This window comes from Clostridium sp. BSD2780061688st1 H5, assembly GCF_005845155.1.
Lineage (GTDB): Bacteria > Bacillota > Clostridia > Lachnospirales > Lachnospiraceae > Claveliimonas > Claveliimonas intestinigallinarum.
In genome coordinates this window covers 1-54859 of the sequence record NZ_SPGT01000014.1, presented here as the reverse complement: position 1 = coordinate 54859, position 54859 = coordinate 1, and the positions used below count along the sequence as shown (strand labels likewise).

Genomic DNA, 54859 nt, shown 5'->3' with positions numbered 1-54859 from the left:
ATGAACCATTTGGATATCAATCAGATCAAAGAGATCATTCCCCACCGCCATCCCTTCCTCCTTGTGGACTACATCGAGGACTATGAGCCGGGACAGTTTGCGGTTGGCTATAAATGCGTTACATACAGAGAGGATTTCTTCAAGGGACATTTTCCCCAGGAACCGGTGATGCCCGGTGTGCTCACTGTGGAGGCACTGGCCCAGGTAGGGGCTGTGGCTATCCTGAGCAAGGAGGAAAACAAAGGAAAGATCGCCTACTTCGGAGGCATCAACAAATGTAAATTTAAAGGGAAGATCGTGCCGGGAGACAAGGTAAAGCTGGAGACAAGGATCATCAAGGCCAAGGGGCCTATGGGAATTGGTGAGGCAGTTGCCAGTGTGGACGGCAAGGTGGTAGTCAGCGCGGAGCTGACCTTTATGGTAGGCTAGACCGGACGGGAGGAATAGATAGAAATGAGCCAGATGATTAAGAAAGTACTGATCGCCAACCGGGGCGAGATCGCGGTCCGCATTATCCGGGCCTGCCGGGAGATGGGCATTGAGACAGTGGCCGTCTACTCGGAGGCCGACAGGGAGGCCCTCCACACACAGCTTGCGGATGAGGCAATCTGTATCGGGCCTGCGCCCTCCACGGAGAGCTATCTGAGTATGGACCGGATCATCAGCGCCACCATCATTTCCGGCGCTGATGCCATCCATCCGGGATTTGGCTTCCTCTCTGAGAACAGCCGGTTCGCGGAGCTGTGCGAGCAGTGCAACATCACCTTTATCGGGCCCGGGTCAGACGTCATCGCCCGCCTGGGAAACAAGCAGGAGGCGAGAAACACCATGATGGCCGCCGGTGTCCCCGTGATACCGGGCAGCAAGGAGCCGGTGTACGATGCGAAGGAGGGCGCCAGGATCGCAGACGAGATCGGCTATCCGGTTATCGTGAAGGCGGCTCTGGGAGGCGGCGGAAAGGGTATGCGCGTGGCGAATACGCCGGAGGAGTTTGAGAGCAGCTTCCAGACAGCCCAGAAGGAGACTCAGATGGCCTTTGGGGACGACACCATGTACATCGAGCATTTTGTACAGCATCCCCGACACATCGAGTTCCAGATCCTGGCGGACAATTACGGACACGTCATCCACTTGGGAGAGAGGGACTGCTCCATCCAGAGAAATCACCAGAAGATGATCGAGGAGTCCCCCTGCGACGCCATCTCCGATGAGCTGAGGCAGAAGATGGGGGAGGCCGCTGTCAGGGCAGCCAAGGCGGCGGGCTATGTCAATGCCGGCACCATCGAGTTCCTCCTTGAGAAGAACGGCAATTTCTATTTCATGGAGATGAACACCCGGATCCAGGTGGAGCACCCGGTGACCGAGTGGGTGACAGGGATCGACCTCATCAAGGAGCAGATCCGCATCGCCTCCGGAAGAGAGCTCTCCTACAGGCAAGAGGATGTGAAGCTCAGCGGCCACGCCATCGAGTGCAGGATCAACGCAGAGAACCCGGAAAAGGGCTTCCGCCCCTCCCCGGGTACCATCACGGACATGTACCTGCCGGGAGGCAAGGGCATCCGCATCGACTCCGCCATCTACAGCGGGTACACCATTCCCCCCTACTATGACTCCATGATCGCCAAGCTGATCGTGTGGGCCAAGAACAGGGACGAGGCCATCCGCAAGATGAGGAGCGCCCTCGGCGAGGTCATCATCGAGGGGATTGACACCAACGTGGACTACCAGTACGAGATACTGAACAACCCGGACTACATCGCCGGAAACATAGACATCGAATTCATCGAAGAGCTTGAGAAAGCCCGGAAAGAAGCGTAAAAATGAAGTTAGAAAACATGTTTAAAAAGACCAGATCCGGCTCTGCCAGAAAGGGCTACATCTCCCTGCGGGAGAGGCGGCCTGAGGTGCCGGAGGGACTGCTGCGCAAGTGTAACAAGTGCGGCAGCGCCATCATCGCCGAGGATGTGAAGCGCGGCTATTATATCTGTCCCAAGTGCGGCGGCTATTTCCGCGTGCACGCCTACCGGCGTATTGAGATGATCGCCGACGACGGGACCTTTGAGGAGTGGGACAAGGATCTTGTGGGCGCCAACCCCATGGACTATAAGGGCTATCCGGAGAAGCTGGCGGCTGTGCAGGAGAAGACGAAGCTGAAAGAGGCGATTGTGACAGGAAAGGCCGAGATCAATGGCCTGGAGACTGTGATCGGCGTCTGCGACGGGCGTTTCCTCATGTCAAGTATGGGGGAGGCCGTGGGCGAGAAGATCGCAAGGGCTGTGGAGCGGGCTACAAAGGAGCGCCTTCCGGTCATCCTCTTTGCCTGTTCCGGAGGAGCCAGGATGCAGGAGGGCATCACCTCCCTCATGCAGATGGCCAAGACCTCTGCAGCCATCAAGCGCCACAGCGACGCGGGACTTCTCTACATTTCTGTTCTGACAGATCCTACCACCGGGGGCGTGACGGCCAGCTTTGCCATGCTGGGAGACGTGATCCTGGCGGAGCCCAAGGCCCTCATCGGCTTTGCCGGCCCCAGAGTCATCGAGCAGACCATCGGCCAGAAGCTGCCAAAGGGCTTCCAGAGATCCGAGTTCCTGCTGGAGCACGGCTTCATTGACCGCATCGTGGAGAGGGAGGAGATGAAGACAGTCCTCTCCGAAATTCTTCAGATGCATCAGAAGACAGGCGCCCCCAGGAGAGAAAAGAGAGACATGCAGCCTGAGCGGCCTGAGGCGGAGACAGCGGCAGGGGAAGAGGAGGACGAACTTTCCGCATGGGACAGAGTCCAGATCTCCCGCATGAAGGACCGCCCGGTTGGCTCTGATTATATCCAGACTCTGTTTACAGACTTTATGGAGTTCCACGGGGATAGATATTTTGCGGATGACAAGGCCATTATCGGAGGCATAGCCAGGTTTCACGGTCAGCCTGTGACAGTCATTGCGCAGGCCAAGGGAACGACCACAAAGGAGAATATAGAGCGCAACTTCGGTATGCCCTCGCCGGACGGATACCGCAAGGCTCTCCGTCTTATGAAGCAGGCGGAGAAGTTCGGCCGGCCGGTCATCTGCTTTGTGGACACGCCGGGAGCCTTCTGCGGCCTGGAGGCCGAGGAGAGAGGGCAGGGCGAGGCCATTGCCAGAAACATCTATGAAATGTCCGGCCTGCGGGTGCCGGTGCTCTCCATCATTATCGGGGAGGGCGGCAGCGGCGGCGCCCTGGCTATGGCAACGGCGGACGAGGTGTGGATGCTGGAGAATTCCATCTACTCCATCCTCTCGCCGGAGGGCTTTGCCAGTATCCTCTGGAAGGACAGCACGAAGGCGAAGGAGGCGGCAGGTGTCATGAAGCTGACAGCCCATGACCTCTACAGGGCGGGCATCGTGGAGAAGGTGTTCCCCGAGCCGTCCCACTACACTGTGCTGAATCTGGAGGAAGTGACAAACCGGATTTCAGAGAGCATAGATGAGTTCCTGGAGAAATATGAAAGCATGTCAGCCGAGGAGCTGACCCAGAGGCGGTATGAGCGTTTCCGCCGGATGTAGGAGTGCTGTATGGAAATAAAACCATTGAAACTGGGCGAGAGAGAAGCCAGGCTGCCACTGATACAGGGCGGCATGGGAGTGGGGATCAGCCTGGGCGGCCTGGCTGGCGCAGTGGCCAGAGAGGGCGGCGTGGGCATTATCTCCACCGCTCAGATTGGCTTCCGGGAGCCGGATTTTGACAGGGACTCCCTGGGAGCCAACCTGCGGGCCGTGAAAAAGGAGCTTGACAGGGCCCGGGCCATTGCGCCTGAAGGAGTAATCGGCTTTAACATCATGGTGGCCAGCCGGTGCTATGAGGAGTACGTGAAAGCTACCGTGGCGGCGGGAGCGGACATCATCATCTCCGGAGCCGGGCTTCCCATGGACCTGCCAAAGGCAGCGGCCGAGGCGGCCAGGGAGGCGGGAAGAGAGACAGAGCCTGCTCTGGCTCCCATTGTCTCCACGGAGAAGGCGGCCCGTGTGGTTCTCCGGTACTGGGATAAAAAGTACAAGAGGATGCCCGATCTTCTCGTGGTGGAGGGGCCTCTCGCGGGAGGACATCTGGGCTTTACCAGGGAGCAGTTGGATCAGTTTGTGGAGCCGGGCCAGGCGGCATCGGAGGAGATTTCCCCTGCCTACGAGGAGGAGATACGGGCCATCTTTAAGACGGTTCTCTCCTTTGAGGAAAAGTATGAGACAAGGATCCCGGTGGCCCTGGCCGGCGGCATTGACAACCGGGAGAGGGCCCGCAAAGCCTTCGATCTGGGGGCGGACGCCATTCAGGTGGCCAGCCGGTTTGTCACCACAGAGGAGTGCGATGCGGACATCCGGTACAAGGAAGCCTACATCCGGGCGGGAAAAGAGGACATTGTGATTGTAAAAAGCCCGGTGGGCATGCCGGGGAGGGCCATCCGGAACCGGTTTATGGAGCGGGTCATGGGCGGAGAGAAAATTCCCCACAGCCCCTGTCACAGATGCCTCCACACCTGCAATCCCGCCGAAATTCCCTACTGCATTACAGACGCCCTTGTCAGTGCGGCAAAGGGAGATGTGGAGAACGCCCTTCTCTTCTGCGGGGCAGGTGCCTGGAAGGCGGACAGGATTGAGACAGTCAGAGAAGTGATCCAGTCACTTTTTATAGGATCATAGAAAGGAAAATGTTCATGGAAGATGCATACAGGGCCATTAACGATATTCTCGTAGGTCTGTTCCACGAGTTATGGGAGCTGGAGGAGAAGGCCATTATCACAGAGGATTTCAAGGATCTGACAAACAATGATATGCACGTCATAGAGGCCATCGGCCTGGGAGAGGGGAACAACATGTCCTCCATTGCCAGGAAGCTGAATATCACCGTGGGCTCTCTGACGACAGCCGTGAACAGCCTTGTGAACAAAGCCTACGTGGAGCGCCGCCGCAGCGAGAAGGACCGGCGTGTGGTCTATGTCAGGCTGACGGAGAAGGGTGTCAAGGCCTACCATCACCACGAGGACTACCATCGCCAGATGACCCAGGCCATCATAAGTAAGCTCTCCGAGGACGAAATTCCTGTCCTTGTGAAGACCCTGGAGGGACTGGAGGAGTTCTTCAGAGGGTACAGCGGAGAGACGGGACAGTAAAATTTAGAGACGAAAACAGAGGGAAGAGTGCCAGGAGAGGTACTCTTCTTTTTTTATCGGGGAAGCAGTATAATAGTACTGCTTTTTAAAAGGTATTATTTTTGAAAATATACTATTGAAAATGCATATACTGTGTAGTACGATGTATATGCAAATGAAACAGTAGTGAGGTGAACAGGATGAATTTGGACAAATGGAAATCGCAGATAGTGAGGGGGACGCTAGAGTACTGTATTCTGCTCATGCTGAATAAAAAAGTATATTATGGATATGAGATTTTGCAGGAATTAAGCAAATATCCTATCATTTCTTCAACAGAAAGTACGGTATATCCTTTGCTGAGGCGATTGCAGAAAGAAAACTATCTTCAATCTATATGGCAGGAGTCGGCAGAGGGACTGCCGCCACGCAAATACTATTCTTTGACGGCGGAAGGGCAGGAATATCTGGAGGCAATGAATAAGGAATGGCAAAATTTGTTAAATGTCATGTCAGATCTGAAAGGAGAATAAAATGATGGATACTACATTTGAAAAATACTTGGATACTGTTGATAAAAGCTTAAAGCCGCTTCCAACTTCTGAGAGAGTGGATATTGTAAAAGAGATAAAAAGCTCTATCCTGGAAATGGAAGGCGACAATCTTACGACAGAACAGATATTGAGCAGATTAGGAAGCCCGAAGGATCTCGCAAAAGCATATCTTGGCGATTTGCTTTCCAAAGAAAGCGGGTTTAGCTGGAACAGGCTGCTGATGGTCTGCGCGTTTTACAGCGGAGTAGGACTTACCGGGATGTTTGTTATTCCGTGTCTTGCGATCATGGCTCCGGTATTTATCCTTTGCGGTATTGCAAGTCCGGTTTTGATGGCTGTGAAACTTGTGGATTACATTTGGCATCTCGGATTGCCATATGTGGAAAATATGGGAATATTTACGGGGATGATGGAATTAAATCCTATTGCAGAATTTGTGATAGCGCTTGTAGTAGGTGTATTCCTCTGCCTTGCAGGGCGCGGCTGCTGGAAGCTGTTGGTCGCATACTGCAAAAAGGTCGGCAAAACAAAATCTGATTTATCCATTTAGGCCGAAAAGTGGTACACTAAAAGAAGTAAAGGAGGCAGTATCATGGAATACAGAAGATTTGAAAATACCATTATCGCAAGAATTGACAAGGGGGAGGAGATCCTGGACAAGGTGAAGGAGATCGCCCTGAAGGAGGACATCAAGCTGGCGTCCGTCCAGGCCCTGGGGGCTATCAGCCAGTTTACAGTCGGCGTGTTCAAAACAGACGAGAAGAAATACCTGGCCAACGAGTTTGAGGGGGCTTTTGAGATCGTGTCCCTGACAGGGACTATCAACACTATGGACGGAGAGTTTTACGCCCACCTGCACATGAGCGCAGGCGATGAGAAGGGGCAGGTCTTCGGAGGCCATCTGAACCGGGCGCGGGTCAGCGCCACCTGCGAGATGGTCATAACAGTCATTCCGGGGAATGTGGACAGAAAATACAGCGAGGAGATTGGATTAAACCTATTTCAGTTTTAAGCGGAGGCGGTGATCGCATGTACGAGGAGGAAGTAAGAAAGCTGCAGGAGATCATAGATGACAGTGAGAGGATTGTTTTTTTTGGAGGGGCGGGCGTCTCCACGGAGAGCGGGATACCGGACTTCCGGAGCGCGGACGGCATCTACCACCAGCACTACAAGTACGCGCCGGAGCAGGTGGTGAGCCACAGCTTCTTTAAGGCCCACCCGGATGTGTTCTATGACTTTTACAAGGAGAAGATGATGTGTCTGGACGCGGAGCCCAATCCGGCCCACAGAAAGCTGGCCCAGCTGGAGGAGGCGGGGCGCCTGACGGCGGTTATCACCCAGAATATTGACGGACTCCACCAGAAGGCGGGAAGCAGGAAGGTGTATGAGCTCCACGGCAGCATTCACAGAAATTATTGCCAGAAGTGCGGCCGGTTCTACGATGCGGCCTACGTAAAGGCGGCTCCTGGCATTCCCAGGTGCGAGTGCGGAGGCGTCATCAAGCCGGACGTGGTCCTCTATGAGGAGAGCCTGGACGCGGTGACAATCCAGAGAAGCATCCAGGCCATCAGCGAGGCGGACACCCTCATCATAGGCGGTACATCCCTGGTAGTCTACCCGGCGGCCAGCTTTATCGACTATTTTCACGGCAGGCATCTGGTGGTCATCAACAAGAGCGCCACGGCCAGGGAGGTGGGTGCTGAGCTTACCATATCCGCTCCCATAGGAGAGATCCTGGGACAGATCACAGTGAAGTGATGCCAAAGCCCATGTTGGGAGAGAGAAAGGAGCAGGCCAGATCCAGAAGGAAAATGAGAAGAAGGGCGCCGCAGAGCACGTTCTTCTGAAGCTCTGACAGGCGCTGGAAACGGCTATCCAGCACAGGGGCGGCGATGTAGATAATGAAGAGGCCTCCCGCACCGAAGAGGAGCAGTCCCTCCAGGCATACCCGGCCCTGTATCTGGAAGAGCATGCCGCTGTAGTTCCACCAGCGGACCCCGAACAGGGTTTCCAGGAAGAGGCCGGCGAAGTACTCCACCGTGCCGCACAAAAGCAGGATCAGGCCAAAGGACAGGAGAGGGCGGCTCCGCCATCTTTTCAGAAGCACGAGGATGAGCACGCCTCCTGTCCCATAGATGGGGAGCCAGGGGCCGGTCATGAAGCCCCTGTTGAAGAACATGCCGTCCACCACCAGGTGGAGGCCTACCTCCCAGAGCCAGCCTGCAAAGGAAAAGGTAAAGAACATGAGGATCAGGGAGGACACAGAGTAGTCCGTCTGGTAAGACAGTCCGGGCCTGTGTGTGACCAGTATATTTTCCATGCGACCTATGGCAGCTCTCATAAAATCCCCTCCTCAAAACTCGGAAAAACAGTGTTTCTTTTTGTTGTCTCCAGTATAGGAGAAAGATATAAAGATAAAGAGCAGGAAATTATGAAGAATTTCGAAAGAATTTTATAGAAAAGATGAAGGGAAGACCGGCTATGGAAAGACATGTGGATTATTTTGAGATCGAGGGGGCCTACGGCGGGAACCAGGACTGGTTCACCAATATTGTCATGCACATCGGCGGCTGCGGGGCGGCCACAGCCTGCGATACCTGCATTTACCTGGCCCTGCGAAGAGGGATGACAGGTCTTTACCCGGGGGATGTGCGCCATCTCACAAAGCAGGACTACAAGGACTTCAGCATGAAGATGAAGCCCTACCTGAAGCCAAGAGCAGGAGGAATCGACCGGCTGGAGACCTATATAGAGGGATTTCAGGCTTATCTCAGAGATCTGGGAAATGAAGACGGAAAGGCCCTTGTCATGGAGCCCCTCCACGGGGAGAAGGACGTGGAGGAGGCCAAAGAGGCGGTGAGAAGGGAAATCGGCCAGGGGCTGCCGGTGCCCTGCCTTCTCCTCTATCACAGGGACAGAAAGCAGTTCGGGGACTTTACCTGGCACTGGTTCCTCCTCACCGGCTATGAGGAGAGAGGAGGGCGTTTTTATGTGACAGCAGCCACCTACGGGGAGGCGTCGGAGCTGGATTTTGAAGAAATGTGGGATACAGGCTACGAGAAGAAAGGGGGACTGGTGCTGTACTCCCTGGATGAAAAAACGAAAGACAGGCAGTAAAAAAGGACCGCACAGCGGTCCTTTTGATCTGGATGTATCTCAATGGATATCCTGGTCTGTGAACTAGTCTACAAACTCAAAGCCAACCTTTTCCAGTGTCTCGTCAACCCATGGACGGGGCCACTCGCCGCGGGTGTGGATACCCTCCAGCTGTTTCTCCTCGCCTGCGTGGTAGGCTTTTGCCTTCTCAGCCAGCTCTTTGGCGAACTCAGGCCGGATGGCGATCAGTCCGTCGGAGTCACCGACGATGATATCGCCGGGATTGATGATGATGCCTGCGAAGGACACGGGGAAATTCATTTCTCCGGGACCGTTCTTGTATGGCCCGTTGGGGGTTACGCCTTTTGCGTATACCGGGAAATCCATCTGGCTGAGAGCGTAGCTGTCGCGCACGCATCCATCGATGATGATGCCCGCCAGACCTCTGGACTTCGCGTAGCTGCTCATGATCTCTCCGCATAAGGAGCGGCTCATGCTGCCCTTGTTTGCCAGGACGATGACATCCCCCGGCTGAGCCATATCAAGTGCCTTGTGGAACAGGAGATTGTCTCCTGCCGGAGCGTTTACGGTGAAGGCGGTTCCCAGAAGGCGAGCCTTGGGATTTAAGGGATAAATGCTTGCGTCTACCGCAGCAATCCTGCCGCACTGGTCGTCAATGTTGGCTACCGGAATTCCGCGGAAGGCTTCCACCAGTTCCTTGGCCGGTCTCTCAAAGTTTCTCTTAATTCTGCATCCTACTGCCATGTTTCTAACCTCTTTCCTTTTGTTGCTTTATTTTTTCAGTTTTTCAACAGCGTCCTTAATCCTGCGGATTGCCTCCTGAAGATCCTCGTAGCTGCAGGAGTAGGACAGTCTCAGATAGCCCTCTCCCTCGGAGCCGAAAGCGGATCCGGGAACCATGGCCACCTTGGCCTCCTCCAGGAAGTACTCGGCCACCTCCATGGAAGGCATGCCCAGGCTCTTGACATTCACAAAGATGTAGAACGCGCCCTGGGGATTGTTGCAGCTGATGCCGTCGATCTCGTTGAGGGCTTTCACTGCGTAGTCCTTCCGTCTCTGATACTCCTGCCGCATAGCCTCCACATCGTCTGCGCAGTCCCGCAGAGCAGTGATGGCTGCATCCTGTACAAAGGAGGAAGCGCAGGTGATGGTGTACTGGTGTACTCTGACGCAGGCGGCGATAATGCCTTTGGGAGCACACATGTATCCGAGACGCCAGCCGGTCATGGAATAGGCCTTGGAAAAGCCGCCCAGTGTGATGGTTCTCTCCTTCATGCCGGGAAGGGAGGCAATGCTGACGTGTTTTGTGTCATCGTATACGAGCTGGCTGTAAATCTCGTCCGCCACGACAAGAAGGTCGTTCTTGATGGCGATCTGGCTGAGCTTTTCCAGAGTCTCTCTGGAGAGAACCCCACCTGTGGGGTTGCTGGGGTTGACGATGACGATCATCTTTGTCCTGTCTGTGATCTTGGACTCCAGCTCCTCCATGTCGATCTGGTAGTTGTTCTCCTCCTTCAGGCTGTATGTCACAGGGACAGCTCCCAGGGAGGAGGGAACGTGGATGTAGTTCAGCCATACCGGATTGGGGACAAGGACTTCATCGCCGTCCTCCAGGAAGGCTGCCATGGAAGCGTAGGTGGCTTCTCCGACACCCACTGTCACCAGAACCTCATCGGCCTCATACTGCACGCCGTGATGCTCGGTCTCCCACTTGGCGATCTCTTTTCTCAGGGCCGGTATCCCGTAGTTGGAGGTGTAAAATACATGTCCCTCCTTCAGGCTTTCATAGGCGGCCTCCTTGATCTTTTCCGGGGTGTCAAAATCCGGACGTCCGATCTCCAGATGAATGACATTTTCTCCTGCCTGCTGCATTTTCGTGGCTTTCTCCATCACCGCGCGGATCTCGGAAAAAGGCAGGCTTTCCATACGTTTCGCTGTCTTGTACTCCATAGCTCTTCCTCCAAACTGAATTGCAAAATGTTTTGTAAACTTACTACTATAAAAAATCGTATCATTAGAGGAAAGCAAAGTCAATTTCATAATTTGTATCTTTAATATTAAAAAAATTTATATTTAATCAACATAAATAAAGCCTGAGAGAGGAGGAACCCTGTTTGTGAGTTGACTGCTCCGATTGCAGTATTTTTCCTGCTGTGCTACAATACCCTGGAAAGACAGTTTCTGAAAAAAATAGGAAATGAGGTAAATAAACATGGCAAACCCAATCGTTACATTTGAGATGGAAAACGGAGACATTATGAAGGCGGAGCTCTACCCGGAGATCGCGCCCAACACAGTGAACAACTTTATTTCCCTGGTGAACAAGGGCTTCTACGACGGCCTTATCTTCCACCGGGTCATCAGCGGCTTTATGATTCAGGGCGGCTGTCCGGACGGGACAGGCATGGGCGGCCCGGGCTACACGATCAAGGGCGAATTCAGCCAGAACGGCTTCGCCAATGACCTGAAGCACACGGAGGGAGTCCTCTCCATGGCAAGGGCCATGCACCCGGACTCAGCAGGCAGCCAGTTCTTTATCATGCACAAGACCTCTCCCCATCTGGACGGGGCTTACGCGGCCTTTGGAAAGATCATCGAGGGTATGGACATTGTGAACAAGATCGCCGAGACGGCCACTGACTACAGCGACAGGCCCCTGGAGACACAGCGGATGAAGAAGGTGACAGTGGACACAATGGGAGAGGATTACCCGGAGCCAGAGAAGGCGTAAGGGAAGACAGCGGGGAGTGTTTTTGTGGGACAGACAATGGAGAGCACATTAGAGAGACCAGCGGGGAGGATCTTCCTGGCGGAGGACGATGAGGGACAGAGGGAGGAGCTTCAGTATGCCCTGGAACGGGAGGGCTACCAGGTATTCCTTGCGGAGGACTTTGGACAGCTTGCCCAGGAGGCAGAACGGCTTGCGCCGGATCTGATCCTTCTGGACATCCAGCTTCCCGGCGGGGACGGCCTGGCCGCCTGCAGGCAGATCCGCAGCAGGAGCGATATCCCGGTGATCTTCATCACGGGGAGGGGCTCCTCCATGGACGAGCTGACCGGGCTTACCAGCGGGGCGGACGACTACATCACAAAGCCCTGCTGCGTCCCTGTGGTGATGGCCCGCATCCGGGCCGTCCTGCTGCGGTCCGGGAAAAAGGAGGAGCTCCACACTCTGACCGCAGGGGGATGCACCCTGAACATTCTGGACGCCACAGTCACGGCCCGGGGAACGGCGCTTCTGACAAGAACGGAGCTTCGGATCCTGTACCTTCTCTTCCTCCACAGCGGCCGGATCGTGTCCAGGCAGGAGCTGCTGGACGGGCTCTGGGACGACCACATTTATATAGATGACAACACTCTCAGTGTGAATATAGCCCGGATCAGGGAAAAGCTCAAGGACATCGGAGCCGCAGAGCTGATCCGCACGAGGAGAGGACAGGGGTATGAATTATGCGTTTGAACGACTATCTGAAAGATAAAATGCAGTTCCTTTTATTCCAGATCCTGTGTATGATGGCGGCGGCAGGCTTTTTCTGGGCGTGCAAGGTGAAGGCAGGGCAGATGGCCCTGTTTTTTGCTGCCTGGAGCTTTCTGCTGGCCGCCTTTCTTGGGATGGACTTTTACAGGAAAAAGAGATATTTTGACCAGGTGTTCGCAGCCCTGGAGCGACTGGATCAGCCCTGGCTCATCGGGGAGCTGCTGCCGGACTCCCCAAGGCTCACAGACCGGCTCCACCGGGAAATACTCCAAAGAGCCGGGAAGTCCCTGGTGGATGAGGCACGCCACCTGGAGAGGGAGCACAGGGAGTACAGAGAGTTTATCGAGGGATGGATCCACGAGGCGAAGAGGCCTCTTTCGGCCATCACGCTGGCGGCCACGGCAGGCGGGGCGGATGGCTCCCCTGCGCCCATGGCTGCGTCGCCCATAGCTGCGCCGCCCATAGACGGACGGCGCATCCAGCGGGAGGCGGAGCTTCTGTCGGCGGCAGTGGATAGGGCCCTCTTCTACGCCAGGTCGGACGGGGTTTACCGGGACTATGTCATCCGCCGTATGAAGCTGCTCCCCTGCGTGTACGGGGCAGTGGACAGGTGCCGGTACTACCTTATGGACAACCATATGGAGATCCGGACGGAGGCGCCTGAGGACATGTCCGTCTACTGCGACGGCAAATGGCTGGAGTTTATCCTGGTGCAGCTTCTCATGAACGCGGTCCAGTATAAGAAGGAGGGGAGCGGGCTCATCCTCATCCGCGGGGAGAGCCTGCCCCATGGACAGAGCCTCACCGTGGAGGACAGAGGGATCGGCATCCCTCCGGAGGAGGTGGACCGGGTCTTCGACAAGGGATTTACCGGCACAAACGGCCGGGACAGGGGAGGTGCCACAGGCATCGGCCTCTACCTGTGCAAAAAGCTGTGCCGTCAGCTGGGGATGGAGATAGAGGCCTGGTCGGAGAGGGGATCCTGCACGCGGATCACTCTCCTCTTCCCCGACGGGGGCAGCCTCTTTACCAGAGATGAGTAAGGGGAGCGGGGCGGCCGGCCGAAGTCTTTCAAGATTGTAAGATTAGTGAAGTCTTTCATGCGGGCAGAGGACTCTCCCGCCTGTTATACTGACAGACATACAAGACAGCGGGAAAGGAGAGAACTGTTTATGCGGGAACTGATCCGTGTGGAAGACATTGAAAAATACTATGGGACAAAGGACAATCTGACCAAGGCCCTGGACCGGCTTTCCTTCCAGGTGGACAGGGGCGAGTTCGTGGGTATCATGGGGGCATCCGGCTCCGGAAAAACCACTCTTTTGAATGTGATGGCCACCATCGACCGGGTGACCAGCGGACACATCTGGTACGGCAGGGAGGATATTACAGGCCTTAAGGAGGAGCAGAAGGCGGATTTCAGGAAGAACAATCTGGGCTTTGTGTTCCAGGACTTCAATCTGCTGGACACCCTCACCCTGGGGGAAAATATTTCCCTGGCCCTGTCCCTCACCGGCAAGGGGAAAAAGGAGATACAGCAGCGGACGGAGGACATTATGGGCAGGCTCGGGATCCTGGAGCTGAAGGATAAATTTCCCTTCCAGGTGTCCGGGGGACAGAAGCAGCGGTGCGCCTGCGCCAGAGCCCTCATCAACCATCCGGCTATCGTCTTTGCCGACGAGCCCACCGGGGCGCTGGACTCCCGATCCTCCCGCATCCTTCTGGAGACGCTGGAGAAGATGAACCGGGAGATGGCGGTGACCATCCTCATGGTGACCCACGACGCCTTCTCTGCCAGCTGGTGCCGCCGTATCCTCTTTTTAAAGGACGGCCGGATCTTTCACGAGCTGAGGAGAGGGGAGAAAAAGAGAAAGGATTTCCTGAGCGAGATACTGGACGTCCTCTCCCTGACAGGAGGTGAGACGGATGCTGGGTAAGCTGGCGTTTCGGAACATGAAGCGGTCTCTTCGGGATTATTCCATATACCTCTTTACCATGATCCTCATCAGCGCCCTCATGTTCTCCTTCAACTCCATGATTTTCTCGGAAAATGTCCGGAGACTGTCGGCGGAGGCCGGCTTGTTTGGAGCCATGATCGGAGTGGCCACCTTTTTTGTGGTGCTCATCGTCATCTGGCTGATCCACTACATGGTGAAATTCATGGCGGGGAAGCGGAGCCGGGAGTTTGGTATCTATATGCTCCTGGGCTTTCACAAGAGACAGATCGCCAGGCTGTTCCTGCGGGAAAACTTCCTTCTCGGGGTAATCGCCTTCACAGCCGGCATCCTGCCGGGACTCTTCTGGCAGCAGGTCATGCTGACCGCGATCTACGGTATGCTGGACATAAGCTATGACCTCTCCATGGACTGGGGCTGGGAGACCTTTGCCCTTACCGGGGGAATCTATTTTGGCTCCTATGTGCTGGCCCTTCTGCGGAACCACAGGCGGTTCCGGAGGATGGACATCCGGGACATGCTGGACGAGGAGAGAAGGGGCGAGGAGGCAGGTCAGGGAGGGGACCGCTCCTGGTGGATCTTTGCGGGCTCCCTTGTCTATTTTCTCATCTTTGCTTTTCTCCTTCTTGACGGACGGATCACCATGGAGACCGTGTGGCCTCTGCTGGCCGGCCTGTCGGCGGCTGTGTACGGCCTGTTCGCCGGCCTGTCCGGCTTCCTTGTAAAATACATCCGGGCAGGAGGAGCGGGGCTATGGCGCCATGAGCGCATTTTTGTGCTGCGCCAGCTGGCCTCCAAGGTGCGGACCATGCGGTTTACCATGGGGACTCTCACCATCCTCTTTGCCGCCGCCTTTGTGGGGGCCTCCTGCGCCCTCATGCTGAACCAGTTCCAGCTCACCCAGGCAGAGGAAAAGTGGCCCTTTGACGTGATGGTCTACAGTCCGGATCCAGGGTATGATTTCCGGCAGGAGGAGCAGCTGACAGAGGAGTACGCATCGGTGGAGTCCAGCCGCGTTTACCAGATCTACGAGAACGGGTTGTCCCGATGGAATGACTGGCTGGAGAGCCAGGAGACGGGAGTGGACGGGGCCTATTTCCACTATGATACCTACATGAAGCTGAGCGACTACAATGCCCTCCGGGCTATGCTGGGAAGGGAGCCGGTGTCTCTGGGGGATGGAGAGTACCTGGTGCAGACAAAGGAGCGGCTCCGGGAGAACGTAGAGCCCATGACGGAGAAGCCCCTTTCGCTCTCCGGCCCCGGCGGGGAGAGACAGGACTACACATGCGCCGGCATAGAGACAGGGGGCTTTGAGCAGAACGGCCACAACGGCGCGGATTACGTGCTGGTGGTGCCGGATGCGGCGGCGGACCGGATGCAGCCCTACTACGCCCTTTTTGCCGCTCAGGCACAGGGGCAGCAGGAGGGAGACAAAGAGAACCTGCGCTCCATGAGAGAGCTGCGGGCGGCTCTCATGGAGCTGGAGGGGGCCGCGGCAGGGACGGATGACTGGTACGGCTGGGAGGAGACGACAGAGGACTACGGCTACGGGTCAGATATCATGTACGTGTCTAACAGCTTTGTGCTTGTCCGAGAGCCGGAGACCTTTGACATGCAGTTCCTGCTCTCTACCTTCATGTTTCCACTCTTCTATATTGGTCTTGTCTACCTGTGTGTAGCTCTGACCGTGCTGGCTGTGCAGCAGCTCTCGGACGCGGCGAAGCACAGGAGACGGTACGACATCCTGCGGAAGCTGGGACTGGGGGATCGGGAGCTGTCGGGTCTGATCCTGCGGCAGCTCTTCATCTACTATCTGTGTCCCTTCCTGGCAGCCCTGGCACTGGGGGCTATGTTCGCCGGGTATATCGGGGAAAATTTCGCCCGCTACTCCGGCGTGACGGCTCCGGCCTGGTCCTATTTCGGCCTGTCCGTTCTCCTCTTTACCGCCGTGTACCTGATCTATTTTGCTATGACCTACATAGAATTCAGGAGAAATGTCACGGTCGGCAGATGACAGAAGAGCCCGCGGAAATGAAAAGGAAGACGGCAAACCTTGCAAAATAGCGCATAATCACGTAAAATAAGACACAGTATGTAAATGCTGTGTCTTATTTTTATGGGAGAATGAAGAGCGTACATGAAAAAGGAAATGATCCAGACAGAGAAGCTTGTATTTGAATATGAAAAGAGAGACGAGGAGGGAAATGTCATCGGCACCTCCCGGGCCATCGACCAGGTGGACCTTGGGATCGAGGAGGGACAGTTTATCGCCATACTGGGCCACAATGGCTCCGGCAAGTCCACCCTGGCCAAGCACATGAACGCCATCCTTGTCCCCACCGGCGGGACCATGTGGGTGGACGGCATGGACACGAAGCGCCCGGAGAACCTCTGGAACGTGCGCGAGAGCGCGGGCATGGTGTTCCAGAACCCGGATAACCAGATCATTGGCACCGTGGTGGAGGAGGATGTGGGCTTTGGACCGGAGAACCTGGGCGTCCCCACGGATGAGATCTGGAAGCGGGTGGAGGACAGCCTGAAGGCGGTGGGCATGATCGAGTACCGGCACCACTCCCCCAACAAGCTCTCGGGAGGCCAGAAGCAGCGGGTGGCTATTGCCGGCGTCATCGCCATGGAGCCCAAGTGCATCGTCCTGGACGAGCCCACTGCCATGCTGGATCCAAGCGGCAGGAAGGAAGTCCTGAAGACTGTGCGGGAGCTGCGCCACAGGAAGCATGTGACGGTCATCCTCATCACCCACTACATGGAGGAAGTAATCTACGCGGACCGGATCTTTGTCATGGATCACGGCCACATTGTCATGCAGGGGACGCCCCGGGAAATTTTCTCCCAGGTGGACACCCTGAAATCCTACCGCCTGGATGTGCCCCAGGTGACCATGCTGGCGGATGAACTGAAGAAGCGGGGGCTGGATATTCCGGCCGGAATACTGAAAAAGGAAGAGCTGGTGGAAGCGCTATGTCGATTAAATTAGAACATGTAAACTATATATACAGCCCGGGCACGGCCTACGAGAAGAAGGCGCTGTCAGACATCTGCCTGGAGATACCCCACGGCGAGTTCGTGGGCATCATCGGCCACACCGGCTCCGGGAAATCCACCCTGACCCAGCACCTGAACGGCCTCATACGGGCCACCAGCGGGACGGTCTGGTACAACGGGGAAAATATTTACGGGGAAGGCTATGACATGAAAAAGCTCCGCGGCCAGGTGGGCCTGGTCTTCCAGTACCCGGAGCATCAGCTCTTTGAGGTGGACGTGCTGACAGATGTGTGCTTTGGCCCGAAGAACCAGGGCCTCTCCCCCAAGGAGTGTGAGCAGAGAGCGGCCCAGGCCCTGCGGCTTGTAGGGCTGAAGGAGAAATACTGGAAATCCTCGCCCTTTGAGCTGTCCGGCGGCCAGAAGAGGCGGGCTGCCATCGCCGGCGTCCTGGCCATGCGCCCCGGCGTCCTTGTGCTGGATGAGCCAACGGCCGGTCTGGACCCGAAGGGGCGGGATGAGATCCTGGACCAGATCGCCTATCTTCACAGGCAGAGCGACATGACAGTTATCCTGGTGTCCCACAGCATGGAGGATATCGCGAAATACGCGGACCGGATCATTGTCATGAATAAGGGGCAGATCCTGTACAACGATACTCCGAAGCAGGTATTTTCCCACTACCAGGAGCTGGAGAAAATAGGCCTTGCGGCGCCCCAGGTCACCTATATCATGCACGATATAAGGGAGGCCGGGTTCGATGTGGGGGTGACGGCCACCACAGTGGAGGAGGCTGCGGACGAGATCATGGAGGCAGTAAAGAAAAGGCGGGGGATAGGATAGATGATACGAGATATTACAATAGGACAATATTATCCGGCCCAGAGCGTCCTGCACCGGCTGGATCCCAGGGTGAAGCTGGTGGGAACCCTTCTCTACCTGATTTCCCTGTTTCTGTTTAACAGTATCCCCGGGTACCTGGTGGCCACTTTGTTCCTGGCCGCCATCATACGCATGTCAAAGGTGCCCTTTTCCTATATCATGAAGGGGATGAAGCCCATCATCATGTTGCTGATGATCACTGTGATCTTTAATCTCTTCCTCACAAGGGGGGGAGAGACCCTGTTCCACGCCTGGATCATTACCATCACGGAGGAGGGACTGCGGACAGCTGTGTTCATGGCGATCCGTCTGATCTACCTGATCGCAGGCTCCTCTCTTATGACCTTTACCACCACTCCCAATGCCCTGACAGACGGCATTGAGAGCCTTCTGCATCCCCTCAATAAGATACACGTGCCGGTTCACGAGGTGGCGATGATGATGTCTATTGCCCTCCGGTTCATCCCCATCCTCCTGGAGGAGACGGACAAGATTATGAAGGCACAGATCGCAAGGGGAGCGGACTTGGAGAGCGGGAACATCATCCAGAGAGTGAAAAATATGATCCCTATCCTTGTGCCCCTCTTTGTGTCCGCCTTTCGGCGGGCCAACGACCTGGCCATGGCTATGGAAGCCCGGTGCTACCGGGGCGGAGAGGGCCGCACGAAGATGAAGCCCCTGCGGTACAGGAGCAGGGACCGGATGGCCTACCTTGTCATGGTGATCTATGTGGTGGCTGTGTTTGTTATCGGAAGATACGTGCCCTTCCACATATGGATCTTCTAGAATGAATGTTCCGGGATGGTTTTTGGGGGATGGATTTTCCGGGTTATGTGTGATTGCCCCAGCATAGTTTAGAGAGGAAAAGAGACTTGAGACGGATAAAGCTGACAGTTGCCTACGATGGCACCAACTACTGCGGCTGGCAGATCCAGCCCAACGGGATCACCATTGAGGAGATTCTCAATAAAAAGCTCAGCGCGCTCACAAAGGAGGACATCCGGGTCATCGGGGCCAGCCGCACCGACTCCGGTGTCCACGCCCTGGGAAATGTGGCGGTCTTTGACACAGAGAGCACTATTCCCCCGGAGAGGATGGCGCTTGCCCTGAACCAGAAGCTGCCGGAGGATATCGTGATCGTAAAGTCCGAGGAGGTGCCGCTTTCCTGGCATCCCAGATACCAGGACCACATCACCAAGACCTACGAGTACCACATTTACAACGCCAGGACAGCCAACCCCATGAAAAAGCGCACCAGCACCTTTGTGTACGTGCCCCTGGATGTGGAGAAGATGAGGGAGGGGGCCGCCTTCCTTGTAGGCGAGCACGACTTTGCCAGCTTCTGCTGTATCCGCACCAACACGGAGGATACGGTGCGCTGTATCCACAGCCTGGAGGTGGAGGAGTTGCCCTGCACGGAAGGCGCTTTCTCCTACAGAGAGGCGGGGGCCAGAGAGATTGTCATTCGGGTCACAGGCAACGGATTTCTCTACAACATGGTCCGCATCATCGCCGGCACTCTGATCCGGGTAGGGCGGGGCTTTTACGAGCCGGAGAAGGTGAGAGAGATACTGGAGGCCAGAGTGCGCACCGAGGCCGGCGTGACAGCGCCGCCCCAGGGACTGGTGCTCATGGAGATACGGTACGGGGAGGAGCGCTAATTTCGGGAGCATTTCTCCGCATCGATAGCCAGAGTCAGCATGAGGGCGCACAGGGCGTCCCCGGGATCATCCACATCTATCACATAGGTGTCTGTCAGGTTGAGGAGCTGTTTAGAAATCCGGGCGATGCGGGCACCTGTCCCGTCCATGATACTGTAATCCCATTCGAGGAAATCTCCCTCCACATGCCAGCCGTTGCAATCGATGTTGTATCTTGGCTTCAGGAAGGAAAGCTCCTTGCTGATACAGCCGACACAGGTGTCTCCCCTGTACAGCTCGAACCTGGGCAGCAGGGAGAACACCTGCTCCTTTACTGTGCCCATCTCACAGCCCGAGGAGTCGAAAATCTTCAGACAGTGGCCCCAGGAAAGCTGTCCCTGTACCACATAGACCGTATTCCCTGCCTCGTCATAGATGTCATAGCTGTCAAACCATGAAAAAAGCCTCTGTTTAAAAAGCAGCTGCATAGATTTACCCTCCTGTCATTTGTCATGTCTGATTTTCTCCCATTATATTTGTATGCCCTGTATATAACAAGAAAAAAATCTCACAAAGATATCGCTCATATTTTGTGCACTATTTCGCCTTGCCAGTAATCATAATCACGTGTATAATGTAAACCACTCACAGAGAAGGTCATTTCTCTGAGGCTGCCTGGCAGCCATTCTTATTTACTATCATCCGGCGTTTGTCCGGGGCGGGTTCCGCCACATGAAATTCCTTTTTCTGAAGTCTGCAGACAGGTGAAAAGGTTGCAGTCCGTTGTTTTTATGTCTATAATGGAGGTGTGACATCTTTATGTGCACGACGAAAAAAGTAAACATGGTAAATGTGGATGACTCAGAATATCCCACCGCTGACCGGGAGTACAAGAAATGTGCTCTATCTTTCCATGAAAAATGACATTTCCTTCCTTGTCAGCGGCACCCTGAACCTGTACGAGCATCAGAGCACCTACAATCCCAATATGCCCATGCGGGGCGTGCTGTACTTTGCAAGGCTGTACGGGAAGATCATTGCCCGGCTTTAGTTTCCCGGCGGAGACAGAAAAATCGAAAAAAGGAGAAAATATCTCCGGCGTCTTGACATGTATAGATGACCGATATATTATATAGATAATCGATATATCGAAAATCTATATAATGAGTCCTGCCTGCGTGACAAATGGCAGGGCAAGGGAGGAGGAGACGACTATGGCAGTAGAGAAGAGTCTGATCTCCGGGAGTACGGCCATGCTGGTGATGAAGCTTCTGGAAGAGAAGGACATGTACGGCTATGAGATGATCGAGACGCTGCGGGAGAAATCAGAGAACGTCTTTGAGCTGAAGGCGGGGACCCTGTATCCCCTCCTGCACACGCTGGAGGAGAAGGGCTGTCTGGTTTCCTATGAGCAGGATGCCGGGGGAAAGACCCGAAAGTACTACGGGCTTACAAAGACAGGGAAAAAGCAGCTTGCGAAGAAGGAGGAGGAGTGGAAGGAGTACTCCCGGGCCGTGGTGAAAGTTCTGGGAGGTGCATGCCATGAATATGCATAGCTACCTGGAAATCGTGGCGGAGCAGATCCGGTGCAAAAGAGCCAGATCTGCGGTCCTGGAGGAGTTGCAGGGGCATATTGAGGACCAGAAGCAGGCCTACATGGCAGACGGTATGACCGGACCGGAGGCAGAGGAGGAGGCCGTCCGGCAGATGGGAGACCCGGTGGAGACGGGAACAGAGCTGGACCGGGTTCACAGGCCCAAGATGGACTGGCTTCTGCTGGGAGTCATTCTGCTTTTAAGCGCAGCCGGGCTCTTCCTGCAGTGGCTGACCTACCAGCAGCCGGACTCCGCCTACAAGGCAGGGGAGATATGGAGACAGGGCAGGTATCTGGCCCTGGGACTTGTGCTGATGCTGGGAGTGTGCCTGGCGGATTATACGGTGATCGGAAAGCACGCCTTTCGTCTCTGGCTGGGAGCTGTGGGTCTGAATGTGATTGGCAGGTATCTGGCCGTGTCGGATTTTGGCATGTCATACCCGTTTAGGATCAACGGAGTCTGGAGTGCGCCATGGCTATGGAATTCTCTTGTTCTTCTGGCCTTTGCGGGAGTTGTGTGGCAGAGTGGCAGGAAAGGGAAAAAGGGACTTGTAAAGAGCGGAATATGCCTGGCAGTTTCCGCCGCCGGGTGGCTCTTCAGCAGTGGGAGCGGCTTTGTGGCGTGTATATTTACGTTGATCGGTGTTATCCTGCTGATTGCGGGAACCGCAAAGGGCTGGTTCGGCGGGAAGGTGCGTCCCCTGTTGATGCGCCTGGGAACGGCCGTGGCCGCCACCCTTCTGTTCGTCTGCATAGCCAGTTGGGCTAGCGGGGCGCTGGGGGAGCGGGACGGTTACCGGGCGGACCGGACAGCGGCCTGGCAGAGCTTTTCCGAGACATCCTATTATCAGGATGCGAGGGAGGATATGAAAGATCTGGCCGCCGCTGACAGGGCGGGGGAAGACCTGACTGGAACCCAGCTTGAGTGGGCACGGTTTGAGGCCAGGAGCACCTTCCTTTGGATGTACATTCTGCGGTACCTGGGAGCGGTGCCGGCCGTTTTGCTGACGCTGCCGGCGGGACTGTTCCTGGCTTTTCTTTTCCGGATCGTTTTCAGGCAGAGAAACCGCCTTGGCTTTCTCCTGGCTCTTGCAGGAACGCTGTTTTTCTCCCTGCAGATCATCTGGTATATCGGCATGAACATAGGGCTCTTTCCTGTGACAGAGGCCTATATGCCCTTCTACACGCTGGGGGGATCCAATCTCTGTGTGACCGGTCTGTACGCCGGCATCCTCCTCAGTGTCTACAGGAACAGCAGCGTAGTCAGGTGTTGACAGACCGAGCAGGCTGTGCTATTTTTGACAGGAAAGAAAAGATGAAGGGGTGAAAGGATGAAGAATTTCTGCAGATAATATATGAAGTTCATATAGGCGTAACATGTCCCGGCTGCGGCAGTGCCTGTGGCGGGAGAGATTTTGTGCGCATGCAGAAATGAAAATCCTTGTATCCATATAAAAATCTGATCCATATGATCCGCGAGAGAATGTTATGCTGGGACACGGGAATTTTCCCGTGTCCTTTTTGTGCGATACGCCCGGCAATGCCGAGAGAAGACCGGAAGGGAAGAAGGAACGTGAAGGGATATCTGCGTGTGCTGTGAGAGGAGGAATGACGCTATGTCAATGATACAGGTTGAACATCTGACCTTCTGCTACGACGGAGGGATCGAGCCGGTCTTTGAGGACGTGTCCTTTGTGATAGACACAGACTGGAAGCTGGGGCTCACAGGGAGGAACGGACGGGGAAAGACCACCCTTCTTAAGCTTCTTGCGGGAGAGTACGAGTACAGCGGAAGCATACGGGCCAGCGTGGAGATGGACTGTTTCCCCTTTCCTGTGGGGAATATGTCGGCCAATGTGATAGACGTGATCGAGGAGGCAGACCCGTCCTATGAGCTGTGGAAGGTGTGCAGGGAGCTGACCTGCCTGGACATGGCCCCGGAGATCCTGTACCGGCCCTTTACTACCTTGAGCGGCGGAGAGCAGACGAGAGTTATGCTGGCGGCTCTGTTTGCCAGGGAGAATGCTTTTCTGCTCATCGACGAGCCCACCAATCACCTGGACATGGAGGCCAGGGAGAGACTGATGGGATATCTGCAGGGAAAGAAAGGATTTATCCTTGTGTCCCATGACCGGTATTTCCTGGACGGGTGCGTGGACCACATTCTGGCCATCAACCGGAGGAATATGGAGGTGGTTCGGGGAAATTTCACCACCTGGCAGGAGGAGAAGGCGAAAAAGGATGCCTTTGAGCTGGGAGAAAATGAGAGGCTGAAAAAGGATATACGGCGCCTGGAGGCGGCCGCCGCCCGCACAGAGAGCTGGTCGGAGACTGTGGAGAAGACAAAGAAGGGCGTGCGGATCGGGGGACTTAGGCCGGACCGGGGCGCCATCGGCCACAAGGCGGCCAAACTGATGAAGCGCTCTAAAAATATGGAGAGTCGGATGCGGACGGCGGCGGAGGAAAAGAGAAAGCTTCTGAAAAATGTGGAGACAGCGGAGGAGCTGAAGATCTGTCCCCTCGTGCACCACAAAAAGCGGCTGGTGCAGTTGGAGGACGTGACCCTCTCCTACGGGGTGCGGGCTGTGCTGGAAGGCTGGAGCATGCACATAGACCAGGGGGAGCGGGTGCTCCTTGCGGGGGGAAATGGCTCCGGCAAATCCACAGTGATCCGGGCCATACTGAGCGCCGCCTCGGGGGAGGATGCCTGTCTTGCCGGCGGGAGGATCGACCTGGCGCCGGGGCTCGTCCTGTCCTATGTGCCCCAGGATCCGGGCGGGCTGTCGGGAAATCTGCGGGATTTTGCCAGGGAGCGGGGACTTGACCTGACGCTCTTTATGGCTCTGCTTCGGAAGATGGACTTTTCCAGGCTGCAGTTTGAAAAGCCGATGGAGGACTACAGCCTTGGCCAGAAGAAAAAGGTGCTGCTGGCGGCCAGCCTCAGCCGGCAGGCCCATCTGTATATCTGGGATGAACCCATGAATTATATCGATATTTTTTCCAGGGATCAGATTGCCGGCCTGATACAAAAATACAGCCCCACCATGCTCCTTGTGGAGCATGACAGGGCTTTTGCAGAAGAGGTGTCTACAAGGAGGATACGTCTGTCTTCCCGATCATCAGATTGAGGATTTCAATGTCGGTCTGGCGCATGCCCTCCCGGCCCATATAGCCGATGGCCTTTACGGTTTCCTCGGCGGTGTCCATGGCAAGGCCCTCGCCGGCCTCAAAGCGGAAGCCCTTCATGGCCAGGCTGTGGCCGAGAAAGGCGGCCTGGAGGGAGGAGAAAATCTTGGCGGCGCAGCTTGGCTTTGCGCCGTCACAGGTGATGCCCCCGGCGTTGACAATAGTGTTCACCACTGTGTTCTCAATCTGCTCGGCTGTGCCGCCGCACAGGTAGGTGATGCCGGCGCCCGCCCCGGCGGCCGCACAGACGGCTCCGCAGTAGGCGGAGAGGGGGCCGATGTAGCGCTTCTGATCCTGGGCTGTGAGATTGGAGACGCACAGGGCCCGCAGCAGCTCCTCCTGGGATTCCCCTGTGGAGCGGGCGTATTCAATGACCGGCAGGGAGCAGGTCATGCCCTGGTTGCCGGAGCCGGAGATGATGATGACCGGCAAAGAGCAGCCGCTCATGCGGGCGTCTGACCCGGCAGCGGCCCTGGCGATAGCTCTCCAGCGAACATCCTGGCCGAATTCCTCCAGAACCATCCGGCCGACGCCGGCGCCCCACTGGTGCGCAAGGCCCTCCTCGGAGATGGCCATGTTGTACTGGATCTGGCGTTCCAGGCAGTCTCTTACGTCAGACAGGTTTACCTCCCTTGCGAAGGCGATAATGTCTCCCAGATTGAGGAGGGATTTGTCCGCCTGCTGTTCCCCGCCGGAAGACTCCTTCTCAAAGAGGACGCGGCCATTTTGCTCCATGTAGGTGATGTTGGTGTGCTTCTGCTCAATTCTTACCACAGAGCTGTCCGTCCCCTTGAAGGCGTGGATCTCAATGAAGAGGTTGGGAACCCCTTCCTTGAGAAGGCAGGTGCAGAAGCCCTCCCTCAGCAGCGCGTTTGTGCGCGCCCGGTCCTCCTCCTGCACGCTTTCTAACACTTCCAGCTCCCGGGAGGAGTCCCCGCCGCAGGCTCCCAGGATGACGGCCGCCTCCACGCCCTTCAGGCCGCCGGAGCAGGGCACCTTGACGCCCTTTACATTTTTGATGATATTTCCGCTGCACAGGGCCTCCATGCGCTCCGGGAAATCCCCCAGCAGATCCACGGCTTTGGCGGAGGCGTAGGCCAGTGCGATGGGTTCTGTGCAGCCCAGAGCAGGCACGAGCTCAGTCTTCAGTATTTTTACATAGCTGTCATAGGTTTTCTGGTTCATAGTTTTTCCCCTTTGTATAAAATAAATATTTCTACAGGCTACTATAACAAAAAAGGTGAGGAGGGACAACGAGTCTGACGGTAATTTTTAGGAAAAAGATTGAGAAGGCCGGAGGGCTGTGTTACATTCTAGATAAGATATATACAAGATCATGGAGAGGAAGATTTTTATGGACAGAAAGGCAAAAATACTTGTGGCGGATGATGAAAAGGAAATCCGGCAGGTGCTGGGGATGATCCTGGCGGAGGAGGGCTATGAGGTGGTGACTGCCGGGGATGGACAGGAGGCGGCGCGGCTGGCCTCCGGGGATATCGACCTCTACATCCTGGACGTGAACATGCCGCAAATGTCCGGATTTGCGGCGGGGATGGAGATCCGGAAAAGCTATTACGCGCCCATCATGTTCCTCACCGCCTACTCCGGGGAGGCGGACAAGAAAATGGGCTTTGAGGCAGGGGCTGACGACTACCTGGTGAAGCCCTTCTCCAACGGGGAGCTCCTCCTGCGGGTGAAGGCTCTCCTGCGAAGGAGCGGAGAGTATGCCAGGATGCAGCGCCAAAGCCCTGCCGGAGAGGAGGAGCTTGTCTACAAGGACCTGCGGCTGGACACGGACCGGCAGTCTGTGTGGAAGGGGGAGGAGCTTATCGTCCTGACCTACACAGAGTACAGGATCCTGGAGCTGCTCATCCGCCACAGGAAGAAGATCTACTCCCTGGACAACATTTACCAGAGCGTCTGGGAGGACGAGGCGGTTGGGGACACTACCATCATGGTGCACATTAAAAATATACGGAAAAAGCTGGGGGATGACTCCAGAAATCCCAGGTATATCAAGACGGCCTGGGGAAAGGGGTACTATGCGGATTAAAAGGAAACCAAGGCCTGAGAAGGCGAGAAAGCTGTCAGGGGAAATATTTGAGTATCTGGTGCTGTCGGTAATCGTCTCCGTCTTTACCTTTCTCTTTTTTTACATTACCTCCCAGTCTCTCGTCCATGTCTATCTGGATCAGAGGCAGATCCGGCTGGAGGGTATCCTCTACGGAGCTCTGGAGATGTGGCTCAGAGGTCTGTGTATCGGTGCGGCGGTGGCGGTCTTTGTGGTTCTCTTCCTACTCCTTCTGGGGCGGCGTCTGTCCTACCTGATCCGGATCATTAACGGCGTGGAGAAGATGCAAAGGCAGGAGGAGGGGCAGCTTCCCTTAGAGGGGGAGGATGAGCTGACCCGGCTGGCCCAGAGCGTCAACTACCTGGCGGCCGCCCAGAGGGAGCTGAGGCGAAAGGAGCAGGAGATGAAGGAGGCCAGGGAGGCCTTTATCCGCTCCCTGTCCCATGATATCCGCACGCCCCTCACCGCCATGCTGTCCTACACAGAGCTGATGGGAAAAAGGGAGCGTATCCCGGAGGAGGAGCTGAGGGGCTATCTGGAGCTTGTTCGGACCAGAACTGTCCAGGTGAAGGAGCTGATGGACCAGCTCCTGGAGGGGAAGGCCGGGATCTGGGAGAAGGTGGAGGACATCCGTTTTCTTGTGGAACAGCTTGCCGGCCAGTGGGAGGAGATGCTGGAGGAGGGCTTTTCCTGCCGGACGGACATTTCGGGGTGCGGCTCCTTTTCGGGGAAAGCGGATATATCGGCCCTGCGCCGCCTGATGGACAATCTGGCCTCCAATGTGGAAAAGTATGCGGATCCCGCCGGGGAGGTGGAGCTGTCTGTAAAGAGCAGGGAAAATACACTTATCATTTTCCAGAAAAACCGTGTGCGAGGGGAGCTGGATCCGGAGACGGAAAGCCGCCTGATCGGACTGAAAAATATCCGGCAGACTGCGGAGGCCTTTGACGGCGGGACGGAGGTTTACTCCGACGGGGGCATCTATCAGATCCGGATCACCCTCCACATTCCTCCCTGTCTTTAGAATTCTTCAGAAACACCTGCCAGGTTTCTTTAAAAAGTCCTGGTATTCTGTATACCAGAAGGGGAGATGACCTCCCCGTTCCGATACAGGAAGAGAAAATCAATCAATATCAGGAGGAATAAAAAATGGCATTAGGAGTTTTGGTAATCTTTTATCTGGCAATTTGTGTGATCAGCATCGGGGGCTTCCTTGCCCTCTATCTGGTAAAAAATGAAAGGGTAAAAAAGATAGTCTTTTACATTCTGTCTGTGTGGGGGATTGCCCTTGCGGCTCTCCAGGCTGTGTCCCTGCCCATGAACTGGACCGGGCAGCGGGTGGCGACGATGGGACTGGGAGCCCTGTGCGTCGTATCGCTGGCCCTGTATCTGACGGCAAAGAGCAGAGGGCAAAGAACAGCGGCCTGCCTGCTCCTCACCATCGCCACAGCGGTGATGATCTTAAGATTTGTGTTCTAAAATAAAAGCGGTATGCAAAGGCCTGCTGTCTGCAGTTTGGCGCGGAGACTGAAATTTTCAGTCTCCGTGTTGTTCTTGGGGGAAGAGTATACTATAATATTTTCAGTACAGGCCGCCCAGGCAGGCGGCGGAAGGAGAAAAAAACTATGCATATCAGAAACGTCAGAGTATACAGGGAAGACAAGAGCTTTGCGGAGGGGGAGATCTATATAAAGGACGGGCTTTTTGCGGAGCATCAGGCTGTCTGCGGCGATCAGGAGGAATCTGTTGACGGGGAGGGGTGCTACGCCATCCCCGGCCTTATCGACATCCATTTCCACGGCTGCAGGGGCTATGATTTCTGCGACGGCACACAGGAGGCGATAAAAGGGATTGCGGAGTATGAGGCGTCTGTGGGTGTCACGGGCATCAATCCGGCAACCATGACCCTGCCTGTGGAGGAGCTGGAGGCTATCCTGGCTACGGGGGCGGCATACGGAAAGACGCAAAAGGAGCACCCGGATCCGGAGAGGGCGGATTTCCTGGGAGTGAACATGGAGGGCCCCTTTATCAGCGAGGCCAAGAAGGGAGCCCAGGACGCCAGGAATATTCTGCTCTGTGACGTAGATATTTTCCACCGCTTCCAGAGGGCGGCCGAAGGAACGGTGAAGTATATCGGTGTGGCCCCGGAGCGGGAGGGAGCGCTGGACTTTGTGGAGACAGTGAAGGATGAGGTCCATGTGTCCCTGGCTCACACCAACGCGGACTACGACTCGGCAAAGGCGGCCTATGACCGGGGCGCCTGCCATGCGGTGCACCTCTATAACGCCATGCCCGCCTTCACCCACCGGGCTCCCGGCGTGGTGGGGGCTGTGGCGGACAGCCCTCACGTGATGGCGGAGCTGATCTGCGATGGCGTCCATATCCACCCGGCTGTTGTGAGGGCCACCTTCAAGATGCTGGGGGAGGATCGGATCATTTTTATCAGCGACAGCATGCGGGCCACTGGCATGCCTGACGGCCGGTACACGCTGGGAGGCCTGGACGTGGATGTGAAGGGCAATCACGCCACCCTGGTGTCCGATGGTGCCCTGGCTGGTTCAGTCACCAACCTGATGGACTGCGTGCGCACGGCGGTGAAGAAGATGGATATCCCCCTGGGGACAGCCGTGGCCTGCGCTACCATGAATCCGGCAAAGAGCCTGGGCGTATATGAGAGCCGGGGATCCATCACTGTGGGGAAGAAGGCGGATCTGGTGCTCCTCGATCAGGATCTGAATTTGAAAGCGGTCATCAAGGACGGGAAAATGCTGACCGGGAAAGGCAGATAGGGGTTTTGGAGAGAGAAAAGACAAAAGCGGGAAGAGGGGGCTGCCTGATCTGCGGTCAGGAGCTCATCTACTATAAAGAGGCGGTGGAAATGACCTGTGCCCTCTGCGGAAAAGAAGAAAAGAGTCATGCCTCCTGTAAGGAGGGCCACTATGTCTGTGATGCCTGCCATGAAAGAAGAGGGCTGGAGGCGATCCGCCGGGTCTGCGAAGAGACTTCTCTTAAGGACCCCATTGCCATCATGCAGGAGATCATGGAGGATCCGTTTATCTATATGCACGGCCCGGAGCACCACGTGATGGCGGGCGCCGCCCTCCTTGCGGCCTACCACAACTGCGGAGGACAGCTCGATCTGGAGAAGGCTCTGGGACAGATGGAGGAGAGAGGCAGCCAGATCCCGGGCGGTGTCTGCGGCTTCTGGGGCTGCTGCGGCGCCGGAATCAGCGCTGGCATTTTCATGAGCATTGTCACTGGAGCTACGCCCCTTGCCGGAAAGTCCTGGGGGCTCTCCAACCGAATGACAGCCAGGGTTCTGGAGGCCATCGGGGAGATCGGCGGCCCCAGGTGCTGTAAAAGAGACACCTTCACTGCCGTGGGGGAGGCAGCCCGCATGACGGCAGAGGAGCTGGGGGTGGAGATGGAGCTGCCGGAGAAGATTCTCTGCACCTTCTCCGGGGAGAACCAGCAGTGCCTGAGGGGGAGATGCCCCTACTATCAGGGAAAGTAAACGGGATGGCAAATAATTTCCGGAATGGGCTTGACAAATAAATCCGGATAGGATAGGATTTCAGTCAGACGGAATAACATACAAAAGGCTTGGAAAAGAACAAGTAGTATCCGGGACACCCGCACAGAAAGCAGCCGGCTGATGAGAGGCGCGCGAAGGAACCGCATGCGAATACATCTTGGAGCTGCACACCGAAGGCCGGGAGACGGAGATAGGCTGTGACGGGTTGGCGCGCGTTAAAGTGCCAGGCTGTAATCCGAAGAGGAGAGACATGTCGATCTGACAGGGGAGCAGCCGGATGAGGCCTGCGCCGCGAGGCGCCGGTAAAGCAAGGTGGTACCGCGAAGGATTGTTCGCCCTTACTGTGTAAAAGCAGTAAGGGCTTTTTTGTATTCTATTCCCGAGAGCCGGACCACCCCACAGAATGAGCAACTGTGGCACAGAAAACAGATAAAAAATAAAAAGATAAAGGAGAAGAAAAATGGGAATTTACGAAGAATTGCAGGCAAGAGGACTGATCGCCCAGGTGACAGATGAGGAGGAGATCAGAGAGCTCATCAACAACGGAAAGGCAACCTTTTACATCGGGTTTGACCCCACGGCGGACAGCCTTCATGTGGGACACTTTATGGCCCTCTGCCTCATGAAGAGACTTCAGGAGGCGGGCAACCGGCCCATCGCCCTGATCGGCGGCGGCACCGGGTACATCGGAGACCCCTCCGGCAGGTCGGACATGCGCTCCATGATGACGCCGGAGCAGATCCAGCACAACTGCGACTGCTTTAAAAAGCAGATGAGCCGCTTCATCGATTTCTCCGAGGGCAAGGCCCTGATGGTGAACAATGCGGACTGGCTGCTGGATCTGAACTACATTGACCTGCTCCGGGAGGTGGGCCCCCACTTCAGCGTCAACCGCATGCTGACAGCAGAGTGCTACAAGCAGAGGATGGAGAAGGGACTGAGCTTCCTGGAATTCAACTACATGATCATGCAGAGCTATGACTTCTACGTACTGTACCAGAAATACGGGTGCAACATGCAGTTTGGCGGGGATGACCAGTGGAGCAACATGCTGGGCGGCACAGAGCTGATCCGCCGCAAGCTGGGCAAGAATGCCTGCGCCATGACCATCACCCTGCTCCTCAACTCCGAGGGCAAGAAGATGGGCAAGACACAGAGCGGCGCCGTGTGGCTTGACCCCGACAAGACATCCCCCTTTGAGTTCTACCAGTACTGGAGAAATGTGGCGGACGCGGACGTCCTCAAATGCATCCGCATGCTCACCTTCCTTCCCCTGGAGGAGATCGACAAGATGGACTCCTGGGAGGGGGCCCAGCTCAACACGGCCAAGGAGATCCTGGCATACGAGCTGACCAAGCTGGTACACGGCGAGGAAGAGGCGAAGAAGGCCCAGGATTCCGCGAGAGCTCTCTTCAGCCAGGGCGATGCGGCTAACATGCCCACCACCACACTCACAGAGGAGGATCTGGAGGACGGCTGCCTGGATATCCTGACCATGCTTGTGAAAGCGGAGCTTGTTCCCTCCAAGTCCGAGGCGAGACGGGCTGTGCAGCAGGGCGGCGTGTCCGTGGACGGCGAGAAGATCACGAATATCCACGAGGTGTTTACCGAGGACGCCTTTAAGGCAGGCATTGTGCTGAAGAAGGGAAAGAAGAATTTCCGGAAGATCGTGATGGAATAATTCATAAAAAGTTTATAATTATGCGACAAAAGGGGCTTTGACAAATCCGAAAAATAGGAATAAAGTATCTCCTGTAAATGGAATAATCAGGAGGTAAAGAGACGTGAAGGACATTTTAGTAACATTTTTAGAGAGATTTACCGACTACCCGTTCCTCGTAAAACTGAATGGGCAAGAGTACAAGATCGGCGAAGGAACACCAGAATTTACAGTGAAATTCAACAAATCTATTCCAAAGACAAAGCTCCTTACAAGTACATCCCTGGCCCTCGGAGAGGCCTACATGGACAAGGATCTGGAGATTGAGGGAGACCTCTACTACGCGCTGGATCATTTCCTGGGACAGCTGGGGAAATTTTCTACAGATGAAAATGCCTTGAAGAAGATCATGCACTCCTCTGTGTCAAAGAAGAACCAGGAGAAGGAGGTCACATCCCATTATGATATAGGGAATGATTTCTACAGGCTTTGGCTGGACGAGACCATGAGCTATTCCTGCGGATACTTCAGGCATCCGGATGACACCCTCTACCAGGCTCAGGTCAACAAGGTGGATTATATCCTGGAGAAGCTGAACCTGAAGGAGGGGATGACGCTCCTGGACATTGGGTGCGGCTGGGGCTTTCTTCTCATCGAGGCGGCCAAGAAATACAAGATCAAGGGCGTGGGCATCACTCTGAGCCACGAGCAGTGCAAAGAGTTTGAGCGTCGGATCGAGGAGGAGGGACTCCAGGATCAGCTGAAGGTGGAGCTGATGGACTACCGGGATCTGCCAAAGAGCGGCTACACCTTTGACCGGGTAGTCAGCGTGGGCATGGTGGAGCATGTGGGCCGCGCCAACTACCAGCTCTTTAACGACTGCGTGAAGGCAGTTCTGAAGGACGGCGGCACATTCCTTCTCCACTTTATCAGCGCTCTTAAAGAGCACGCCGGAGATCCCTGGATCAAGAAATATATTTTCCCGGGCGGCACGGTGCCGAGCCTTCGGGAGATGGTGTCCTGCATGGCGGAGGATGATTTCCATATCATGGATATCGAGAACCTGCGGCTCCATTACAATAAAACCCTTCTGTGCTGGGCGGACAATTTCCACAGGCACATGGAAGAGGAGAAGAAAATGTTTGACGAGCGCTTCCTGCGGATGTGGGATCTCTATCTGAACGCCTGCGCGGCCACCTTCCACAACGGCATCATTGACATCCATCAGATCGTCGCTACGAAGGGCATTAACAACGACTATCCTATGGTGCGCTGGTACTAAAAGGTGTATAATAGAAATCAGAGTTTGCCCGCAGTCAGGGCATATGGATAGGAGGAAGAGAAGATGGCGTTTAAAGAGATGGATATTCATGAGCTTCAGTTCAATCCGTTTGACAAGATCAGCAGACAGTGGATGCTGGTGACGGCGGGAGACCGGATGAAATCCAATACCATGACAGCAAGCTGGGGAGGCGTGGGCATCATGTGGGGAAAGCCCGTTGTGACGGCCTACATCAGACCTCAGAGATACACAAAGGAATTTGTGGACGGCAGCGACCGGTTTACCATTTCCTTCCTTCCCGAGGACAAGCGGGAGGCGCTGAACATCTGCGGCTCCGTGTCCGGCAGGGATGTGGAGAACAAGTGGGAGAAGGCGGGACTTCACCCGTATTTTGTAAATGAGAAGACGCTGGAGGAGACCACGGCAGTGGAGGAGGCGGAGATGATCTTCGTATGCCGCAAGCTGTACGCCCAGGAGATGTATTCCGAGTGCTTCGTGGATACGGAGTGCGATACAAAATGGTATCCCCAGAACGATTACCACACCACGTACATCGGAGAGATCGAGAAGGTGCTGGTGAGAGAATAGGAAAAAGAGTATGGGAAAAGAAGGAGCAGACCTGATTCAGAGGCCTGCTCTTTTTATGATCTCCTGTAAATCCTTCCCGGCTCCGGCGGCGCCTGTCTTCTCGATGCAGAGGGAGGCGCCTGCGTTGGCAAAGCGGGCGCAGTCTGGTAGAGGAAGGCCCTGCCCCAGGGCGTAGAGAAAGCATCCGGTAAAGGTATCCCCGGCTCCGGTGGTGTCGATGCACCGGGCGCGGCTGTAGGCGGGAGACCAGAAGCGATCCGCTTCCGTGCACACGTAGCAGCCCTTTGCCCCTGCCTTGATGACCACGTGCTTCACGCCGCGGGAGAGAAAGGCATCCCCGATCCGGTCAGGATCCTTCTCCCCGGTGAGGAGGGCCGCCTCCTCGTAGTTGGGAAATACATAGTCAAGGAAGGAGAGGCTTTTCTCCATATCCCGGATGGTCTCTTTGTTCTTTCGTTTGGTCATGTCCGCGCAGACCGTGAGCCCTGCGGCCCTGGCCCGGGAGAAGAGGGCGGCCAGCTCCCGGTTCCCGAAGTGGGGAGAGACAAAGATGCTGGCAAAGCAGAGGATGCTCCCGCCCGCCAGGGCAGCTTCCGGCACATCATCCGGGTAGAATTTCCGCAGCGTGCTGTTCGGACAGGTGATGAAGTTGCGCTCCCCTTCCTGGTCTACCAGGACAATGTTGACTCCTGTGGGGATTTCCGGGTCCCTGCGGATATAGCTGGTGTCGATGTGGAGATCCCCGCATGCCGAGAGAACCAAATCTCCCGCCGGATCCGTTCCCACCTTGCTCACAAGGCGCACGTCCGCGCCCAGATCCGCCAGCACCCTGGACTCGTTCATGGCGTCCCCGCCGGTGTGCATGGCGATGGCCCTGGCCGGGCTGGACCCTGTCTCAAAGACCGAGGCGTCCACCGGCCGGGCCAGAATGTCCAGGATGGCGGCTCCCACAATGACGTATTTTTGCTGGTTCATACGTACCTCCTACGCAGGCTTGCAGGTTCAGACGTAATACTTTTTAAAAGTATTACGTCTGAACCTGCATCAAATGGTGTCCCAAAATGAAAAATGCCCTGTATAAAAGTGATCAAAACACAAGATATTGTATGCTGTACGCCGGCATTTCTAGATTTCCCACAAGGCTCATTTCTGTGTCGGACAGGAGCTCTGTGACTGCGCCGTTCAGGTCGCCGTGGGAAGCGGTAAAGGGGCTGTCGGAGGCGTTGATGGCTACCATGACACGCTCCCTTTCCGTGGCCCGCTCAAAGACGAGCTGGTGGTTGGTGAGAACTACGTTGCGGTAGGAGCCATTGCACAGGGCGTCGCTCTTCTGGCGGATGCGGATGAGCTTCTTGATTAGCTCCGTCAGCTCGTTTGGCTTTGGCTCCTCAAAGCAGGGCCGCAGGGCGTAATCATTGTGAGGAGATTTCTCTCCCGGCTCTCCCCACTCGCTTCCATAGTATATGCAGGGGATGCCAGGCATGCCCATGAGAAGTCCGTAGGTCAGGGGAAGATGATTTTTGTTTGTGAGGATGCTGGCGATCCGGGTCACGTCGTGGTTGTCCACAAAGGTCATGAGATGCTTGCCCCGGTACAGACACCACTGCTCGGAGCCGTACTGCCGCTGCAGGGAGTGGGCGATCTCAAACATGTTCATGGAGTTGAAGCTGGAGTAGATACCCTTGTAGCACTCGTAGTTGGTGCAGCTGTGGAGCATCTCGTCGTTTACGATCCGGTTGTAGTCCCCGAAGAGCACCTCCCCGATGAGGGCGAAATCCTCCTTCAGGCTGTCCGTGAAGGAGCGCAGCCTGCGCATGAAATCCGGCTCCAGGCTGTAGGCCACATCCAGGCGAAGCCCATCAATGTCAAAGGTGTCCACCCAGAATTTTACACATTCCAGGAGATAGTCCACAACAGCCGGGTTTTTCAGGTTCAGCTTGACCAGCTCAAAATGTCCCTCCCAGCCCTCATACCAGAAGCCGTCGTTGTAGCCGCTGTTTCCGTCAAAATTGATGATAAACCAGTCCTTGTAGGGGGAGTCCCACTTTTTCTCCTGCACATCCTGAAAAGCCCAGAAGCCTCGGCCCACATGGTTAAATACGCCGTCCAGGACAATCTTTACATTGTGCTCGTGGAGATTTTTACAGACCTCGGCAAAATCCTCGTTTGTCCCCAGACGGCAGTCGAGCTTCTTGAAATCTCTTGTGTCGTAGCCGTGGTTGTCAGACTCAAAGACAGGGTTCAGGAGGATGGAGTCCACGCCCAGGTTCTCCAGATATTCGCTCCAGTCCATAAGCTTTCGGATACGGGGCACACACTCCTCGTCATTGTGCACCGGAGCGCCGCAAAATCCGATCGGATAGATCTGATAGAAAATACTGTTATAAGCCCACATAATATCTGCCTCACTTTCTTGTTTGTTTGCGCTTCGTCTATTTTACTATAAAACAAGGCAAAAGTATAGGATGTTTTATATAATTTTCATATAAAAATGCCGGGCGGCAGAGAAAATGCGTGGATTTTGTCTGTTCCCGGTGTATATTGTCAGATTTAGTTTGGGGTCTTTAAGGTCAGCTGGCGGTGGAGGACATTTTCCCAAGCTCCCTTCCCAGATAGGAGCGGAACCAGAGGAACAGGACCAGGCCCTTGAAAATACTGGAGATGGTTATGCTCCACCAGATGCCGTTGAGTCCCAGAGAAGTCCGCACGAGAAGCCAGGCGAGGGGGACCCTGGCGCCGGTCAGGACGATGCTGCACACAGAGGGCGGGAGAGTTTTCCCAAGGCCCGCAAATGCGCCGGCCGTGGTGATCTCCACGCTCATGAGAAGCTGGGATACACCAAGGATGACCAGGTAGTCCACTCCCATGGGGATGACGTCCTGCTCTGTGATGAAAAGGCGGAATACGGGCTCGGGGAAGCCGATCAGGAGGACGGTGCAGAGGAGGCCCCATATGAGTACAACGCCCATGGCGCTCCGATAGCCCTTCCTGATACGCTCAGGCTTCCCGGCTCCGTGGTTCTGGGCCAGAAAAGAGTTGACGGCAGCGGCAAAGCCATCCGCTGTCATCCAGGAGATGGATTCGATCTGGGAGCCAACCTTCTGAACCGCTACCGCCGCGTCCCCGTAGCCCGCCACCATCCTGGCGATGATCATGGAGATGCCGGTAAATATCATATTTTGCACGCAGGTGGGGAAGCCGATGCGCAGGATAGCGAGAAGCCGGCCATTCCCCGGACGGTCAAAAGGCCGGATATGCCGGAACAGGACACTGTCCCGCAGGGCAAAGGCCACGAACACCAGGGTGACGACAAGCTGGGCAAAAATGGTGGCAATGGCGGCACCCATAACGCCCATGACGGGAAACGGTCCCGCTCCGAAGATGAGGATCGGATCCAGCACCATATTGATGACCAGACCTGTCAGAGTGGCGGCGAAGGAGCAGCGGCTGTTGCCCGCAGCCGTAAAAATCCCGGTAAACGTCTGATTTAAAAAGGAAAATACAACACACCCGCAGGTGATCTGAAGGTAAATTTTCGCGTCCTGGATGACCTGGGGACTGTTCAGATGGAAAAATCCGATCAATGGGTCTGCGAAGAGGATGGAGCAGACGCCAAACAAAAGCCCCAGGGCTGTGGTCATCCACAGGGCGGCGGCCGCAAAGGAGGCTGCCTCCTTTGTCCGGCCGGCTCCCAGGGCGTGGCCTGCATTTACCTGTCCGCCCATTTTCGGCAGGGCTGCCAGCCCATTGGAGAGCCACATGTACATACCCGCGGCTCCCACGGAAGCCACGGCGCTGCTCCCCATCCGTCCGATCCAGAGCATGTCCGTCAGATTGTAGGCCATCTGGATGAGAGAGGTTGCCATGATGGGCAGAGCCAGTCCTGTCAGGGAAGGCAGCACAGGGCCATTTACGAGATCGATATTTTTAGCCATGATCAGTTCCTCCGCTGTATATATATTTCTGTAAAATGCGTGAGAATAAAACGGAAAGCTCCGGCGCGGCATATGTGCCGGCAGAAAATATTATAAAGTATCCTGTATATGGATACAAGGATTTAAAAAAAGCCCTCTTCTGTGTTAGAATAGACACATGTTAAAAGAATGACGTATGAAAATGCTAAAAAATGAGGAGGCGGGCGTATGGCCAGATATGTAAAAGATATTGTACTGAACAAGCCGGAAGATTTTGTGAATTTTATCATGCAGGATTATCTGCGGAAAAATCAGTTTGTCATGTCCGAGTGGAAGGGAGAGCCGGCCTGGCGAGCAGGAGACGGTGTGGTGGAAGGATTTAAATATCTGAAATGGTCCTACTTCAACGGCATGTTTCATCTGGAGGCATGGCTGAGGGGGACGGCAGGCGGAGAGATGGGCCTGGACGGCGTTGTGGGTGTGCTCATGAAAAAGCCTTACAGGGAAAGCCTGGAGCAGCTCTTTGTTGTCCTCCAGCAGGAGCTGCAGACCCCTCCCCAGGGACAGCAGAGTCAGGCGGGGCCGCAGAGCCAGGCAGGGCAGCAGCCTCAGCCGATTTACGTGCAGACAACGGACTACACCAAGGCAGCCACAGGCTCCCTTATATTTGGTGTGCTCAGCGTGATCCTGTGCATCATTCCGATCGCCGCCATTATACTGGGAGTTCTGGCCGTGTCCCGGGCCAGGATGGGTATGGGATCCAGCCAGGCCGGGAAGGCAAAGGCAGGGCGCGTCCTGGGTATCATAGGAATCTGCCTTGGCATTTTGCTGTGGGTGCTCAATATACTGCTGATTTTCTGAGACTCCCTGTCGTTACATATTTATAAATCAAATAAAATAAGCGGGATATAGGAGCGTGCCGGAGCGGTGCGGGAAAATGAAAAAAGTCCTAAAAAAACAGTTGACACACGTGGATGCGTATAATATAATAATGCAGTATGACAAAAGGAGAAACAGCAGGCACCAAAGCCCCGGAACCTGGCTGCTTTCAATATAACATTTCATATTATTTCTATAGTAGTGAACCAATTCACAGGAGGTAAACCAATGAAAACTTATATGGCTAGTCCAGACAAGATTGAGAGAAAATGGTATGTAGTTGACGCTGCAGATTATACATTAGGACGTTTAGCATCAGAAGTAGCTAAGGTTTTAAGAGGAAAGAATAAACCGGAATTCACACCGCATATCGATACAGGTGATTACGTGATCGTGATCAACGCAAAGGACGTAAAAGTAACAGGAAAGAAGTTAAATCAGAAGATTTACTACAGCCATTCCGAGTATGTAGGCGGAATGAAAGAGACGACTCTGGCAGAGATGATGAACAAGAAGCCGGAGAAGGTGATCGAGCTGGCTGTTAAGGGAATGCTTCCGAAGGGACCTTTAGGAAGAAGCATGATCAAGAAGCTTCACGTATATGCTGGAGCAGAGCATGCGCATCAGGCTCAGAAGCCGGAAGAGCTGAAATTTTAATCAGAGGTCGAAAGGAGGATATTAAAAAATGGCTACATCAAAATATTATGGAACAGGAAGAAGAAAAAAATCTATCGCTAGAGTATATTTAGTACCTGGAACAGGTAAGATCACAATAAATAAGAGAGATATCGACGAGTATCTTGGGCTGGAGACACTGAAGGTTATCGTTCGTCAGCCTCTCGTTGCAACAGAGACAGACGGCAAGTTTGACGTGCTGGTCAATGTAAAGGGCGGCGGATACACGGGACAGGCAGGAGCCATCCGTCATGGTATTGCAAGAGCTCTCCTTCAGGTAGACGCTGACTACAGACCGGTTCTGAAGAAATCCGGATATCTGACACGTGATCCGAGAATGAAAGAGCGTAAGAAGTACGGCCTCAAGGCTGCCCGTCGCGCTCCGCAGTTCAGCAAGCGATAATTTGGCTACAATTAAAGAAATCAGCAAAACCCTTGAAAATCCAGTGTTTTCAAGGGTTTTCTTTATATCCAAAATGTTCTTAAATGGCTGAAAATTGTGCAGAAAAGCGGTCTATAGCACTCAATAGCACCCAAAAATAAAATCATGAAAACAACTGTCTTGCGCAAGACTTTTAAACATGGTATGATATGGGTAAGGAAGTGATTGTATGAACCGCACAGAATATAAAAATCAGCATATTAAAGAAAATTATGATCGGATTAACTTTACTATACCAAAAGGCGAGAAGGACAGAATAAGGCAGGCGGCCAGTGAACTTAAGATGTCCGTTAATGAATATCTGTATGCCCTTGTGTGTGATGATCTGGTATCCGGTAAAAGCAGACTGGGAGAGAAACTAAACCCGGAATTTACAGAGGAACAGCAGGCTTTACTTGATAAATGGCAAGTGGCACAAAAATACCGGGAAATGATCCAGAGAATGCACGTGGATACCATAAACGGAATGAATAAGCATTACACAATAGAACTGAAAAAGGGATACATAAATGATGTGACGGGCAGCAGGCTGATCCAGTGCGATAAGACAGCAGAACTTAGAAGAATTATAGTGAAGTCCCATAAACGATGAAAGAGCCGGAACAAACCGACTCTTTTTCTCTGTAACGGTCATATCTTATTGATTGCTTCTAACAGGTTGGCTATATCTACATGAGTGTAGACAGACCGTGTGACGTTTGCGCCTTTATGCCCTACAATCTGCTGAATGAGACGTTCATCAACTGCTGCCTCTGTCAACAATGAAATGCAGGTGTGACGGGTATCATGCGGCGTGTGATCCATTTGTGCGGCATTTATTAAAGGAGTCCAGTAACCATCATAATAGTTTCTGTATTTAAAGCCTGCTCCGTCTGGTGTAGATAACAGATATTCACAGTCATTCAGATGATACCAATATTCAAAGAACGGATATACCTTGTCTGCAATCGGAACTTTACGGACTCCGGCAGAGGTTTTAGAAGCCGTTACATCAAACCACCGTTCTGAGAGATTTACATTCTCTTTCTTTAGTTCAAGAAACTCAGATATGCGGACACCCGTATAAATCAGCATGAGAATAACCGTATAATAAATATCTGAGTCTTTGAGCGTCCACAGAGTCTCTATTTCTTCAGAAGTAAAGCGTTTCCGTTTTCTGGCGTTTGGATTGCCGAAGTTTGACAGATCAATATATTTTGATTTATCCTGCTCCGGCTTTACAATATCGTGCATGATAGCGAACTTGTAAAGTTGCCCGACAAGGATTTTGTAATCTTTGAGGGTGGGAGCGTTCTTCTCTGAATTGTCTGCGATAGCTTGCCATTCATCCAGATAGACATTAGCAAAAGGCTTTTCCCATATCGGAACAAGAAGATTAAAGGCGGCTTTGTATTTCTTGATTGTGCCGTCCTTTTTGCCTTCAAAATGCTTTGCAGACCAACGCTCATAAACTTCTCTGACTGTAGTTGTCTCTGGGAGCGCAAGAGGATTTACCTTAAATCGAGCGAGAGCCACAACAGCCGCTTCACGAGTCTCATAATATCCTACAGTTTTTCTGATCTGCTTTGATTTGTGTGTGACGGGATCAAGTTCAAAACCGAGTGTTGCAACTGCCCGGAATGGCTTGTGTGGTCTGCCGGTATTGTAGATACTTCCTGCACCGTTGGCGGCTCTGGACGGGCGTTTGTGTCGTTTAGAACGGGGCTTTGATGTGGTAACGGTATTTTGTAAGGGATAGCCGCACTGAGGACATTTATCCGCTAAAGCAGATACTTTATCCCATCCACATTCGGGGCATTTTATGAGTGCCATTTAATCACCGTCCTTACGCTTTGAATTATTATTTCTATCTTCATACTTTTTCCCCCATTTATCAAGAACCTGTCTAATTCTATCAATATAGTATGTCTTTATGAGATCCACAGGAATTTGTCTATGAATATATTTTTCTGGATTGTCTGGATTGTTGTTCGGAGCACCTAAAACAATGTACTTTTCCTTCTCTTTTCTGGGAACATCAACAAGAGACAATCTGGGAGGTTCTGCAATAGACTCAGTATAATCATTTACCTTATTATCATAATGCAAAGGAATAGTGTACTTGTTATCAATATAATCGCCAATGTAATCAAGAAAGAATGTGAATAACATAGGTTCATCCATAATTAGATTTAATGTGTCGATTAAGTGCAAGACATCATATTTTCTATATTTGTCTTTATTTTCATTTACTTTTTTTAATGTATTGATTGCATTATCGGATAGACCAGTAATTTCAGAAATAGCGGCGTTAGACTGTATTTTGCAATCATATTCACATAATAGATATCCTATTTGACACTGAAAAATCTCAGCAAGACCATATAAAACTTGAAAAGAAAATTTTTCCTTTATGCCATTTTCCATAGCAGACAAGGTATTGCGCCCAACTGCTATCTGTTTATCTCGAAGCGAATTGATAAGTTCGTCTTGAGTAAGACCGTTCTTTTTGCGTTCGTCTTTAATGCGTTCCCCTATTTTAGAATAATCATAAACGTATTTCATAATAAACAAAAACTCCTATAAATGAAAAATATGTTTAATAATTGATTGTTTACAGATACAATTCTGTGTGGTATAGTATAGCTAAATCAAAGCTTGTTGTCAAGAGAAAGGAGGAAATGTCTATGGCTAACACAGAGATTAGAGAATTGATAAGAAAAAAGCGACTCAGACATTATGAGATTGCAGAGGCGTTAGGTGTGAATGAATTTACATTCAGTCGGTGGCTAAGAAATGAGTTGCCGGACGAAAAGAAACAAGAAATCATAGAAGCTATTGAGCACATCAAATTTTAAAGTCAGTAAACCGGCTGCCAGTTTGGGAGGTAGTCGCTAACCGCAAGAGTTGGAGGTGGAGCATGAACAATTCCAATAATCAGACAGTTCAGTCTGAGAATCCCAAGTTTATCAAAGCGAACCTAAAAATTTCAGAAGTGGCACAGGCTCTGCATATGGATCAGCAAACCGTCCGCTTAATGCTGCAACAGGGCGTTGTTTCGTGGGGGTGCGCATACAAGAGGACACCTAAGAGCTGCCAATTTTCCTACCTTATTTCGCCAAAGCGTTTCTTTGAAGAAACCGGTGTGATGATCGGAGGTGAAACAGTTGATTAAAAATTCTGTTTACATCCCGTATCTCAAAAGAAACATAACCATTACAGCCAAAGACGCTACTGAGTTGGAGGAATATGCAAAGTTAGCAGGAGAACTCAGAGACTCAATACCAGATGATTGTGAAAAATGGCATGAATGGGATGGAGTAGCGCAGGCATATCTTGAAACTCTGGATAGTTTGCGGAGGTGTGAAAATGCAGTTTGATGAGGTACTTACACACTTCCAGATACAGAAACGCTACGGAGATAAGGCGCAGGCTCGTTGTCCATGCCATGATGATAAACAAGCCTCTCTAACAATTACAAAAGGGCGAAGGAGCGCACTGCTCCATTGTCACGCTGGATGTAACTTTGAGGATATTATACAAAAGGTCGGACTTAAAAAACAAGATTTATATTTTGAAGAACGTCCACCGGGCAGCAGTTGGAGAGCCTATGTAGAGGGGCGAGAGCATAAGCGGATCGAAGCAGTTTACGACTATGTTTCTTCTGTCAACGGGGAATATACCTTTACAAAAATCCGTATGCAGGATAAGCGGATGATATACGGGGTCTTATGTAATGGTAGATTTACCTATGGTCTGATGGGTAAGCACAGGAAAGATTTAAAAAGCGTCTATGGTAATCTGAAAGACCTAAATAAAGCGATTGCAGAGAACAGGCCGATATTTATACCAGAGGGAGAAAAAGACGTTGATACGCTCACAAAACGAGGTTATACAGCCTTAACCTATGGAGGCTCTGGAGACTGGCAATCTGAATTTGCAACATTATTTAAAGACGCAGAGGTAAACATTCTGGCTGATAATGACGAGCCAGGGCGCAAGGTTGCAAACGCAATTCTATCTGATTTAAAAGAAATTGCTAAGAGTGCAAAAGTAATAGTGCCGGTGCCGGATATTCCAAAGGCAGATATTTCAGATTATTTTGCAGCAGGACACAGCAATGAGGATTTTGAGAAACTCATTCATTCAGCCATTACAGACAACGAGAGCAATCCTGCGCCGGTCATGACCGTACCTAAAGGTACACAGCTTGTGCGAAAGTTGGTGGAACTGGATGCGGCAAATAATTTTCCTCTGACAGACATAGGGAGTGCAACGCTATTCAGCGCAGTATTCGAGAATAAGCATAGATACAACGTAACAGCTAAGGATTGGTTTTATTATGACGGGCAGCGGTGGATTCTTGACCGGGAAGGATTGAGAGCGAGAAAATCCGCAAAAGAATTATCTAAGGCTCTGAGTATATATGCCGTGAATTGCCTGTCGGATGAGGATGAGAAACGAAAGGAACAGTATCTAAAATATGCTCTGACATGGACATACAGCCGAACACGCAATGCAATCATACAAGACAGTCGAGATCTTAACTTTATTTCTAATGAGGAACTGGACGCGGATGATTATGTGCTGAATTTACAAAATTGTGTTCTGGTATTCCATGAAGATAAGGTTGAAAAGCATGAACATAGCGCAGATTTGCTACTATCTAAAATTGCAAATGCAGAATACCGTCCAGAGGCAAGGTGTGAACGGTGGGAGCAGTTTTTAGATGAAGTCATGCAAGGCGATAAAGACAAAATCCATTATCTTCAGAAATTATTCGGAACGTGCCTCACCGGAGATGTACGTCTTGAGAAAATGTGGTTTCTGTTTGGTAGCACAACAAGGAACGGCAAAAGTACCATGATTGAGCGGATTGCGGATGTCTTGGGCGATTATTCAAAAACAATCCGGCCAGAGACACTGGCAATCAAGAATAATCCAGATAGCCGGACAGCAAGCCCGGATGTGGCGAAACTTGCAGGAACACGCTTATGTGTTTGCTCTGAGATACCAAAGAGAATGCCGCTTGATGTTGGATTACTAAAAACATTGACCGGCAGAGATACCATAGTTGCGAGATTTCTTCATCAAGACGAATTTCAATTTGTTCCAAAATTCAAGATGATCTGCAACACGAATTTTCTTCCAGTAGTAAGCGACAATACTATTTTTAAATCTGACAGAGTACAGGTAGTAAGTTTCGATCGGCATTTTGAAGAATCGGAGCAAGACAAGACGCTGAAAGATAAGCTGTCTACAAAAGAAGCGTTGTCCGGGATTTTAAACTGGATGATTGAAGGATGGATAGCGTTTTGCCGGGAAGGCCTGGAAGTGCCGGAGGCAATAAAGAAATCCACAACAGATTATGAAGCGTCAAGCGATAAGCTACAGAATTTCATCAATGAATGTCTGGCAGAGGCAGAGGGCAAAAATATTTCCGTTAAAGAAACATATGCCCGTTATGAAAAGTGGTGCAGTGGGAATGGATACCATGTTGAGAACAAACAGAATTTTATTTCTGATTGCAAGGCGAAGGGCATTTATAAGGAGCGTGGCATGGTAGATGGATCACAGGTAAGAAATATCATCAAAGATTATGAATTTGCTGAGGATGGATTTATGGAAGTAGACGGAGATATACCCTTTAAATAATGAAATAGGCAAAGTAGGCAAACCATATGTAAATATTTAAAAATTACTCTATAGAAACTTTACATATAAAATGCCTATAATGCCTATCTATAAAAAATATTCAGTAAAATCAAGGGTTTCCAGACTTTTAAAGATGAGAACGTACCTTTGTTTGTAACGGATTTTCAGATTGGAGATGAGAAATTGCAGTCAGAAGAATATAAGCGATATATTAGGAGTCCAGAGTGGGAGCAGAAGAAAGCGGAGCGCATGAGAATAGACAATTACTCTTGCGTGATGTGCGGACGGAACCGGGAGCATTGCAGGACGCTTCAAGTTCATCATATCACATATAAAAATCTCGGACATGAGAATGTATACACAGATTTATGTACGGTATGCGGTTCTTGTCATAAGAAATTGCACAACTATTATGATAGAGTCCGGGAGGCTACAGCATGATAGATTTTAAGAGTACAGTCTACTGGAAAATATACGGTGATGTGTTCGCATTTCATAAAAAGTTTGCAGAGGTTCAAGAAAGTGATGAGTATTGGTCTGCCGTGGTTGATGAGGCAAGCGCACTTTATAAGAGGTATGAGAGCGTACCAGAAAAAGAATTTGCTAAACAGTTGATTTTAACGGTTTTGGATGAGCTGGAGCGGATTTATAAAAATATGCCTAAAAAGCATGAATAAGCACAAACTATTCATATAGTGAACATCATTAAAAAAGGAGCGTGAATTTATGGGAAAACATCAGTTTCCACAACAGCAAGTGGACGATTTAGAGCCGGAATTTGTTTCTGAAGTTGTCGGGAGCCTCCGGGAACTGAACGAATTGGGAAAGCCGGAGACAAACGAGGAATTGAGTCAGCGGATTGATGATTATTTCAGCTTTTGCCAGAGAACAGGAACAAGACCGGGGATTGAGTCGCTTTGTTTGGCTTTACATATCGGCCGGACAACATTATTTAACTGGAACGCCGGTATTAACTGCAATGCAGAGAGACAGGAGATTATAAGCAGAGCAAAAAGTTTCATTGCCGCATTTCTGGAACAAAGTATGACGAGAGGTAAAATATCGCCGCCGAGTGGGATATTCCTTATGAAAAACTGGCTCAATTATAAGGATACAATTTCTTTTGAGAATGCTGTTGATGTGAATAGTAAAAATGACGGGATGATGTCACGGGAAGAGATTCAAGACATTATCGCTAGGCATCCGATTGGTGAGCCATTGAAGCGGCCGGAGTTACCAGACATATTTAATAAAACGGAAACGGAAATACTAGAAGAATTACCAGACGAATAGGAGGATATGAAGAATGTTAGCACGAGGATATGTTTCAGACGCAGGATCACAGAAATTTGACAGAGTAACAGTTGATATGTCTACCAGAGAGAAAGCCGGACGGATTACTTTTGAACAGTTTCATCACATGAATTTGGCAGAGCGGACAGAACTTCATGATAGATACCCGGATATTTATAATCTGCTGTCTGCTGCCGAGAAAGGAGCTTCACATGGGCGATACGCAGGACAGGCACATACACTATGATGATAAAGGTAGACGGATTTATTTATCTGGTAAGCGACTAAATAATCAATCTACAAAGAGCCGTTACCAGATTATGCAAGAGCGATACCACAAGGCTTTACAGTGGGAAATAGAACATAGCAGGAATTGAAAGGAGATTAAAGAATATGGATAACAGACAGACAACAGAACTGAACAGGCACAGCAATCACATTACAGCTTGCAAGATTTTGAGGGTGCAGGAAAATACCGTCACTGTCCCTCTGCCGTGGGGCAATACTGCTAAATTAACAATCACAAGTGATATTTTTGAGCCGGGAGATTGGATTGATCTGCAATTTAAAACACAGAGCAATTATGGACGAGTAACAAGCTATTCAGTCGGTTATATCGGACGCACACCTGCTAAATTCGTACCGGAAGATGATAAGGTGCAATTTGTCACAGCATAGGACTATGAGAGGGCGCAGGCGGTTCATGTAGCCGCCTAAATCCCTCAGACGGTATTTTTATCTGTAACGGTATCTTTAGAGACAGGAGGATTTTATGAGAATGACATTTCAAGAAGCATTAGACAGCTTATATGAAAAATATGGAAAATACGGTTGTGAACGTGCGTTTCTGGCTGATTTACTGAATAGCGGCATAGGAGAACATGAGTTTAGTGTGAGAGCCGCTTATAATGGCGTTAGAATGAGTTTAGCGCATTTTACAGGCGAACACGAATTATTCAGTATTGAGGATGTTATGGAGATAACGGGAGAGTCCAGGGAGGAAGTATTGGACAAAATAGAAGGTTGCAGAGAGGAACTGGCGGCAGCAGGCAAAAACCCGGATGATTATTTTATCCCTACTGAATCGAAGCCGGATAAAGTAACATGGTTCTTCCCTCATGGGCTAACATCTTAGGAGTATATTATGATGATAGAAGCGAAAAACAGCTACACATTACCAGAATTATCTGAATTATTAAATATGTCGCAAGACAAGGTTTTGGACGAGATAGCAGAGATTCTGAACAGAATGAGCGAAGCAGAAAGAAAACAATATTTAATAAGAACATATGTCCATGAATTATAGAAAATTCGTATTCTGTAATGTTATACGAACTTTTGCTCCTTGTTTTTCCCTTAAAATCACGTGATTTATATCCTTTTCTATACAATTTCTAAAAACACGAACTTTTATTGACAAAACACGAATTTTATACTATAATACAAATATAGAATAAGACAGGAGGAAAAGATTGTGGCGGCTGGATATAACAAGAAAACAAGGGCTTTATCTGAAGAAGAATATCGTAATATCATGGAAGCTATTATGAGTGGATTCACATATACGAATAGCGATGGAACAAACAAAACTTTCCGGCCAAATAAGCGACTAGCTATGATATTGCAAACAGAAACAGTTTCCGGAATGAGAATAGGGGATGTTCTTAAACTAAGAATGAATTACATAGTTAGGGATGGAGAACGCTACAGACTTGATTTGACAGAAGAAAAAACAGGAAAGCGGCGAGAATTTACTGTATCTCGAATATTATATAATTCACTAAGGCAGTACAGCATAGATAATAATATTGAAGAAACAGCGCCGTTATTCGCAAAGAACGGGAAAATACCAACAGAAAGAGCAATACAAAAGCAATTAGCTATCGTATGTCAGTATTTAGGGCTGCATGATATATCTACTCACAGCTTTAGAAAAACATTTGCTTCAAAGGTTTACACGGATAGCGGCTATGATGTGCGGCTTGTACAGCAGTTATTGCAGCATAGCAGTATTACTACTACGCAAAGGTATCTTGGAACTACGTCAAGACAAATCGAGGACGCATTGCAGGGCGTATCTAATAGTTTTGTAAGAATATAAGCATGGAGGGCAGACGGGAGGCCAGCCCTTCTTGACTATATGGTGGAGGGGGTCTTATGGCGGTGTGCGCTGACGGGTAGTAACGTCCAAAATCTGCCGCAAATTTTAAAAAGGACTGTTCACTATTGGCTGATTATGCTATACTCTCTCTACGGAGCAATCGTGTTACAGGGTGGCTGACCTCTATTCTTACATAGAATGGGGGTGGTGCTGATGGACAAAAAACCATTTGATTTTAAAGACCTTATGGCCTTTGGTATGTTTGTTCTTGCATTGCTGACATTCGTTTTTACGTTTTTGAAGTAGTGCTTTTTGCATAGAAAAACCACCCTCATAACTTTGACCGGTTTAGGGTGGCATTTCTATGTTCTCTCTATAGGTCAACCCCTTGTGGGCGGTTGCTCCTTTTTTCATCTATAATATATCATATCCGGTAGCAGGATTCAAGAGCCGTTACACCATAAAATCCGACAGATACGGTTATTCCGTAACGGTCATATTTGAGAGAATTTCTATAGCTATATCTTTAACTGATAATGAATCTTTCTCAGCACGCTCGATTTGTTCCGGCGTGCCGTGTTCTAAGATTAATTTTGTCAATTTCATGCTTTCTGCGGATGTTCCGGCTACTTTTCTTGCTTCTTCATCTTTATCGGATAGTTCTGGAAGAAACTGCAACTCATCTCTAGCCATAGTCTCATCTATCGCCCTGTTTATAAAGCCCGTTGCACTCTCGCCCATTTTAGCGGCATGGTTTTGAACTATGCTTCTTTTATCAGCGGTCATGCGGACTTTAATCTCTACAAAATCTTTCATATATCGTTTGTGTGCTTCTGCCTGAGCGGGAGTAAATCCTCTGTATGTGCTTTTTTTATTGTCTGCCAATTTGTCACCTTCTTTTATAAAATTTTATATTAAGAATATACCACATTGCAAGATGTACGACCATATACAAAATAAACAAATATATAGTCGTATATTTGTGGAGTATGTCTATTGATAGATACGACCATATACGATATAATAAGACCATAAGATAAAGAAAACGGAACAGCGAAGGGTGAAAACGAAGTGGCGAAAGCGTACCGGAGACACCAACATAACACCGGGTAAGGGTAAGGGGATAATGAGACGGTCAAGAAACCTTAGATAGCTTTAAGACCTGCCGGGGCTGTTCCAGATAAGGAGGTCACAAGATGAAGTACAATTTAAGCCAGATAATGAAAAAAGCATGGGAACTTTTCAGAAAAGGCAAAGTCACATTTGCTGAAGCACTTCATAGGGCATGGCTTTCAGCTAAAGCCGTTACAATCAACCTGAAGCGCATAGAGGACGCAAAAGCGGCAGCAGGCGTTGAGGAAGAAACGAACACATGGAGCGAGTGGAAGAAAAAAGGCTACGAAGTAGCACACGGAAGCAAGGCGCTGTTTGGTGTAACGTTGATATGGGGAAGCCGTGGAGATGGAGCAATCTATAAAGCCAGGTTCTTTGGTCGCTCACAGGTTCAGGCGATTTAAATGGCGGTTTTGTGGCGGATTTATGGCGGTTTTTTGTCGTGGTGTTTAACTATAGGTAGGAGTAAAATTAAATATAGGAGGTACACATGGACTATAAGAAACTTATTATTGAAATGATACAAGAGATGAAAAACGAACGGTTTCTAAGAAATATCTATTTCTTTGTAAAAACCATATTAGAAACTGAGAAAAGCCTCTGAAGAAGCTGGCACTTCAACAAAGGCTAAGTAACCCGACAACACATAGGAAAAGCCGGATTGTCTTAATTATAGAGGCAGTCCGGTCAGAAATCAAGAAAGGATTTTGATAAAAAATGGAGCAGAAAACTTTAGCAACGGAAATTATAAATGATATGCAGGAAAGGTTAATCAATGTCGTTTATGAAATTGATAGCTTAGATATTGATTGTGAACATGCATTGTTTGTGCTTACTGAAATATTGGAGACAATTAGTAAAAAGCCGATAGAAACGGAAAAGGATGCTTGTGATATGCTTGATAAAATGGATCGGATAGACTCTCTCTGTGGAATCGCCTATGATTATGTAAGTAAAATTCAATCTTGCATTTCTGATATAGTCATAAGAGAAAGGAACAGCAAGCATGACAAAGGGGAAGATTGAGGCGGTGCATAATGACAGGTTATCTGATCGAGTATAAAGAGAAAACATCATTCCTCTACTATGAGGAACCGGGAGACAATTTTACAGAGAAGCGCAAAGCATTAGTCAGTCGGGAGATACTGGCGCAAATGCTGAGTACATACCGATTTATCATATTCGTGGCGTATCTGGTAGATATGAGCCAATACAGAATGAATCATGATGAACCGATAGAGACAATTACAGAGATTTAAAGAATGAGCGGCCATAGCGCCGCTTTTTCTGTTATAATCAAAAAAGATGGGAAGTCCTGCTGCCACTTGCTAAGACTTCCCACAATGATACATCTACCTATATTATATGGAAAGGTGGATGTAAATGCAATGAGTAACGAGGAACTTGTTGAGCGGATCAGAAACGGTTATCATATAACGGAAAATATGCAGGTGCTTTATGAGAATAATCTGCCTTTAATCAAGAAATTTATAAAGCCATACGCATATTATGAGCCGGAGGAAGATTTATTGCAGGAGGCATATTTTGGATTGTGGGAGGCAGTCCGACATTACGAGTCCTCTGAGAATGTTTTATTTATGACTTATGCCCGGTATTGGATTAAACAGAGTATTCAGCGGTACATGGAGAACAGCGGTTCTATACTGCGAATATCGAGCGCATACAGGCAGAAAATAGCACGTTACAAGAAAACCGTACAGGAGTTTGAGCAGACATACGGACATACGCCAACAGATGAAGAAATAGCAGATTATAGCCTGCTGCCACTATCTGAAATACAGAAGATAAAAACATATATGCAGGAGATCGTCAGTCTGGACGCTCCAATAAAGGCAGATGAGGAACTGTCGCTTGCTGACACTGTAGCGGACGATTTCAGCCTTGAAGATGATACAGTTGATAAAATATTCAATGAATATCAGCAGAGCGAATTATGGGGCATTGTGGAGCGTTATACAGACAATCAGCAGGAACGAGTTATTAAAGAATATTATCGAGAAGGAAAGACATTATCTCAGATTGCCAGAGAGTCCGGTATTAGTTTAGAGAGAGTAAGGCAGTACCGGGCAGCAGGACTTAGACGGCTCAGAATGAGTAAATCACTACGGGAGATCAGAGAGAAATGTGAAATCATAGAAGCGTCCGTCTATCGGTCTGGATTTAACGGGTTTAAGGAACATGGAGATTCGATTGTTGAGCATATCGCCTTGCGCCGTGCAGAGTTGGAAGAGGTATATAAAAGTGTTATGAATGTCTGAAAATGGTTATAAATTGAAATGCGTAACACAGCTATAGCACTCAAAACCTCTGAAAATGGCTTAAATACGCTGTTATAAGTTCAGCAAGCGCTAAACTTTATCAAAAGTGGTCAAAAACCCCGGAACTACGCGGTTTCCGGGGTTTTTCCTTTTCAAATGGTTTGACGCAATTTGACAGAACGAAGCCTCTTTTAACCCGTTTTCTATGGGTTAAATGGTGGACAACCACCCCAAAAAGAGGGCTTATGGGTTAAAAAATAGGACAACCGAGACGCGATTTTGGGATGCCAAGGGGATGTTTATTTATACATCTCCAAGAGACCTTTTTCGTGAAAACGGTTTGTCTGAATTTGACCTAATTTGAACAAAAGAGAATAAATCTAATCGCCAAGCGCTCAGTATTTTCTACTGGGCGCTTTTTGCGTTTCCGGGGAATTTCATTCCGGGATAAGAAAAGGCCGTCACTTTCAATTTTTGAAGTGGCGGCTTTTTCTATTTCCAGAAGCCATAGAACAATTCAGAAATGAGGTGAAGTCATTGAACACGCAAATCATCGCCATCGCCAACCAGAAAGGCGGCGTTGGCAAGACAACCACCTGCGCGAACCTGGGGATTGGGCTGGCGCAGGCCGGAAAGAAAGTGCTGCTGATCGACGGGGACCCGCAAGGCAGCCTGACCATCAGCCTGGGCCACCCCCAGCCGGACAAGCTGCCCTTTACCCTGTCCGACGCGATGGGCCGTATCCTGATGGACGAGCCGCTGCGCCCCGGCGAGGGTATCCTGCACCACCCGGAGGGCGTTGACCTGATGCCCGCAGACATCCAGCTCTCCGGCATGGAGGTCTCCCTGGTGAACGCCATGAGCCGAGAGACCATCCTGCGGCAGTATCTGGACACGCTCAAGGGACAGTATTCCCATATCCTGATTGACTGCCAGCCATCCCTGGGTATGCTCACGGTCAACGCCCTGGCCGCCGCCAACAGGGTCATAATCCCCGTTCAGGCGGAGTACCTGCCCGCCAAGGGCCTGGAACAGCTGCTCCAGACCGTAAACAAGGTGAAGCGGCAGATCAACCCCAAGCTCCAGATCGACGGCATATTGCTGACGATGGTGGACAACCGCACCAACTTCGCCAAGGAGATTGCCGCCCTGCTGCGGGAGACCTATGGCAGCAAAATCAAGGTGTTCGGCACCGAGATTCCCCATTCTGTCCGGGCAAAGGAGATCAGCGCCGAGGGCAAAAGCATTTTTGCCCATGACCCTAATGGCAAGGTGGCCGAGGGCTATAAGAATCTGACCAAGGAGGTGATAAAACTTGAAAAGCAGCGCGAAAAAAGTAGAGCTGGCTCCATACGATGATTTGTTTTCCACCGAGGAAAGCCGCCAGGATGCCAAGCTGGAGAAGATACAGGAAATTCCGCTGTCTGAGCTGCACCCATTTAAGGGGCATCCCTTCAAAGTCAAGGATGACGAGGCCATGATGGAGACCGCCGACAGCGTTCGGCAGTATGGTGTTCTGGTTCCGGCGATCGCCCGCCCGGACCCGGAGGGCGGCTATGAGCTGGTTGCCGGTCACAGGCGGCACCGGGCCAGTGAGCTGGCCGAGAAAGAAACCATGCCTGTCATTGTCCGAGACCTGGACGATGATGCTGCCACTATCATCATGGTGGACAGCAACTTACAACGTGAAAGCCTGCTCCCCAGCGAAAGGGCCTTTGCTTACAAGATGAAGCTGGAGGCTATGAAACACCAAGGCGCACGGGGGGACTTAACTTCGTCCCAACTTGGGACGAAGTTGCGTGCAGATGAATTGTTGGCGCAGCAGGCTGGTTCGAGTAGGAACCAGGTGCAGCGCTATATCCGCCTGACGGAGCTGATTCCCGAACTGCTGGATATGGTCGATGAAAAGAAAATCGCCCTCAATCCGGCTTATGAGCTGTCCTTTCTCAAAAAAGAAGAACAGCGGGATTTGCTGGACGCGATGGACAGCGAACAGGCTACCCCCTCTCTCTCCCAGGCTCAGCGACTCAAGAAATACAGCCAGGAGGGACATCTGACCCTCGATATGATGCGCGTCATCATGGGTGAGGAAAAGAAAAGTGATCTCGACAAAGTGACTTTCACCTCCGACACCCTGCGGAAGTATTTCCCCAAAAGCTATACGCCCCAGCGGATGCAGGAAACCATTATCAAACTGCTGGAGGCGTGGCAGAAGAAGCGCCAGAGAGACCAGGAACGATGAAAGGAGCCGCCTATGAGGGATATTTCAGCCCGTGAGCTGAAAGGACACAATATCTTGGCCGTAGAGCGTTTTCAGGACAGCACCCGCTGGATGATCGAGTTTTCCGTTCAGCGCCCTTGTTCCTACGGCTGCCCCGGCGATGATATGCGGCTGTTTCTTACGGAGGACGGGTATCAGGCCGCCCTCGTAAGCCAGAAGCGTCGGGAAATCAAAATCAAGCGGTATGCCCGTGTGATCGAGGGCCATGTGCTCGACTTCAAACCGGACAAGCGCCGCCGCCACCCGTAAACTCATTATCACTACGAAAGGAAAGGAATGAATATGTGTACTGTCCAGAGCATCAAAGATGCCATCCGGGAAAGTTGCCAGTCCCAGTATGATATGGAATCCACCGACATTGACCGGGTTTTGCAGACCCTCCCGTTTTCGGAGCATGAGCCGATGTTCAGTCATCCGCCGAAGTACAAGCGTCCTTACCGGCCCTGGCAGAACAACAAAAACAGCTGAAAGCCACAGTCTTTTTCACGAAGGATTGTGGCTTTTTTCACTTTATAGGAAAATGCATGATTGAGGAAATTTGAGAAAAAGAAAACCCGCTGAAAAGCGGGCATGGCAATTAGACG

At 51.7% G+C, this 54859-nt stretch carries 65 protein-coding genes; 54 read left to right on the top strand and 11 right to left on the bottom strand.

The window, feature by feature from the left end; genetic code table 11:
• The 9 genes from fabZ (at position 1) to FGQ86_RS10225 (ending at position 7431) form a co-directional block, all read left to right on the top strand.
• Positions 1 to 429 (top strand): 3-hydroxyacyl-ACP dehydratase FabZ, encoded by a 429-nt coding sequence (gene fabZ, locus FGQ86_RS10265; protein WP_138303892.1) that lies wholly within the window; start codon positions 1 to 3, stop codon positions 427 to 429.
• 33 nt (positions 430 to 462) lie between these two features.
• Entirely contained in the window at positions 463 to 1818 is a 1356-nt protein-coding gene (locus FGQ86_RS10260; protein ID WP_138303945.1) for an acetyl-CoA carboxylase biotin carboxylase subunit, read from the top strand.
• Positions 1819 to 1820: 2 nt separating this feature from the next.
• Positions 1821 to 3542, top strand: a complete 1722-nt coding sequence (locus FGQ86_RS10255; protein ID WP_138303890.1) for an acetyl-CoA carboxylase carboxyltransferase subunit alpha — start codon at positions 1821 to 1823, stop codon at positions 3540 to 3542.
• 9 nt (positions 3543 to 3551) lie between these two features.
• A complete protein-coding gene (locus tag FGQ86_RS10250) occupies positions 3552 to 4670 on the top strand; it encodes a nitronate monooxygenase family protein (protein WP_138303888.1) in 1119 nt (372 codons plus the stop codon).
• A 14-nt stretch (positions 4671 to 4684) separates the two neighbouring features.
• Positions 4685 to 5140, top strand: a complete 456-nt coding sequence (locus FGQ86_RS10245) for a MarR family transcriptional regulator (protein ID WP_138303886.1) — start codon at positions 4685 to 4687, stop codon at positions 5138 to 5140.
• A gap of 179 nt (positions 5141 to 5319) precedes the next feature.
• On the top strand, positions 5320 to 5652 hold the full coding sequence (locus tag FGQ86_RS10240; protein ID WP_138303884.1) for a PadR family transcriptional regulator: 333 nt from the start codon (positions 5320 to 5322) through the stop codon (positions 5650 to 5652).
• Between the two features lies 1 nt (position 5653).
• Positions 5654 to 6223 carry a DUF1700 domain-containing protein gene (locus tag FGQ86_RS10235; protein ID WP_243127224.1) on the top strand — a complete coding sequence of 190 codons (570 nt, stop codon included), beginning with the start codon at positions 5654 to 5656 and terminating at the stop codon, positions 6221 to 6223.
• Between the two features lie 42 nt (positions 6224 to 6265).
• A complete protein-coding gene (locus tag FGQ86_RS10230; RefSeq protein ID WP_138303882.1) occupies positions 6266 to 6685 on the top strand; it encodes a PPC domain-containing DNA-binding protein in 420 nt (139 codons plus the stop codon).
• A gap of 17 nt (positions 6686 to 6702) precedes the next feature.
• Positions 6703 to 7431 carry an NAD-dependent protein deacylase gene (locus FGQ86_RS10225; protein WP_138303880.1) on the top strand — a complete coding sequence of 243 codons (729 nt, stop codon included), beginning with the start codon at positions 6703 to 6705 and terminating at the stop codon, positions 7429 to 7431.
• Here the strand turns inward: FGQ86_RS10225 and FGQ86_RS10220 are convergent.
• Complete coding sequence (locus tag FGQ86_RS10220) at positions 7418 to 8014, bottom strand: putative ABC transporter permease (protein WP_138303878.1); 597 nt, start codon at positions 8012 to 8014, stop codon at positions 7418 to 7420. The genes FGQ86_RS10225 and FGQ86_RS10220 overlap by 14 nt on opposite strands.
• A 140-nt stretch (positions 8015 to 8154) precedes the next feature.
• Here FGQ86_RS10220 and FGQ86_RS10215 point away from each other — a divergent pair, with 140 nt between their 5' ends.
• On the top strand, positions 8155 to 8790 hold the full coding sequence (locus FGQ86_RS10215; protein ID WP_138303876.1) for a hypothetical protein: 636 nt from the start codon (positions 8155 to 8157) through the stop codon (positions 8788 to 8790).
• Positions 8791 to 8853: 63 nt separating this feature from the next.
• Here FGQ86_RS10215 and FGQ86_RS10210 read toward each other — a convergent pair whose 3' ends face one another.
• Entirely contained in the window at positions 8854 to 9534 is a 681-nt protein-coding gene (locus FGQ86_RS10210) for an RraA family protein (protein WP_138303874.1), read from the bottom strand.
• A gap of 27 nt (positions 9535 to 9561) precedes the next feature.
• A complete protein-coding gene (locus FGQ86_RS10205; RefSeq protein WP_138303872.1) occupies positions 9562 to 10740 on the bottom strand; it encodes a pyridoxal phosphate-dependent aminotransferase in 1179 nt (392 codons plus the stop codon).
• Between the two features lie 262 nt (positions 10741 to 11002).
• Between FGQ86_RS10205 and FGQ86_RS10200 the strand changes: the two genes are divergently transcribed.
• The 9 genes from FGQ86_RS10200 to truA all read left to right on the top strand — a co-directional run bounded on the left by FGQ86_RS10200 (position 11003) and on the right by truA (position 19769).
• Entirely contained in the window at positions 11003 to 11521 is a 519-nt protein-coding gene (locus FGQ86_RS10200; protein WP_138303870.1) for a peptidylprolyl isomerase, read from the top strand.
• 24 nt (positions 11522 to 11545) lie between these two features.
• Positions 11546 to 12250, top strand: coding sequence for a response regulator transcription factor (locus FGQ86_RS10195; RefSeq protein ID WP_243127223.1), 705 nt, complete (start codon positions 11546 to 11548; stop codon positions 12248 to 12250).
• Positions 12241 to 13311, top strand: coding sequence for a sensor histidine kinase (locus FGQ86_RS10190; protein WP_138303868.1), 1071 nt, complete (start codon positions 12241 to 12243; stop codon positions 13309 to 13311). Before FGQ86_RS10195 ends, FGQ86_RS10190 begins: the two co-directional genes overlap by 10 nt.
• 129 nt (positions 13312 to 13440) lie before the next feature.
• Complete coding sequence (locus tag FGQ86_RS10185) at positions 13441 to 14205, top strand: ABC transporter ATP-binding protein (protein ID WP_138303866.1); 765 nt, start codon at positions 13441 to 13443, stop codon at positions 14203 to 14205.
• Complete coding sequence (locus tag FGQ86_RS10180; RefSeq protein ID WP_138303864.1) at positions 14195 to 16240, top strand: ABC transporter permease; 2046 nt, start codon at positions 14195 to 14197, stop codon at positions 16238 to 16240. Before FGQ86_RS10185 ends, FGQ86_RS10180 begins: the two co-directional genes overlap by 11 nt.
• Before the next feature lie 123 nt (positions 16241 to 16363).
• Entirely contained in the window at positions 16364 to 17221 is an 858-nt protein-coding gene (locus tag FGQ86_RS10175) for an energy-coupling factor transporter ATPase (RefSeq protein ID WP_171031547.1), read from the top strand.
• A complete protein-coding gene (locus FGQ86_RS10170) occupies positions 17206 to 18069 on the top strand; it encodes an energy-coupling factor transporter ATPase (protein ID WP_138303863.1) in 864 nt (287 codons plus the stop codon). Before FGQ86_RS10175 ends, FGQ86_RS10170 begins: the two co-directional genes overlap by 16 nt.
• Entirely contained in the window at positions 18070 to 18894 is an 825-nt protein-coding gene (locus FGQ86_RS10165) for an energy-coupling factor transporter transmembrane component T (RefSeq protein WP_138303860.1), read from the top strand.
• 86 nt (positions 18895 to 18980) lie between these two features.
• Positions 18981 to 19769, top strand: a complete 789-nt coding sequence (truA, locus tag FGQ86_RS10160) for a tRNA pseudouridine(38-40) synthase TruA (RefSeq protein WP_138303859.1) — start codon at positions 18981 to 18983, stop codon at positions 19767 to 19769.
• Here the strand turns inward: truA and FGQ86_RS10155 are convergent.
• The gene (locus tag FGQ86_RS10155) at positions 19766 to 20236 is read right to left on the bottom strand and encodes an LURP-one-related family protein (protein WP_138303857.1); all 471 of its coding nucleotides are present in this window, start codon (positions 20234 to 20236) and stop codon (positions 19766 to 19768) included. The two genes, truA and FGQ86_RS10155, sit on opposite strands and share 4 nt — an antisense overlap.
• A 368-nt stretch (positions 20237 to 20604) precedes the next feature.
• Between FGQ86_RS10155 and FGQ86_RS10150 the strand changes: the two genes are divergently transcribed.
• The 4 genes from FGQ86_RS10150 (at position 20605) to abc-f (ending at position 24470) form a co-directional block, all read left to right on the top strand.
• On the top strand, positions 20605 to 20799 hold the full coding sequence (locus tag FGQ86_RS10150) for a hypothetical protein (protein WP_243127230.1): 195 nt from the start codon (positions 20605 to 20607) through the stop codon (positions 20797 to 20799).
• Between the two features lie 163 nt (positions 20800 to 20962).
• Entirely contained in the window at positions 20963 to 21304 is a 342-nt protein-coding gene (locus FGQ86_RS10145; protein ID WP_138303853.1) for a helix-turn-helix transcriptional regulator, read from the top strand.
• On the top strand, positions 21291 to 22616 hold the full coding sequence (locus FGQ86_RS10140) for a permease prefix domain 1-containing protein (RefSeq protein ID WP_138303851.1): 1326 nt from the start codon (positions 21291 to 21293) through the stop codon (positions 22614 to 22616). The genes FGQ86_RS10145 and FGQ86_RS10140 overlap by 14 nt, the downstream gene beginning before the upstream one ends.
• A 342-nt stretch (positions 22617 to 22958) precedes the next feature.
• Positions 22959 to 24470, top strand: coding sequence for a ribosomal protection-like ABC-F family protein (gene abc-f, locus FGQ86_RS10135; protein WP_138303849.1), 1512 nt, complete (start codon positions 22959 to 22961; stop codon positions 24468 to 24470).
• Here the strand turns inward: abc-f and FGQ86_RS10130 are convergent.
• Positions 24430 to 25713: an L-serine ammonia-lyase, iron-sulfur-dependent, subunit alpha gene (locus FGQ86_RS10130; RefSeq protein ID WP_138303847.1), complete on the bottom strand. Its 1284-nt coding sequence runs from the start codon at positions 25711 to 25713 to the stop codon at positions 24430 to 24432. The genes abc-f and FGQ86_RS10130 overlap by 41 nt on opposite strands.
• A 169-nt stretch (positions 25714 to 25882) precedes the next feature.
• Here FGQ86_RS10130 and FGQ86_RS10125 point away from each other — a divergent pair, with 169 nt between their 5' ends.
• The 8 genes from FGQ86_RS10125 to FGQ86_RS10090 all read left to right on the top strand — a co-directional run bounded on the left by FGQ86_RS10125 (position 25883) and on the right by FGQ86_RS10090 (position 33664).
• A complete protein-coding gene (locus FGQ86_RS10125) occupies positions 25883 to 26581 on the top strand; it encodes a response regulator transcription factor (RefSeq protein WP_138303845.1) in 699 nt (232 codons plus the stop codon).
• On the top strand, positions 26571 to 27623 hold the full coding sequence (locus FGQ86_RS10120; RefSeq protein ID WP_171031546.1) for a HAMP domain-containing sensor histidine kinase: 1053 nt from the start codon (positions 26571 to 26573) through the stop codon (positions 27621 to 27623). Before FGQ86_RS10125 ends, FGQ86_RS10120 begins: the two co-directional genes overlap by 11 nt.
• A 125-nt stretch (positions 27624 to 27748) precedes the next feature.
• Positions 27749 to 28078 (top strand): hypothetical protein, encoded by a 330-nt coding sequence (locus FGQ86_RS10115; RefSeq protein ID WP_138303841.1) that lies wholly within the window; start codon positions 27749 to 27751, stop codon positions 28076 to 28078.
• Between the two features lie 146 nt (positions 28079 to 28224).
• Entirely contained in the window at positions 28225 to 29388 is a 1164-nt protein-coding gene (gene nagA / locus FGQ86_RS10110) for an N-acetylglucosamine-6-phosphate deacetylase (RefSeq protein ID WP_138303839.1), read from the top strand.
• 5 nt (positions 29389 to 29393) lie between these two features.
• Complete coding sequence (locus FGQ86_RS10105) at positions 29394 to 30113, top strand: DUF5714 domain-containing protein (RefSeq protein WP_138303837.1); 720 nt, start codon at positions 29394 to 29396, stop codon at positions 30111 to 30113.
• Between the two features lie 481 nt (positions 30114 to 30594).
• Positions 30595 to 31815 (top strand): tyrosine--tRNA ligase, encoded by a 1221-nt coding sequence (gene tyrS, locus FGQ86_RS10100; protein ID WP_138303835.1) that lies wholly within the window; start codon positions 30595 to 30597, stop codon positions 31813 to 31815.
• Positions 31816 to 31918: 103 nt separating this feature from the next.
• On the top strand, positions 31919 to 33076 hold the full coding sequence (locus FGQ86_RS10095; protein WP_138303833.1) for a cyclopropane-fatty-acyl-phospholipid synthase family protein: 1158 nt from the start codon (positions 31919 to 31921) through the stop codon (positions 33074 to 33076).
• A 63-nt stretch (positions 33077 to 33139) separates the two neighbouring features.
• Positions 33140 to 33664 carry a flavin reductase gene (locus FGQ86_RS10090; RefSeq protein ID WP_138303831.1) on the top strand — a complete coding sequence of 175 codons (525 nt, stop codon included), beginning with the start codon at positions 33140 to 33142 and terminating at the stop codon, positions 33662 to 33664.
• A gap of 36 nt (positions 33665 to 33700) precedes the next feature.
• Here FGQ86_RS10090 and FGQ86_RS10085 read toward each other — a convergent pair whose 3' ends face one another.
• From FGQ86_RS10085 to FGQ86_RS10075, 3 genes are all read right to left on the bottom strand, one after another.
• Positions 33701 to 34639 carry a carbohydrate kinase family protein gene (locus FGQ86_RS10085; protein WP_138303829.1) on the bottom strand — a complete coding sequence of 313 codons (939 nt, stop codon included), beginning with the start codon at positions 34637 to 34639 and terminating at the stop codon, positions 33701 to 33703.
• Positions 34640 to 34751: 112 nt separating this feature from the next.
• The gene (locus FGQ86_RS10080) at positions 34752 to 36059 is read right to left on the bottom strand and encodes an alpha-amylase family glycosyl hydrolase (RefSeq protein ID WP_138303827.1); all 1308 of its coding nucleotides are present in this window, start codon (positions 36057 to 36059) and stop codon (positions 34752 to 34754) included.
• 175 nt (positions 36060 to 36234) lie between these two features.
• Entirely contained in the window at positions 36235 to 37599 is a 1365-nt protein-coding gene (locus FGQ86_RS10075; protein ID WP_138303825.1) for an MATE family efflux transporter, read from the bottom strand.
• 207 nt (positions 37600 to 37806) lie between these two features.
• Here FGQ86_RS10075 and FGQ86_RS10070 point away from each other — a divergent pair, with 207 nt between their 5' ends.
• The 4 genes from FGQ86_RS10070 (at position 37807) to FGQ86_RS10055 (ending at position 40166) form a co-directional block, all read left to right on the top strand.
• On the top strand, positions 37807 to 38439 hold the full coding sequence (locus FGQ86_RS10070; protein ID WP_138303824.1) for a DUF4190 domain-containing protein: 633 nt from the start codon (positions 37807 to 37809) through the stop codon (positions 38437 to 38439).
• A 246-nt stretch (positions 38440 to 38685) separates the two neighbouring features.
• On the top strand, positions 38686 to 39114 hold the full coding sequence (gene rplM / locus FGQ86_RS10065) for a 50S ribosomal protein L13 (protein ID WP_138303822.1): 429 nt from the start codon (positions 38686 to 38688) through the stop codon (positions 39112 to 39114).
• Positions 39115 to 39142: 28 nt separating this feature from the next.
• Positions 39143 to 39535, top strand: coding sequence for a 30S ribosomal protein S9 (gene rpsI, locus FGQ86_RS10060; RefSeq protein ID WP_087173351.1), 393 nt, complete (start codon positions 39143 to 39145; stop codon positions 39533 to 39535).
• 208 nt (positions 39536 to 39743) lie between these two features.
• Positions 39744 to 40166 carry a hypothetical protein gene (locus tag FGQ86_RS10055; RefSeq protein WP_138303820.1) on the top strand — a complete coding sequence of 141 codons (423 nt, stop codon included), beginning with the start codon at positions 39744 to 39746 and terminating at the stop codon, positions 40164 to 40166.
• A 38-nt stretch (positions 40167 to 40204) separates the two neighbouring features.
• Here FGQ86_RS10055 and FGQ86_RS10050 read toward each other — a convergent pair whose 3' ends face one another.
• Both FGQ86_RS10050 and FGQ86_RS10045 read right to left on the bottom strand, forming a co-directional pair.
• On the bottom strand, positions 40205 to 41386 hold the full coding sequence (locus FGQ86_RS10050; RefSeq protein ID WP_138303818.1) for a tyrosine-type recombinase/integrase: 1182 nt from the start codon (positions 41384 to 41386) through the stop codon (positions 40205 to 40207).
• Positions 41387 to 42118, bottom strand: a complete 732-nt coding sequence (locus tag FGQ86_RS10045) for a helix-turn-helix transcriptional regulator (RefSeq protein WP_138303816.1) — start codon at positions 42116 to 42118, stop codon at positions 41387 to 41389. It abuts the gene before it with no gap.
• 122 nt (positions 42119 to 42240) lie between these two features.
• Between FGQ86_RS10045 and FGQ86_RS16255 the strand changes: the two genes are divergently transcribed.
• The 11 genes from FGQ86_RS16255 (at position 42241) to FGQ86_RS09995 (ending at position 48602) form a co-directional block, all read left to right on the top strand.
• Complete coding sequence (locus FGQ86_RS16255) at positions 42241 to 42411, top strand: hypothetical protein (protein WP_171031545.1); 171 nt, start codon at positions 42241 to 42243, stop codon at positions 42409 to 42411.
• A gap of 62 nt (positions 42412 to 42473) precedes the next feature.
• A complete protein-coding gene (locus FGQ86_RS10040) occupies positions 42474 to 42728 on the top strand; it encodes a hypothetical protein (protein ID WP_138303814.1) in 255 nt (84 codons plus the stop codon).
• Positions 42721 to 42933 carry a hypothetical protein gene (locus FGQ86_RS10035; RefSeq protein WP_138303812.1) on the top strand — a complete coding sequence of 71 codons (213 nt, stop codon included), beginning with the start codon at positions 42721 to 42723 and terminating at the stop codon, positions 42931 to 42933. The genes FGQ86_RS10040 and FGQ86_RS10035 overlap by 8 nt, the downstream gene beginning before the upstream one ends.
• A complete protein-coding gene (locus FGQ86_RS16465; protein WP_243127221.1) occupies positions 42923 to 45208 on the top strand; it encodes a phage/plasmid primase, P4 family in 2286 nt (761 codons plus the stop codon). The genes FGQ86_RS10035 and FGQ86_RS16465 overlap by 11 nt, the downstream gene beginning before the upstream one ends.
• A gap of 437 nt (positions 45209 to 45645) precedes the next feature.
• Positions 45646 to 45885 (top strand): hypothetical protein, encoded by a 240-nt coding sequence (locus FGQ86_RS10020; RefSeq protein ID WP_138303810.1) that lies wholly within the window; start codon positions 45646 to 45648, stop codon positions 45883 to 45885.
• Between the two features lie 49 nt (positions 45886 to 45934).
• Positions 45935 to 46501, top strand: a complete 567-nt coding sequence (locus FGQ86_RS10015; RefSeq protein WP_138303808.1) for a hypothetical protein — start codon at positions 45935 to 45937, stop codon at positions 46499 to 46501.
• Positions 46502 to 46514: 13 nt separating this feature from the next.
• Positions 46515 to 46748, top strand: a complete 234-nt coding sequence (locus tag FGQ86_RS10010) for a hypothetical protein (RefSeq protein ID WP_138303806.1) — start codon at positions 46515 to 46517, stop codon at positions 46746 to 46748.
• 146 nt (positions 46749 to 46894) lie between these two features.
• A complete protein-coding gene (locus FGQ86_RS10005) occupies positions 46895 to 47179 on the top strand; it encodes a hypothetical protein (RefSeq protein WP_138303804.1) in 285 nt (94 codons plus the stop codon).
• 94 nt (positions 47180 to 47273) lie between these two features.
• Complete coding sequence (locus tag FGQ86_RS10000) at positions 47274 to 47636, top strand: hypothetical protein (RefSeq protein ID WP_207670736.1); 363 nt, start codon at positions 47274 to 47276, stop codon at positions 47634 to 47636.
• A gap of 9 nt (positions 47637 to 47645) precedes the next feature.
• A complete protein-coding gene (locus FGQ86_RS16250) occupies positions 47646 to 47807 on the top strand; it encodes a hypothetical protein (RefSeq protein WP_171031544.1) in 162 nt (53 codons plus the stop codon).
• Between the two features lie 168 nt (positions 47808 to 47975).
• A complete protein-coding gene (locus FGQ86_RS09995; protein WP_138303803.1) occupies positions 47976 to 48602 on the top strand; it encodes a tyrosine-type recombinase/integrase in 627 nt (208 codons plus the stop codon).
• Between the two features lie 480 nt (positions 48603 to 49082).
• Here FGQ86_RS09995 and FGQ86_RS16320 read toward each other — a convergent pair whose 3' ends face one another.
• Complete coding sequence (locus FGQ86_RS16320) at positions 49083 to 49487, bottom strand: hypothetical protein (protein WP_195639067.1); 405 nt, start codon at positions 49485 to 49487, stop codon at positions 49083 to 49085.
• Positions 49488 to 49798: 311 nt separating this feature from the next.
• On the opposite strand from FGQ86_RS16320, the gene FGQ86_RS09985 reads away from it, so the two are divergent.
• The 8 genes from FGQ86_RS09985 to FGQ86_RS16460 all read left to right on the top strand — a co-directional run bounded on the left by FGQ86_RS09985 (position 49799) and on the right by FGQ86_RS16460 (position 54743).
• Positions 49799 to 50119 (top strand): hypothetical protein, encoded by a 321-nt coding sequence (locus tag FGQ86_RS09985; protein ID WP_138303801.1) that lies wholly within the window; start codon positions 49799 to 49801, stop codon positions 50117 to 50119.
• Between the two features lie 313 nt (positions 50120 to 50432).
• Positions 50433 to 50741: a hypothetical protein gene (locus tag FGQ86_RS09980; protein ID WP_138303799.1), complete on the top strand. Its 309-nt coding sequence runs from the start codon at positions 50433 to 50435 to the stop codon at positions 50739 to 50741.
• A gap of 11 nt (positions 50742 to 50752) precedes the next feature.
• Positions 50753 to 50974 (top strand): hypothetical protein, encoded by a 222-nt coding sequence (locus FGQ86_RS09975; RefSeq protein ID WP_138303797.1) that lies wholly within the window; start codon positions 50753 to 50755, stop codon positions 50972 to 50974.
• A gap of 129 nt (positions 50975 to 51103) precedes the next feature.
• Positions 51104 to 51994 (top strand): sigma-70 family RNA polymerase sigma factor, encoded by an 891-nt coding sequence (locus FGQ86_RS09970; RefSeq protein WP_171031543.1) that lies wholly within the window; start codon positions 51104 to 51106, stop codon positions 51992 to 51994.
• 537 nt (positions 51995 to 52531) lie between these two features.
• Positions 52532 to 53353, top strand: a complete 822-nt coding sequence (locus tag FGQ86_RS09965) for a ParA family protein (RefSeq protein WP_002576359.1) — start codon at positions 52532 to 52534, stop codon at positions 53351 to 53353.
• Positions 53310 to 54236 (top strand): ParB/RepB/Spo0J family partition protein, encoded by a 927-nt coding sequence (locus FGQ86_RS09960; protein WP_002576358.1) that lies wholly within the window; start codon positions 53310 to 53312, stop codon positions 54234 to 54236. The genes FGQ86_RS09965 and FGQ86_RS09960 overlap by 44 nt, the downstream gene beginning before the upstream one ends.
• A 12-nt stretch (positions 54237 to 54248) precedes the next feature.
• On the top strand, positions 54249 to 54524 hold the full coding sequence (locus tag FGQ86_RS09955; protein WP_002576357.1) for a DUF5720 family protein: 276 nt from the start codon (positions 54249 to 54251) through the stop codon (positions 54522 to 54524).
• Between the two features lie 27 nt (positions 54525 to 54551).
• Positions 54552 to 54743, top strand: a complete 192-nt coding sequence (locus FGQ86_RS16460; RefSeq protein WP_002576356.1) for a hypothetical protein — start codon at positions 54552 to 54554, stop codon at positions 54741 to 54743.
• Positions 54744 to 54859 lie beyond the last annotated feature (116 nt).

Excerpts from the sequence above, each read along its gene's own strand:
- FGQ86_RS16465 (WP_243127221.1), top strand. The coding sequence starts at position 42,923 with ATGCAGTTTGATGAGGTACTTACACACTTCCAGATACAGAAACGCTAC.
- FGQ86_RS10145 (WP_138303853.1), top strand. The coding sequence starts at position 20,963 with ATGGCAGTAGAGAAGAGTCTGATCTCCGGGAGTACGGCCATGCTGGTG.
- FGQ86_RS10055 (WP_138303820.1), top strand. The coding sequence starts at position 39,744 with ATGAACCGCACAGAATATAAAAATCAGCATATTAAAGAAAATTATGAT.
- FGQ86_RS10115 (WP_138303841.1), top strand. The coding sequence starts at position 27,749 with ATGGCATTAGGAGTTTTGGTAATCTTTTATCTGGCAATTTGTGTGATC.
- FGQ86_RS10050 (WP_138303818.1), bottom strand. The coding sequence starts at position 41,386 with ATGGCACTCATAAAATGCCCCGAATGTGGATGGGATAAAGTATCTGCT.
- FGQ86_RS16460 (WP_002576356.1), top strand. The coding sequence starts at position 54,552 with ATGAATATGTGTACTGTCCAGAGCATCAAAGATGCCATCCGGGAAAGT.
- FGQ86_RS10260 (WP_138303945.1), top strand. The coding sequence starts at position 463 with ATGATTAAGAAAGTACTGATCGCCAACCGGGGCGAGATCGCGGTCCGC.
- FGQ86_RS10085 (WP_138303829.1), bottom strand. The coding sequence starts at position 34,639 with ATGAACCAGCAAAAATACGTCATTGTGGGAGCCGCCATCCTGGACATT.
- FGQ86_RS16250 (WP_171031544.1), top strand. The coding sequence starts at position 47,646 with ATGATGATAGAAGCGAAAAACAGCTACACATTACCAGAATTATCTGAA.
- FGQ86_RS10125 (WP_138303845.1), top strand. The coding sequence starts at position 25,883 with ATGGACAGAAAGGCAAAAATACTTGTGGCGGATGATGAAAAGGAAATC.
- FGQ86_RS10005 (WP_138303804.1), top strand. The coding sequence starts at position 46,895 with ATGGATAACAGACAGACAACAGAACTGAACAGGCACAGCAATCACATT.
- FGQ86_RS10155 (WP_138303857.1), bottom strand. The coding sequence starts at position 20,236 with ATGCAGCTGCTTTTTAAACAGAGGCTTTTTTCATGGTTTGACAGCTAT.
- FGQ86_RS10010 (WP_138303806.1), top strand. The coding sequence starts at position 46,515 with ATGTTAGCACGAGGATATGTTTCAGACGCAGGATCACAGAAATTTGAC.
- FGQ86_RS10165 (WP_138303860.1), top strand. The coding sequence starts at position 18,070 with ATGATACGAGATATTACAATAGGACAATATTATCCGGCCCAGAGCGTC.
- FGQ86_RS10240 (WP_138303884.1), top strand. The coding sequence starts at position 5,320 with ATGAATTTGGACAAATGGAAATCGCAGATAGTGAGGGGGACGCTAGAG.
- FGQ86_RS10200 (WP_138303870.1), top strand. The coding sequence starts at position 11,003 with ATGGCAAACCCAATCGTTACATTTGAGATGGAAAACGGAGACATTATG.
- FGQ86_RS10000 (WP_207670736.1), top strand. The coding sequence starts at position 47,274 with ATGAGAATGACATTTCAAGAAGCATTAGACAGCTTATATGAAAAATAT.
- rplM (WP_138303822.1), top strand. The coding sequence starts at position 38,686 with ATGAAAACTTATATGGCTAGTCCAGACAAGATTGAGAGAAAATGGTAT.
- FGQ86_RS09985 (WP_138303801.1), top strand. The coding sequence starts at position 49,799 with ATGAAGTACAATTTAAGCCAGATAATGAAAAAAGCATGGGAACTTTTC.
- FGQ86_RS10215 (WP_138303876.1), top strand. The coding sequence starts at position 8,155 with ATGGAAAGACATGTGGATTATTTTGAGATCGAGGGGGCCTACGGCGGG.
- FGQ86_RS10015 (WP_138303808.1), top strand. The coding sequence starts at position 45,935 with ATGGGAAAACATCAGTTTCCACAACAGCAAGTGGACGATTTAGAGCCG.
- FGQ86_RS10080 (WP_138303827.1), bottom strand. The coding sequence starts at position 36,059 with ATGTGGGCTTATAACAGTATTTTCTATCAGATCTATCCGATCGGATTT.
- FGQ86_RS10250 (WP_138303888.1), top strand. The coding sequence starts at position 3,552 with ATGGAAATAAAACCATTGAAACTGGGCGAGAGAGAAGCCAGGCTGCCA.
- FGQ86_RS09955 (WP_002576357.1), top strand. The coding sequence starts at position 54,249 with ATGAGGGATATTTCAGCCCGTGAGCTGAAAGGACACAATATCTTGGCC.
- FGQ86_RS10235 (WP_243127224.1), top strand. The coding sequence starts at position 5,654 with ATGATGGATACTACATTTGAAAAATACTTGGATACTGTTGATAAAAGC.
- FGQ86_RS09975 (WP_138303797.1), top strand. The coding sequence starts at position 50,753 with ATGACAGGTTATCTGATCGAGTATAAAGAGAAAACATCATTCCTCTAC.
- FGQ86_RS10190 (WP_138303868.1), top strand. The coding sequence starts at position 12,241 with ATGCGTTTGAACGACTATCTGAAAGATAAAATGCAGTTCCTTTTATTC.
- FGQ86_RS10225 (WP_138303880.1), top strand. The coding sequence starts at position 6,703 with ATGTACGAGGAGGAAGTAAGAAAGCTGCAGGAGATCATAGATGACAGT.
- FGQ86_RS10175 (WP_171031547.1), top strand. The coding sequence starts at position 16,364 with ATGAAAAAGGAAATGATCCAGACAGAGAAGCTTGTATTTGAATATGAA.
- FGQ86_RS10150 (WP_243127230.1), top strand. The coding sequence starts at position 20,605 with ATGACTCAGAATATCCCACCGCTGACCGGGAGTACAAGAAATGTGCTC.
- tyrS (WP_138303835.1), top strand. The coding sequence starts at position 30,595 with ATGGGAATTTACGAAGAATTGCAGGCAAGAGGACTGATCGCCCAGGTG.
- FGQ86_RS10090 (WP_138303831.1), top strand. The coding sequence starts at position 33,140 with ATGGCGTTTAAAGAGATGGATATTCATGAGCTTCAGTTCAATCCGTTT.
- FGQ86_RS10185 (WP_138303866.1), top strand. The coding sequence starts at position 13,441 with ATGCGGGAACTGATCCGTGTGGAAGACATTGAAAAATACTATGGGACA.
- FGQ86_RS10140 (WP_138303851.1), top strand. The coding sequence starts at position 21,291 with ATGAATATGCATAGCTACCTGGAAATCGTGGCGGAGCAGATCCGGTGC.
- FGQ86_RS10120 (WP_171031546.1), top strand. The coding sequence starts at position 26,571 with ATGCGGATTAAAAGGAAACCAAGGCCTGAGAAGGCGAGAAAGCTGTCA.
- FGQ86_RS09970 (WP_171031543.1), top strand. The coding sequence starts at position 51,104 with ATGAGTAACGAGGAACTTGTTGAGCGGATCAGAAACGGTTATCATATA.
- FGQ86_RS09980 (WP_138303799.1), top strand. The coding sequence starts at position 50,433 with ATGGAGCAGAAAACTTTAGCAACGGAAATTATAAATGATATGCAGGAA.
- FGQ86_RS10045 (WP_138303816.1), bottom strand. The coding sequence starts at position 42,118 with ATGAAATACGTTTATGATTATTCTAAAATAGGGGAACGCATTAAAGAC.
- FGQ86_RS10075 (WP_138303825.1), bottom strand. The coding sequence starts at position 37,599 with ATGGCTAAAAATATCGATCTCGTAAATGGCCCTGTGCTGCCTTCCCTG.
- abc-f (WP_138303849.1), top strand. The coding sequence starts at position 22,959 with ATGTCAATGATACAGGTTGAACATCTGACCTTCTGCTACGACGGAGGG.
- FGQ86_RS10205 (WP_138303872.1), bottom strand. The coding sequence starts at position 10,740 with ATGGAGTACAAGACAGCGAAACGTATGGAAAGCCTGCCTTTTTCCGAG.
- FGQ86_RS10170 (WP_138303863.1), top strand. The coding sequence starts at position 17,206 with ATGTCGATTAAATTAGAACATGTAAACTATATATACAGCCCGGGCACG.
- FGQ86_RS10245 (WP_138303886.1), top strand. The coding sequence starts at position 4,685 with ATGGAAGATGCATACAGGGCCATTAACGATATTCTCGTAGGTCTGTTC.
- FGQ86_RS10230 (WP_138303882.1), top strand. The coding sequence starts at position 6,266 with ATGGAATACAGAAGATTTGAAAATACCATTATCGCAAGAATTGACAAG.
- FGQ86_RS10210 (WP_138303874.1), bottom strand. The coding sequence starts at position 9,534 with ATGGCAGTAGGATGCAGAATTAAGAGAAACTTTGAGAGACCGGCCAAG.
- fabZ (WP_138303892.1), top strand. The coding sequence starts at position 1 with ATGAACCATTTGGATATCAATCAGATCAAAGAGATCATTCCCCACCGC.
- FGQ86_RS10040 (WP_138303814.1), top strand. The coding sequence starts at position 42,474 with ATGAACAATTCCAATAATCAGACAGTTCAGTCTGAGAATCCCAAGTTT.
- FGQ86_RS10180 (WP_138303864.1), top strand. The coding sequence starts at position 14,195 with ATGCTGGGTAAGCTGGCGTTTCGGAACATGAAGCGGTCTCTTCGGGAT.
- nagA (WP_138303839.1), top strand. The coding sequence starts at position 28,225 with ATGCATATCAGAAACGTCAGAGTATACAGGGAAGACAAGAGCTTTGCG.
- FGQ86_RS10130 (WP_138303847.1), bottom strand. The coding sequence starts at position 25,713 with ATGAACCAGAAAACCTATGACAGCTATGTAAAAATACTGAAGACTGAG.
- FGQ86_RS10255 (WP_138303890.1), top strand. The coding sequence starts at position 1,821 with ATGAAGTTAGAAAACATGTTTAAAAAGACCAGATCCGGCTCTGCCAGA.
- FGQ86_RS16255 (WP_171031545.1), top strand. The coding sequence starts at position 42,241 with ATGGCTAACACAGAGATTAGAGAATTGATAAGAAAAAAGCGACTCAGA.
- FGQ86_RS10220 (WP_138303878.1), bottom strand. The coding sequence starts at position 8,014 with ATGAGAGCTGCCATAGGTCGCATGGAAAATATACTGGTCACACACAGG.
- FGQ86_RS10020 (WP_138303810.1), top strand. The coding sequence starts at position 45,646 with ATGATAGATTTTAAGAGTACAGTCTACTGGAAAATATACGGTGATGTG.
- FGQ86_RS10070 (WP_138303824.1), top strand. The coding sequence starts at position 37,807 with ATGGCCAGATATGTAAAAGATATTGTACTGAACAAGCCGGAAGATTTT.
- rpsI (WP_087173351.1), top strand. The coding sequence starts at position 39,143 with ATGGCTACATCAAAATATTATGGAACAGGAAGAAGAAAAAAATCTATC.